At 70.5% G+C, this 57,671-nt stretch carries 46 protein-coding genes; 21 read left to right on the forward strand and 25 right to left on the reverse strand.

Going from position 1 to position 57,671, the window contains the following annotated elements; genetic code table 11:
- Positions 1-267 precede the first annotated feature (267 nt).
- The 3 genes from ACFCZN_RS01400 to ACFCZN_RS01410 all read left to right on the forward strand — a co-directional run bounded on the left by ACFCZN_RS01400 (position 268) and on the right by ACFCZN_RS01410 (position 2,849).
- The gene (locus tag ACFCZN_RS01400; RefSeq protein ID WP_429762870.1) at positions 268-1,407 is read left to right on the forward strand and encodes a M15 family metallopeptidase; all 1,140 of its coding nucleotides are present in this window, start codon (positions 268-270) and stop codon (positions 1,405-1,407) included.
- 297 nt (positions 1,408-1,704) lie between these two features.
- Positions 1,705-2,730, forward strand: a complete 1,026-nt coding sequence (locus tag ACFCZN_RS01405; RefSeq protein WP_430555582.1) for an alpha/beta hydrolase — start codon at positions 1,705-1,707, stop codon at positions 2,728-2,730.
- Positions 2,727-2,849, forward strand: coding sequence for a hypothetical protein (locus ACFCZN_RS01410; protein ID WP_429762868.1), 123 nt, complete (start codon positions 2,727-2,729; stop codon positions 2,847-2,849). The genes ACFCZN_RS01405 and ACFCZN_RS01410 overlap by 4 nt, the downstream gene beginning before the upstream one ends.
- 44 nt (positions 2,850-2,893) lie before the next feature.
- Here the strand turns inward: ACFCZN_RS01410 and ACFCZN_RS01415 are convergent, their stop codons facing one another.
- Both ACFCZN_RS01415 and ACFCZN_RS01420 read right to left on the reverse strand, forming a co-directional pair.
- Entirely contained in the window at positions 2,894-4,078 is a 1,185-nt protein-coding gene (locus tag ACFCZN_RS01415; RefSeq protein WP_430555583.1) for a trans-sulfuration enzyme family protein, read from the reverse strand.
- Entirely contained in the window at positions 4,075-5,955 is a 1,881-nt protein-coding gene (locus ACFCZN_RS01420) for a glycoside hydrolase family 2 protein (RefSeq protein ID WP_430555584.1), read from the reverse strand. The genes ACFCZN_RS01415 and ACFCZN_RS01420 overlap by 4 nt, the downstream gene beginning before the upstream one ends.
- Before the next feature lie 55 nt (positions 5,956-6,010).
- On the opposite strand from ACFCZN_RS01420, the gene ACFCZN_RS01425 reads away from it, so the two are divergent.
- On the forward strand, positions 6,011-7,021 hold the full coding sequence (locus tag ACFCZN_RS01425; protein WP_429762865.1) for a LacI family DNA-binding transcriptional regulator: 1,011 nt from the start codon (positions 6,011-6,013) through the stop codon (positions 7,019-7,021).
- 58 nt (positions 7,022-7,079) lie between these two features.
- Here ACFCZN_RS01425 and ACFCZN_RS01430 read toward each other — a convergent pair whose 3' ends face one another.
- The 4 genes from ACFCZN_RS01430 to ACFCZN_RS01445 form a co-directional block, all read right to left on the reverse strand.
- Entirely contained in the window at positions 7,080-9,476 is a 2,397-nt protein-coding gene (locus ACFCZN_RS01430; RefSeq protein ID WP_430555585.1) for a TIM-barrel domain-containing protein, read from the reverse strand.
- A 66-nt stretch (positions 9,477-9,542) separates the two neighbouring features.
- On the reverse strand, positions 9,543-10,430 hold the full coding sequence (locus tag ACFCZN_RS01435; RefSeq protein WP_430555586.1) for a carbohydrate ABC transporter permease: 888 nt from the start codon (positions 10,428-10,430) through the stop codon (positions 9,543-9,545).
- A complete protein-coding gene (locus tag ACFCZN_RS01440) occupies positions 10,427-11,368 on the reverse strand; it encodes a carbohydrate ABC transporter permease (RefSeq protein ID WP_429762862.1) in 942 nt (313 codons plus the stop codon). Before ACFCZN_RS01440 ends, ACFCZN_RS01435 begins: the two co-directional genes overlap by 4 nt.
- Positions 11,365-12,663: an ABC transporter substrate-binding protein gene (locus ACFCZN_RS01445; RefSeq protein WP_430555587.1), complete on the reverse strand. Its 1,299-nt coding sequence runs from the start codon at positions 12,661-12,663 to the stop codon at positions 11,365-11,367. Before ACFCZN_RS01445 ends, ACFCZN_RS01440 begins: the two co-directional genes overlap by 4 nt.
- Before the next feature lie 167 nt (positions 12,664-12,830).
- Here ACFCZN_RS01445 and ACFCZN_RS01450 point away from each other — a divergent pair, with 167 nt between their 5' ends.
- Positions 12,831-14,177 (forward strand): threonine/serine exporter ThrE family protein, encoded by a 1,347-nt coding sequence (locus ACFCZN_RS01450; RefSeq protein WP_430555588.1) that lies wholly within the window; start codon positions 12,831-12,833, stop codon positions 14,175-14,177.
- A gap of 18 nt (positions 14,178-14,195) precedes the next feature.
- Here ACFCZN_RS01450 and ACFCZN_RS01455 read toward each other — a convergent pair whose 3' ends face one another.
- Positions 14,196-14,942, reverse strand: coding sequence for a sulfite exporter TauE/SafE family protein (locus ACFCZN_RS01455; RefSeq protein WP_430555589.1), 747 nt, complete (start codon positions 14,940-14,942; stop codon positions 14,196-14,198).
- A gap of 78 nt (positions 14,943-15,020) precedes the next feature.
- Complete coding sequence (locus tag ACFCZN_RS01460) at positions 15,021-15,620, reverse strand: dihydrofolate reductase family protein (protein ID WP_430555590.1); 600 nt, start codon at positions 15,618-15,620, stop codon at positions 15,021-15,023.
- Between the two features lie 23 nt (positions 15,621-15,643).
- On the opposite strand from ACFCZN_RS01460, the gene ACFCZN_RS01465 reads away from it, so the two are divergent.
- Complete coding sequence (locus ACFCZN_RS01465) at positions 15,644-16,150, forward strand: sugar phosphate isomerase/epimerase family protein (RefSeq protein ID WP_430555591.1); 507 nt, start codon at positions 15,644-15,646, stop codon at positions 16,148-16,150.
- Between the two features lies 1 nt (position 16,151).
- Here the strand turns inward: ACFCZN_RS01465 and ACFCZN_RS01470 are convergent, their stop codons facing one another.
- Positions 16,152-17,189, reverse strand: a complete 1,038-nt coding sequence (locus ACFCZN_RS01470; RefSeq protein ID WP_430555592.1) for a LacI family DNA-binding transcriptional regulator — start codon at positions 17,187-17,189, stop codon at positions 16,152-16,154.
- 151 nt (positions 17,190-17,340) lie between these two features.
- On the opposite strand from ACFCZN_RS01470, the gene ACFCZN_RS01475 reads away from it, so the two are divergent.
- Both ACFCZN_RS01475 and ACFCZN_RS01480 read left to right on the forward strand, forming a co-directional pair.
- Positions 17,341-18,048 carry a ThuA domain-containing protein gene (locus tag ACFCZN_RS01475; RefSeq protein ID WP_430555593.1) on the forward strand — a complete coding sequence of 236 codons (708 nt, stop codon included), beginning with the start codon at positions 17,341-17,343 and terminating at the stop codon, positions 18,046-18,048.
- On the forward strand, positions 18,033-19,136 hold the full coding sequence (locus ACFCZN_RS01480) for a Gfo/Idh/MocA family protein (RefSeq protein ID WP_430555594.1): 1,104 nt from the start codon (positions 18,033-18,035) through the stop codon (positions 19,134-19,136). Before ACFCZN_RS01475 ends, ACFCZN_RS01480 begins: the two co-directional genes overlap by 16 nt.
- Before the next feature lie 49 nt (positions 19,137-19,185).
- Here ACFCZN_RS01480 and ACFCZN_RS01485 read toward each other — a convergent pair whose 3' ends face one another.
- A complete protein-coding gene (locus tag ACFCZN_RS01485) occupies positions 19,186-19,908 on the reverse strand; it encodes an AAA family ATPase (protein WP_430555595.1) in 723 nt (240 codons plus the stop codon).
- Between the two features lie 346 nt (positions 19,909-20,254).
- Here ACFCZN_RS01485 and ACFCZN_RS01490 point away from each other — a divergent pair, with 346 nt between their 5' ends.
- Positions 20,255-21,019 carry a hypothetical protein gene (locus tag ACFCZN_RS01490; RefSeq protein ID WP_430555596.1) on the forward strand — a complete coding sequence of 255 codons (765 nt, stop codon included), beginning with the start codon at positions 20,255-20,257 and terminating at the stop codon, positions 21,017-21,019.
- A 67-nt stretch (positions 21,020-21,086) separates the two neighbouring features.
- Here the strand turns inward: ACFCZN_RS01490 and ACFCZN_RS01495 are convergent, their stop codons facing one another.
- The 8 genes from ACFCZN_RS01495 to ACFCZN_RS01530 all read right to left on the reverse strand — a co-directional run bounded on the left by ACFCZN_RS01495 (position 21,087) and on the right by ACFCZN_RS01530 (position 30,270).
- Positions 21,087-21,926, reverse strand: coding sequence for a hypothetical protein (locus ACFCZN_RS01495; protein ID WP_429762851.1), 840 nt, complete (start codon positions 21,924-21,926; stop codon positions 21,087-21,089).
- Between the two features lie 1,187 nt (positions 21,927-23,113).
- A complete protein-coding gene (locus ACFCZN_RS01500; protein ID WP_429762850.1) occupies positions 23,114-23,401 on the reverse strand; it encodes a transposase in 288 nt (95 codons plus the stop codon).
- A 347-nt stretch (positions 23,402-23,748) separates the two neighbouring features.
- Positions 23,749-24,717 (reverse strand): glycosyl hydrolase family 32, encoded by a 969-nt coding sequence (locus ACFCZN_RS01505; RefSeq protein WP_430555597.1) that lies wholly within the window; start codon positions 24,715-24,717, stop codon positions 23,749-23,751.
- Between the two features lie 43 nt (positions 24,718-24,760).
- A complete protein-coding gene (locus ACFCZN_RS01510; protein ID WP_429762846.1) occupies positions 24,761-25,786 on the reverse strand; it encodes a LacI family DNA-binding transcriptional regulator in 1,026 nt (341 codons plus the stop codon).
- 32 nt (positions 25,787-25,818) lie between these two features.
- Positions 25,819-27,159 carry a NosD domain-containing protein gene (locus tag ACFCZN_RS01515; RefSeq protein ID WP_429762845.1) on the reverse strand — a complete coding sequence of 447 codons (1,341 nt, stop codon included), beginning with the start codon at positions 27,157-27,159 and terminating at the stop codon, positions 25,819-25,821.
- Between the two features lie 37 nt (positions 27,160-27,196).
- Complete coding sequence (locus tag ACFCZN_RS01520; protein WP_429762843.1) at positions 27,197-28,036, reverse strand: carbohydrate ABC transporter permease; 840 nt, start codon at positions 28,034-28,036, stop codon at positions 27,197-27,199.
- Positions 28,033-28,917: a carbohydrate ABC transporter permease gene (locus ACFCZN_RS01525; protein ID WP_429762842.1), complete on the reverse strand. Its 885-nt coding sequence runs from the start codon at positions 28,915-28,917 to the stop codon at positions 28,033-28,035. The genes ACFCZN_RS01520 and ACFCZN_RS01525 overlap by 4 nt, the downstream gene beginning before the upstream one ends.
- A 30-nt stretch (positions 28,918-28,947) precedes the next feature.
- Positions 28,948-30,270 (reverse strand): extracellular solute-binding protein, encoded by a 1,323-nt coding sequence (locus ACFCZN_RS01530; protein ID WP_430555598.1) that lies wholly within the window; start codon positions 30,268-30,270, stop codon positions 28,948-28,950.
- Between the two features lie 294 nt (positions 30,271-30,564).
- Here ACFCZN_RS01530 and ACFCZN_RS01535 point away from each other — a divergent pair, with 294 nt between their 5' ends.
- The 7 genes from ACFCZN_RS01535 (at position 30,565) to ACFCZN_RS01565 (ending at position 39,917) form a co-directional block, all read left to right on the forward strand.
- Positions 30,565-31,614, forward strand: a complete 1,050-nt coding sequence (locus tag ACFCZN_RS01535) for a LacI family DNA-binding transcriptional regulator (protein ID WP_429762840.1) — start codon at positions 30,565-30,567, stop codon at positions 31,612-31,614.
- Positions 31,611-32,558 (forward strand): ABC transporter permease, encoded by a 948-nt coding sequence (locus tag ACFCZN_RS01540; protein ID WP_429762839.1) that lies wholly within the window; start codon positions 31,611-31,613, stop codon positions 32,556-32,558. The genes ACFCZN_RS01535 and ACFCZN_RS01540 overlap by 4 nt, the downstream gene beginning before the upstream one ends.
- A 7-nt stretch (positions 32,559-32,565) precedes the next feature.
- Complete coding sequence (locus ACFCZN_RS01545) at positions 32,566-33,528, forward strand: carbohydrate ABC transporter permease (protein ID WP_430555599.1); 963 nt, start codon at positions 32,566-32,568, stop codon at positions 33,526-33,528.
- Positions 33,529-33,569: 41 nt separating this feature from the next.
- Positions 33,570-35,186, forward strand: a complete 1,617-nt coding sequence (locus tag ACFCZN_RS01550; protein WP_429762837.1) for an ABC transporter substrate-binding protein — start codon at positions 33,570-33,572, stop codon at positions 35,184-35,186.
- Positions 35,183-36,580 carry a glycoside hydrolase family 32 protein gene (locus tag ACFCZN_RS01555; RefSeq protein ID WP_429762836.1) on the forward strand — a complete coding sequence of 466 codons (1,398 nt, stop codon included), beginning with the start codon at positions 35,183-35,185 and terminating at the stop codon, positions 36,578-36,580. The genes ACFCZN_RS01550 and ACFCZN_RS01555 overlap by 4 nt, the downstream gene beginning before the upstream one ends.
- Positions 36,577-37,491, forward strand: coding sequence for a carbohydrate kinase family protein (locus tag ACFCZN_RS01560; protein WP_429762835.1), 915 nt, complete (start codon positions 36,577-36,579; stop codon positions 37,489-37,491). Before ACFCZN_RS01555 ends, ACFCZN_RS01560 begins: the two co-directional genes overlap by 4 nt.
- Before the next feature lie 140 nt (positions 37,492-37,631).
- Positions 37,632-39,917: a GH32 C-terminal domain-containing protein gene (locus ACFCZN_RS01565; protein ID WP_430555600.1), complete on the forward strand. Its 2,286-nt coding sequence runs from the start codon at positions 37,632-37,634 to the stop codon at positions 39,915-39,917.
- Positions 39,918-40,222: 305 nt separating this feature from the next.
- On the opposite strand, the gene dnaB is transcribed toward ACFCZN_RS01565, so the two are convergent.
- On the reverse strand, positions 40,223-42,820 hold the full coding sequence (gene dnaB, locus ACFCZN_RS01570; protein ID WP_429763212.1) for a replicative DNA helicase: 2,598 nt from the start codon (positions 42,818-42,820) through the stop codon (positions 40,223-40,225).
- Between the two features lie 444 nt (positions 42,821-43,264).
- On the opposite strand from dnaB, the gene ACFCZN_RS01575 reads away from it, so the two are divergent.
- Positions 43,265-44,569: an MATE family efflux transporter gene (locus ACFCZN_RS01575; RefSeq protein WP_430555687.1), complete on the forward strand. Its 1,305-nt coding sequence runs from the start codon at positions 43,265-43,267 to the stop codon at positions 44,567-44,569.
- Positions 44,570-44,611: 42 nt separating this feature from the next.
- Here ACFCZN_RS01575 and ACFCZN_RS01580 read toward each other — a convergent pair whose 3' ends face one another.
- On the reverse strand, positions 44,612-45,190 hold the full coding sequence (locus ACFCZN_RS01580; RefSeq protein WP_429762833.1) for a winged helix-turn-helix domain-containing protein: 579 nt from the start codon (positions 45,188-45,190) through the stop codon (positions 44,612-44,614).
- Between the two features lie 292 nt (positions 45,191-45,482).
- Here ACFCZN_RS01580 and ACFCZN_RS01585 point away from each other — a divergent pair, with 292 nt between their 5' ends.
- On the forward strand, positions 45,483-49,589 hold the full coding sequence (locus tag ACFCZN_RS01585; protein ID WP_430555601.1) for a carboxypeptidase regulatory-like domain-containing protein: 4,107 nt from the start codon (positions 45,483-45,485) through the stop codon (positions 49,587-49,589).
- Between the two features lie 77 nt (positions 49,590-49,666).
- On the opposite strand, the gene rplI is transcribed toward ACFCZN_RS01585, so the two are convergent.
- From rplI to ACFCZN_RS01610, 5 genes are all read right to left on the reverse strand, one after another.
- Positions 49,667-50,116 carry a 50S ribosomal protein L9 gene (gene rplI, locus ACFCZN_RS01590; RefSeq protein ID WP_429762831.1) on the reverse strand — a complete coding sequence of 150 codons (450 nt, stop codon included), beginning with the start codon at positions 50,114-50,116 and terminating at the stop codon, positions 49,667-49,669.
- A 19-nt stretch (positions 50,117-50,135) separates the two neighbouring features.
- A complete protein-coding gene (gene rpsR, locus ACFCZN_RS01595) occupies positions 50,136-50,372 on the reverse strand; it encodes a 30S ribosomal protein S18 (RefSeq protein WP_100422261.1) in 237 nt (78 codons plus the stop codon).
- Positions 50,373-50,458: 86 nt separating this feature from the next.
- The gene (locus ACFCZN_RS01600; protein WP_429762830.1) at positions 50,459-51,013 is read right to left on the reverse strand and encodes a single-stranded DNA-binding protein; all 555 of its coding nucleotides are present in this window, start codon (positions 51,011-51,013) and stop codon (positions 50,459-50,461) included.
- 129 nt (positions 51,014-51,142) lie between these two features.
- Positions 51,143-51,433 (reverse strand): 30S ribosomal protein S6, encoded by a 291-nt coding sequence (gene rpsF / locus ACFCZN_RS01605; protein WP_429762829.1) that lies wholly within the window; start codon positions 51,431-51,433, stop codon positions 51,143-51,145.
- A 157-nt stretch (positions 51,434-51,590) separates the two neighbouring features.
- Positions 51,591-54,146, reverse strand: coding sequence for a transglycosylase domain-containing protein (locus tag ACFCZN_RS01610; RefSeq protein ID WP_430555602.1), 2,556 nt, complete (start codon positions 54,144-54,146; stop codon positions 51,591-51,593).
- A 311-nt stretch (positions 54,147-54,457) separates the two neighbouring features.
- On the opposite strand from ACFCZN_RS01610, the gene ACFCZN_RS01615 reads away from it, so the two are divergent.
- The 3 genes from ACFCZN_RS01615 (at position 54,458) to ACFCZN_RS01625 (ending at position 57,665) form a co-directional block, all read left to right on the forward strand.
- Positions 54,458-55,132 carry a PadR family transcriptional regulator gene (locus ACFCZN_RS01615; RefSeq protein ID WP_429762827.1) on the forward strand — a complete coding sequence of 225 codons (675 nt, stop codon included), beginning with the start codon at positions 54,458-54,460 and terminating at the stop codon, positions 55,130-55,132.
- On the forward strand, positions 55,129-56,220 hold the full coding sequence (locus ACFCZN_RS01620) for an inositol-3-phosphate synthase (protein WP_429762826.1): 1,092 nt from the start codon (positions 55,129-55,131) through the stop codon (positions 56,218-56,220). Before ACFCZN_RS01615 ends, ACFCZN_RS01620 begins: the two co-directional genes overlap by 4 nt.
- A gap of 101 nt (positions 56,221-56,321) precedes the next feature.
- Entirely contained in the window at positions 56,322-57,665 is a 1,344-nt protein-coding gene (locus ACFCZN_RS01625) for an MFS transporter (RefSeq protein ID WP_430555603.1), read from the forward strand.
- The last annotated feature ends 6 nt before the right edge of the window (positions 57,666-57,671 follow it).

Here is a 57,671-nt window from a genome sequence, read left to right on the forward strand (position 1 = left end):
CTTAAACAAACAAAATGAAAGAGACCAAAAAGGGGCGCACCCCCCTCCCTCCCCCCCGCCCTTCCGCGCCCCGGGCTTGGGTGGCCCCTTCCCCCCGCTCCCCGACCAGCTCGTGATCGTTTCGTGACATTCCACCCGCCGGTGCGGTACGTTCCTCCGGGCCGGTGGTTCAGGCAGCAGGAGAGGTCGCATGACAACCCACGTTCACAGGAGCACCGCGCACCGCGGCGCACCCGCTCCGTCCGACGCCTCGGCGCAGGCCGCGCGATGACGCAGACGCAGCCCGCACCGGCCCCCGCCACCCGCACCTACCCGAGCCGACGCGACCCCGGACGCGGCGGGCGCAGCCGTCCCGTCACCGCCGTCCGGCACGTCCCGGAGCCCGTCCGCGAGACCGCCCCGCCCCGAGCCGCTGTCCCGGCCGCGCCTGCCGCCCCCGTCCGCACCGCACCCCCCGTCGCGCCCGCGCCGCCCGTGCACGTCCACGCTCCGGCGACCGCCACGCCCACCGTCGTGCACGCGCACGTGTTCGACCCCGTCCGCCCGGCGGCGGGCCGCGAGACCCCGCGTGTCGAGACCTCCCGCGGCGAGACGACCCGCTCCGAGCACCGTCCGGTGCGCAAGTCGGCGCGCAAGCGCGTCCCCGGCCGCCTCGCGGGCCTGGGCGTCGGGCTGACCGTCGCCGTCGCGACCACCGCGACACTCACCGGCATCGCACCGCAGGCCGCGGCCCCGGAGCCCGACGACCAGCCGACGACCGGCTCGCTCGAGGCGATCACCGCCGCGGCGGCCGCCGCCGTCGACGACCGTGACGGCGCCGCCTCGCGCAGCGGTGCCCGCGCGGGTGTCGCGCAGGCCTCGACCGTGAAGCAGACCGCGGGCGGCGCGACCGTCACGGTGTCGGACAAGGCGAAGATGTCGGTCGAGACGCTCGACCGCGGCGAGATCGAGGGCCCGCCCCCGGTGCTGCCGGGGTGCGAGGGCGTGGCCGCCGGGACCGGGACCAACGGGCAGATCCCCTCCAGCGAGCTGTGCACGCTGTGGGACGGGCGCACGCAGGTCCGCGCCGACGCCGCCGTGAAGCTCGCCGAGCTGAACGAGGCGTACAAGGCCGCGTGGGGCGAGTCGATGTGCATCACGGACGGCTTCCGCAGCTACGCGCAGCAGGTCGCGACGAAGGCCGCCAAGGGGTATCTCGCGGCCGCGCCGGGCACGTCGAACCACGGCTGGGGCCTCGCCGTCGACATCTGCCCCGAGACGTACTCCGGCTCCCGGTGGAACTGGCTCGCCGCGAACGCCCCGGCCTACGGCTGGGACAACCCCGACTGGGCCCGGCCCGGCGGCTCCAAGTACGAGCCGTGGCACTGGGAGTACACCGCGGGCGTCACGCAGATGGGCGGCTACTGACCGGACCCACGAGCCGGCGCACCGCGTCGAGCACGTCCACGCCGTCGGGAGACACCTCCGGGTGCTCGTCGGGGACTCCCGCGACGCTCCCACCCGACGACGACGCGCGCACCCGGAGCGCTTCGGCCCGCGTCGCCCACCCGGGCGTACGGTCGATCGCGGACCACCCTGACCAGCGACGACGTGGACGACGGCGGAGGACCCGATGACCTTCACCCACCCCCGGGGCACGCGCGGTACGGGGAGCGCACCGACCGCGAACCGCCCGTGCTCCGCCTGACGCGGCGCTGACCCGTCGTGGCCACCGACGAGGCGCCCGGGACGTCGGCGCGCGCCGGCCGCCCGTGGCTGCGGCGCACGCTCCGGGCGATGATCGCCGTCGTGCTCGGGGTGCTTCTCGCGCTGGGCTGGTACCAGGTGTCCGTGCAGCCGGGAGCGACGATGCTGCAGACGCTGTTCGACTCAGGGCCCGGCGTCACGCCGCCCCTGGACATCGAGGATGCGCGGGCGAAGGTCGAGGACCCGCGCACCGTGCCGATCCCGACCCCGGACGCCCCCGACGCGAGCGCCGTCGTGTACGCGCCGCGCGCCGAGGGGCCGCACCCGGTGGTGGTGTGGGTGCACGGCGGCGGCTACGTCTCGGGCTCGCCCGCCACCGTCGAGGACTTCTCCGTCCTGCTCGCGAGCCGCGGCTACACGGTCGTCAGCCTGGACTACACCCTGGCGCCGGAGGCCCGGTACCCCGTGCCGGTGCGGCAGGGCAATGCCGCGCTCGACGTCGTCCAGGAGCGGATCGCGGACTTCGGCGGCGACCCCGCGCGCGTCGTCCTGGGCGGCGACTCCGCGGGCGCGCAGATCGCGAGCCAGCTGGCCGCCGTCCAGACCAACCCCGGGCTCGCGGCCGACCTCGACCTCACCCCGGGCGCGCCGCGCGACCGCCTCCGCGCCGTCGTCCTGTACTGCGGCGCGTACGACCTGGACACCCTGGGCGCCACGGGCTTCCCGGGGTTGCGCACGTTCCTCCGGGCGTACACGGGGCACCGCGACTGGGCGGACGCCCCGTTCGCCGACCAGCTCTCCACCACGAAGCAGGCGACGGCGGACTACCCGCCCACGTACCTCACGGTCGGCGACGCGGACCCGTTCGAGAGCCAGGGGCGCGAGCTCGCGGCCGCGCTCCAGGACCAAGGCGTCCCGACCGAGACCCTGTTCTGGGACGACGGCGAAGGCCTCCCCCACGAGTACCAGTTCCACTTCGACCGCCCGCAGGCCGCCCGGTCCTTCGACGCCACGATCGACTTCCTGGAGGACCGGACCGGATGACCGAGCCGGCACCGCACACCGGGCGCGCACGACACGTCGTCGGCTGGACCGGCCTGGCCCTGCTGACGGCGGCGTCGGCCGTCGTCGCCTACGCCATCGCCGTCTTCCTCGGGCACTGACGCTCCTCGGGCGCTGACGCGCCGCCGTCAGCGGCCCGTGAGGGTCACCCGGCCGACCGGCCTCCGACACCGGTGAGCGCGCGGTCGAGGTCGTCGATCTGGAGACGGGAACCCTCGAGGCCGACGGACAGCCTGACGAGGCCCGGCGGGATGCCGTCCGCCCTCAGCGTGTCGGCGTTGTCCGCCCGGACCGGGGAGCTCACGAGACTCTCGTAGCCGCCCCAGCTCACCCCGATCCGGAACACGCGCAGGGCGTCGACGAACCGGGACACGGCCTCGAAGGATCCGTCGCGCAGCTCGAGGCTCAGCAGCCCGGAGAACCCGCTGAGCTGAGACCGGACGAGGTCCGCGTCCCGGTCGGAGGCGGCGTACGGGTGGTGAACCGCCGCGACCGCGGGATGGGCCAGCAGATGGTCGACGACCCGCAGCGCGTTCGCCTGGTGCTGCTCCATCCGCACCGGCAGCGTGCGCAGCCCGCGCAGGACCAGCGACGCCTCCATCGCGGACATCACCGCGCCGAAGAGCTGGTGCCCGCGGTAGAAGACCTCGCGGAGCAGCTCGGCCGAGCCGATCACCGCGCCGCCGATCACGTCGCTGTGCCCGCCCACGTACTTGGTGAGCGAGTGGATCACGAGGTCCACGCCCAGCTCGAGCGGCTTCTGGAACAGCGGCGTGGCCCACGTGTTGTCGATCGCGGTGAGCACGCCCCGGCTCCGCGCGGCCGCCGTCAGCGCCCGCAGGTCCACGAGGCGCATGAGCATCGTGCCGGGGCTCTCCACGTACACGAGCGCCGTGTTCTCCCGCAGGTGGCTCTCGACGTCCGCACCCGGGTCGGTCACGACCGTGTGCTCCACACCGAAGCGCTCCAGGTGACGCGCCAGCTCCTGGGTCGGGCCGTACACGTTGTTCACGAAGAGCACGTGGTCGCCGCGGCGCAGGAGGCCACCGAGCACGGCCGCGATCGCGCCCATCCCTGAGGCGAAGCACTTGGCCGCCTCGCCGCGTTCCAGGAGCGCGAGCTGCCGCTCGAGGAACGCGACCGTCGGGTTCGTGCCGCGGCTGTAGACGAAGTTCTCGTGCTCGGCCGCCTGCTGCCGGGCGAACTCCGCGAACGTGGGCTTGGTGAAGAGGCTCGTCTGGAACACGGGCGGCGCGACCGCCCCCGTCTCGTGCCCCGGCCCGGACCACGCCGTGGCGCAGATCTCGCGGTCGAGGTCGGTGACGGTCAACGCTGCCCCGTCACGGCACGGCGGATGCGCTCGATCGGGACCTTCGGCTCACGGCCGGCGGTGAGCAGACCGTTGGTCTCCTGCATCGTGTCGGTGAGCTGCGTCCAGCACGATCCAGCGAGGAAGCGGCTCGCGCGGACGGCGTCGTAGAGCGCGGTGATCCGCGCGACCCAGTCGTCGCCGTCCTGCGCGGCGGTGTAGCCCCAGCCGTCGGCGCGCTCGTCGCCCGGCTGATAGTTCACCCCGCCGAACTCCGTGAGCATCACCGGTTGGCCGGAGTCGGCCCAGCCCCCGACCATCTGCCGGCGCCCGGACGGCGCGATGCCGCCGACCACCCGCTCGCGCGCGGCGTCGTCGGCGTAGCGCCGGGCGAGCACTGCGCCGTCACCCTCGTAGTCGTGCACGGTGATGATGTCGGTGTTCTGCTGCTCCCAGCCGTCGTTGGAGATCACGGGACGCGACGGGTCGAGCGCGCGCGTGAGGTCGGTGAGCGCGCGCGAGTACGCCTGATGGGTCGGGTCGTCGACGACGTGCTGGATCCCCCACGACTCGTTGAACGGCACCCACGTGACGATCGACGGGTGCGAGACGTCGCGGTCGACCGCGTCGATCCACTCGCGCGTCAGGCGCTGCACCGCCACCGGTGAGAACTCGTAGGCGCCCGGGGCCTCGCCCCACACGAGGATGCCGAGGCGGTCGGCCCAGTACAGGAAGCGCGGGTCCTCGATCTTCTGGTGGATGCGGCACGCGTTGAAGCCGAGCTCCTTGACGAGCTCGGCCTCGCGGCGCAGCGCGTCGGCCGTCGGGGCCGTGAGGTGGCTGTCGGGCCAGTAGCCCTGGTTGAGCACGGACCGCACGTCGTAGGGATACCCGTTGAGCAGGAACGCGCCGTCCCCCACGCCGAGGCTGCGCACACCGAGGTAGGAGGAGACGGCGTCGACGAGCGCGCCGTCGGCGTCGTGCAGCGAGACGACGGCGTCCACGAGGCGCGGCCTCTCGGGCGACCACGTGAGCTCGTCCTCGGCCTGCCCGTTGCGCTGCCGGGCGATCGGCACGGTGAGATCAATCGCCGGCGTGCTGCGGACGGTCGTGACCTCGACGGTGCCGAGGTCCTCGTCGCGCTCGTCGAAGCGCAGGGCGACCCGCACCCGGGACCCGGGCGCCAACGGGCCGCGGAACCGCACGGTGAGCTCGACGGCCGACGGTCCGGCGGGGAGCCAGCGCAGGTGGTCGACGCTGGTGACGGGGACGGCCTCGAGCCACACGGTCTGCCAGATCCCGGTGGTCCGGCGGTACCAGATCGCGTGCGCGTCCTCGTGCCAGTCCTGCTTGCCGCGCGGCTGGGTGAGGTCGTGGGGGTCGTCCTCGGCGCGGACGACCAGCAGGTGCTCGGCGTCCTCGCCGGTGGTGCCCGCGGCCAGGTGCGCGGTCACGTCGACCGTGAAGGGGGTGTGGCCGCCCTCGTGCTCGCCGGCGAGGACGCCGTCGACCCAGACGGTGGCGCGGTAGTCGACGGCGCCGAAGTGCAGCAGCACCCGGGGCGCGGCCTCGGACACGCCGGCGGCCGCGAGGTCGGCCGGACCGATCGTGCGCGCGTACCAGACGACGGGGTGGAACCCGGGCTCTTCGATCCCGGACGCCAGGGACTCCGGAGGGAACGGCACGGTGATCGGGCGACTCTCCCCGAGCCCGGTCGTCCAGCCGGCGGCGAGCCCGGCGTCGGTGTCGTCGTGCCGGAACTCCCACGTCCCGTCGAGGGAGGCCCACCGCTCGCGCAGCCGCTGCGGCCGTGGGTACGTGCCGTCCTGGCGGGAGGCGAGCGGGAGGCGGTCGAGCGCGGGGCCGGCTTCGGCGGCGGCGCGGGTCGTCGTGGTCACGGCGCGACTATACAGCGCTGTAAATCTGAGATCTACGGGCGCTACGGTGATCCCCGTGAAGAGAGTGACGCTCCAGGACGTGGCGACGCACGCGGGCGTGTCGATGAAGACGGTGTCCAACGTGGTCCGGGACTACCCGCACGTCAGCCCGGCGATGCGCGAACGCGTGCAGGCCGCCGTCGCGGAGCTCGGCTACCGGCCCAACCTGCGCGGCCGCAGCCTCGCGACGGGCCGGTCGAACATGTTGGCCCTGGCGTTCCCCGACCTGCGCCGGCCGTACTTCGCCGAGCTGGCGCACGTCTTCGCCCGGGTCTCCGCGGCGCGCGGCTACCGCCTGCTGCTGGAGGAGACCGGTGGGACGCCCGACGGCGAGCGTGCCGTGCTGCGCGACCGCGAGGCCGGGATCGTCGACGGCGTCGTCCTGCACCCGCAGGCGCTGCGGGCGACCGACCTGGAGGCGTACCGCGAGGACACCCCGCTCGTCTTCCTCGGCGAGGACCCGCAACCGTCCGGTGCCGACCAGGTCGCCATCGACAACGTCGCCGCAGCGGAGCAGGCCGTGACCCACCTGGTGCGCCTCGGCCGGCGTCGCATCGGGTTCCTCGGCCACGAGACCGGGCCCTGGTCGTTCACGTCGACGCTGCGGCTGGACGGCTACCGGGCGGGACTCGAGCGCGCCGGGCACCGGTTCGACGAGTCGCTCCTCGTCGCGCGGGCCGAGGGCGACGCGCTCGGGGCGGAGGCCGCGCTGGGCGCCGCGCTCGACGACGGGCTCGAGATCGACGGCCTGCTGTGTCGCGACGACCTCGCGGCGATCGGGGCGCTGCGCGCGCTGCTCGTGCGCGGGCTGCACGTGCCCGGCGACGTCGCCGTCGTCGGGTGGGACGCCACGGTGCTCACGGCGAGCACCGTCCCGAGCATCACCAGCGTCGCCCCGGACACGGTCGAGCTCGCCTCCCGCGCGCTCGACCTGCTCCTCGAGCGCATCGACGGTCTCGACGCTCCCGGCCGTCACGTGACGGTCGGGCACGACGTGCTCGTCCGCGAGAGCGCCCCCGAGCCGTGAGCACGGCCCTCGGCCGCGGGGTAGGCGCACCGCCCCAGCGGCCGAGGCGTCCGGGCCGTCAGGCCGGCTCGTCGACGACGGTCGCGAGGAGCTCGACCACCGCGCCGCGCACGTCCTCGGGCAGGTCGACGCTGTCCAGGCCGGCGAGGCGCTCGACCGCGTCGCGCGCACTGTCCAGGACCTCCCAGGCGGCGAGCTTCTGGGGGTTGCGCATCTGCGCGCGCTCGAGCAGATGCAGCGCGGCCGGCCGCGGGTCGCCGCCGAGGCGCAGCGGCGCCCCCTCGACCCGCACCGTCGCGCCGACGTCGGACGCGGCCGTGAACGTGACGCTCCACCGGCCGTCGCGGCCGGTCACGGCCGTGGGGACGCCGTCCACGGTGACCTCCCCGCCCGGCAGCTGGGCGAGGAACGTGACCGTCCACTCGCGCCGTGCGGGCACGACGTCGGCCCGGCCGGCGACGGCGCCGACGCGCAGCTCGCGGTCCTCGCGGTCCCAGCGCAGCGAGGTCGTCGCGGCGGGTCCGGCCTCGGCCTCGTGGTCGTCCTCGGCGTCCTCCGCGAGGTCGAACCGGCCCGACGCCCCCGGTGCCACCAGCACGTCGAACGCCGCCGGGTTGCGCGTGGCGTCGCGCTCGGACTCCGCGGCGAGCGGCAGAATCCCGCCGTCGCGCAGCAGCACGGGCACGGACTCGAGCGGCCGGTGCAGCTCGACGTGCCGGTCGCCGCGGTACACGGCGCCGGTGAACACGTCCGTCCACCGCCCGGCGGGGAGCCAGGCGCGGGTGCGGCTGTGCAGCGACGTGGTGCTGCGGGGGGTGACGACGGGCGCCACCAGCAGCTCCGTGCCGAAGGCGAACTGGTTCGGCACGCCGTACGCCTCGCGGCGACGTGGCTCGAGGTGGTACATCGGGCGCACGAGCGGCGTGCCGGCGGCGGCGAGGTGGTTCATCGTGTGCAGGTACGGCACCAGGCGGTGCCGGAACCGCAGCGCGTCGCCCATCGCCTGCCGGTGCTCCGCCGGGAACAGCCACGGCTCCTTGCGGATGAACGGGTTCGCCGCCGAGTGCAGGCGGTTGATCGGGGACAGGACGCCGAGCTGGACCCACCGGGTGGCGAGCTCGTCGTCGCGCACGCCGGTGGTGTGCCCGCCGACGTCGTGGCTCCACCAGCAGTAGCCGATGTTCGACGCCGTGGCGGTGAACTCGGGCTGGAAGGCCAACGAGTCCCACGAGACGACGGAGTCGCCGGAGAAGCCGACGGCATACCGGTGGCTGCCGGGGCCCGCGTACCGCGAGAACGTCATCCCCGGGCCGCCGTCGCGGGCGGCGTCGAGATGGTGGAAGTGGTTGAGCAGCCACAGCGGGTCGACGCCGCGCAGGTTGGAGGTGCCGCCCTGCTGCCAGTCGATCCACCAGAAGTCCACGCCCTGCTCCTCGAGCGGGTGGTGCAGCAGCTCGAAGTAGGCGCGCACGAACTCCGGGTCGGTGAGGTCGAACGACACCGGGGTCTCGGACGCCGGGTCGATGCCCATCGCCGCAGCCACCCGCGGGTATGCGTCCTCGAACGCGCGCACGCCGTCGGCCGGGTGCAGGTTGAGGGTGGTGCGCATGCCGCGCTCGTGCAGCGCGGCGAGGAACGCCTCGGGGTCGGGGAACAGCGACCGCTCCCACGAGTACCCGGTCCAGCCGTTGCCGTACTGCGCCGGCACGGTCTCGACGCGGTGCCAGTCCATGTCGATGACGGCCACCGAGAACGGCAGCCCCTCCTCGTCGAACCGGTCCATGAGCTCCAGGTACGACTCGGCGGAGTACGGGTGGTACCGGCTCCACCAGTTGCCCAGCGCCCAGCGCGGCAGGCGCGTGGGCGCCCCGGACACGGCGTACAGCTCCCGGATCGCCCGGGCGTAGTCCCGCCCGTGGGCGAAGACGTACAGGTCGCGCCGGCCCTGCTCGCGCGTGCCGATCCAGCCGTCGTCGGCGAACAGGAACGAGTCGGTGTCGTCGACCACGCCGATCCCGTCGGGCGACACCACGCCCGGCTCGAGTTCCACGCGGCCGTCGACCTCGTCCAGCGTGCGCGCGGTGCCGCCGAGGTCGTGCGTGGGCTCCCCGTAGCGCCAGCGTCCCGGGTCGGCGCCGATCAGCTCGACGACCAGGCCGTGCGCGGACGGCTCCTGCCCGTCGTACCGCAGCCGCGCCCGGGACGTCGCGATCTCGATCCCGCCGCCGACCGACCGGGCGGCGAACTCGGTCGTGCCGAGGTCGCGACGCACCGCGAACGTGGACGCCCGGTCCTCGAACCCACCGTCCGGCGACCACTCGACGCGGAACAGGCAGTCGGTCAGCACGGTGACGCGCCAGCCGTCGCCCTGCACCGCCTGCTCGGGGCGGGCCTGCGGCGCCGCGCCGGGCAGCGGGCGGACGACGGGCAGCGTCGTGTCGACGGTGTCGGTCACGGGGACTCCTCGGGTGGTGCGTGCGGTGCGTGGTGCGTGCGGTGCGTGGTGCCGGGGCGGGACGGCTCAGCTCTTGACGGCGCCCTGGGTGATGCCGCTGATGACCCACCGCTGAGCGATGAGGTACACGACGATGGTGGGCGCCATCGCCATGAGGTACGACGCGAACGCCACGTTGTAGTTGGTGCCGAACTGGCTCTGGAAGATGTTCTGCACGACGGGCAGCACCTGGAGCGTCGGGTCGGACACGATCATCGACGGCAGCATGAAGTCGTTCCACGACGCGAGGAAGGCGAAGATGCCGACCGTGGCGATCATCGGGCCCAGCAGCGGCAGGATGATGCGCCAGAACACCTGCCACGTCGTCGCGCCGTCGATGCGGGCACTCTCCTCGAGCTCGACGGGGATCGAGCGCAGGTACGCCGAGAACAGCAGCACGCTGAACGCGAGCTGGAACATGGCGTGCAGGATGGCGACGCCCAGCGGGTTGTCGAGGCCCGTGAGCGCGGTGAGCTTGATCTCCGTCAGCGCGATCACCGGGAACGGCAGGAACATCGACGCGAGCAGGTACACGAACGACCAGCGGAAGAACCGGTGCGACCAGTAGCGCACGATGGCGTACGACGCGAGCGAGCTCAGCAGCAGCGTCAGGGCCACGGTGAGCGCCGCGACGCCCACCGAGATGCCGAACGACACCGGGAAGCGGGTCAGCTGCCACGCCTCGGCGAAGCTCGCGGGGTTGAACGGCGCCGGCAGCGCGAAGGCGTTGCCGTCCACGGACTGCTCGCTGGTCTTGAACGCCATCGTGACGGTGACGTACAGGGGGGCGAGCACCGTGAGGGAGCACAGCGCGAGCGCGACGGTGAGCGGCCAGCTCGTGCGGCCGCCGCGGGACGGCCGGCGGAGTTCGCGGCCCGGAGCACGCCCGGCGAGGGCGGGGGCGGTGGCGGTCACAGGCGGATGTTCCTTCCACGGGAGACGACGAGCTGGAGCACCGAGATGAGCACCGTGATCACGAAGAAGACCGTCGCGTTGGCCATCTGGTAGGCGTAGTCGCCACCCGTGAAGCCGCCGAAGATCGTCATCGCGACGCTGCTGGTCGCGTTGCCCGGCCCTCCGCCGGTCAGACCGACGATGACGTCGTAGACGCCGAGATACCCCTTGATCCCCAGGATCGTGTTGATGAGCACGAATCCGGCGATGAGCGGCAGGGTGATGGAGCGGAACTGCCGCCACGGCCCGGCACCGTCCAGCGAGCTCGCCTCGTACAGGTCGCCCGGGATCGACGTGAGCCCGGCCGTGTAGACGAGCAGGGCGCCCGGGATGGTCTGCCAGGCGGACACGACGACGATGGCGAGCCACGCCAGGTCCGGGTTGCCGAGGATGCTCTGGGACAACGGGTCGAGACCCACCGCCGACGCGAACGCCGGCAGCGTGTTGGAGAAGAGGAAGTTGAAGACGTAGGCGACGACGATCCCGGAGACCACCATCGGGATCACGAAGATCGCCCGCAGCCCCGCCGCGAAGCGGATCCGCTTCGACAGGCCGATCGCGAGGGTCAGCGCGATCACCTGCGCCACGACCACCGTCACGACAGCGAAGCCGAGGGTGAACCCGTAGGCCTCGCGGATGCCGGGGTCGCCGAGGAGCGCGACGTAGTTGCGCAGGCCCAGGAAGCTCCAGCCGCCGAACCCGACGTAGTCGGTGAAGCTGTAGAAGATCCCGACCAACGCGGGGATCACCACGAACACGGTGAACACCAGCAGGGCCGGGACCAGGAACACGTACGCGATCGGTTCCGGGCGGCCGTGACGGCGCCGACGTGCGGTCGCGCCGTCCGGCGCCGGCGCCGGGACGCGCGTCGCCGTCGAGGGGGTCGTCGTGGCGGTCATACCGTCGCCTCCCGGCCGGCCAGGCGACGCCAGTCGGCGTCGAGCTGGTCGAGCATCGCGTCGAAGTTGCCCGACCGGATCGCTTCCTGGAGGTAGTTGCCCAGCGGGATCGAGGTCGGGACGAAGGTGCCGGCGCCCTGGTAGAAGGCCGCCGAGTCGACGTACCGCTGCAGGCCGGCAAGCCGCTCGTCCTGCTGCGGCGGGCCGTCCTTGAGCGTCGAGTGCGCCAGGTTGTCGGCGTTGTACGCGTTGAGGATCTCGGGGCGCATGAGGAACTCGACAAGCTCCACGGCCTCCTCGCGGTGCGCGGTGGCGGCGGGGATGTACAGGCAGAGGTCGATGTTGACCCGGGCCTGGCGCTCGTCGGGGTCGTCGCTCACCGGCAGCGCGAACGTGCCGACCTCCAGGTCCGGGTCCACCAGGGCGATCTGGCTCAGCGCCCAGGGGCCTTGGAGGTACATCGCCGCCCTGCCCTGGCCGAACGCCAGGTTCCCGTCGGCGTATCCGCGCACGGCGTGGTCGGGGTTGAAGAACGACGAGATGGTCTTGGCGCGTTCCATCGGGACGGCGAGGGTCTTCGCGAAGGAGACGTCCGAGTCGGGCCCGACCTCGGTCCCGAGCTCCTTCATGCGGCCGAAGAACTCGCCCGGGTCCACCAGGCTGCCGACGGAGTAGTCGAACAGCCCCTGCCACAGGGTCCAGGTGTCCCGGTCGGTGGCGTAGATCGGCGTGACGCCGGCCTTCTGCAGCTCCGTGCAGACGTCGACGAACTCGGTCCACGTGGTCGGCACCGGCAGGTCGTGCTCGGCGAAGATCCCCTTGTTGTAGATCACGCCCGCGGCGGCCAGCGAGTACGGCAGCACGCTGGTGCGCCCCGCGAAGGTGGCGTACTGGTCGGTGAGCTCGCTGATGTCGGTGCGGACGGTCGACGCCGACGGGAGCCCCGACAGGTCGCTCATCTGCCCGCGGGAGACGTAGCGGGCGAGCTCGAGGTTGTCGTTGAAGCACCCGACGTCGCCCGGCTCGCCCCGGACGAACTGCGGCGCGATGGCCGTCGTCGAGTCGTGCACCACGCGGATCCCGGGGTGCTCGCCCTCGAACTGCCGCAGGAGCTCGTCGAAGTAGGCGATGACCTCCTGCTTCTGCTCGTAGAAGGTGATCTGGGTACGCCCCCCGCCGCCTCCGGGTGCTGCGCACGCCGCCAGCGGGACGGCCGCCAGCATCCCGGCGGCTCCCGCCAGGAACGAGCGTCGGCTCACCGCGCTCGGCGGGCCGGCCATCGACTTCGATCTCACGCGACGTCTCCTTCGACCACGATCGGCGCCGTCTCCGCGACGGGCCGCAGCGAACATACAGCGCTGTAAATTTCGGGTCAAGGCGCCCGCAGCGGTCGCCGACGCCGGGAGGCGGCCCTAGCCTGGCGAGCGATCCACGGCGTGCACGCGGCGGAGGGCGGTGGACGGTGACCGAGAGCGACAGCACCAGCGCCCGGCATCGGCTGCTGCGGCTGAGGGTGCCGCGGTTCACGCTGCACCGCCGGTCGCTGGACGCCGAGCCGGTGGTCGACGCCGCGTCGGAGCGGCTGCAGGAGTTCCTGGTGCTGCTCGGCGGCGCGCTCCTCACCGTCGGGACGGCCGCCACGGACATCCAGCACACGCTCAAGCGCGTCGCCGTCGCGCTCGGGTCGCCGCAGACCACCCTCTTCGTCTTCCCGACGCTGATCCTCATCAAGATGCCCGGCGACACCGAGACGCGGTTCGACGTCGCGGAGTCGGCCGGCGGCGAGGTCCGCTTCGACCGTGCCGCGCAGGTCTACGCCGTCGTGGACGACGCCGTCGCGGGCCGGATCGACGCGTCGGAGGGGGCCGAGCGGCTGCAAGAGGTCCGGGATGCGCACCCCCGGTTCCCGGCCTGGGTGCGCACGGCCGGGCACGGGCTGGCCGCGGCGGGTCTCGGGCTGGTGCTGCTCGGCGGCAACCCCGTCAGCCTGCTGTACGCGCTGGTGCTCGGCGTGCTCGTCGGGGCCGTCAAGCTCACCGTGCGGCCCGGGACGTACGCCGCGACCCTGCTGCCCGTCGTCACCGCGTTCGTGCTGGCGCTGCTCGTGTTCGGGCTCGCGGACACCACGGTCGTGAGCGAGCCGCTGCAGGTGCTGGTGCCTCCCCTGGTCACGCTGCTGCCCGGCGCCGCGCTCACCACCGGCGTCCAGGAGCTCGCCGCCGGCGACATGGTCGCCGGGTCCAGCCGGCTGGTCTCGGGCCTGGCGCAGCTGCTGTTCCTCGCGTTCGGGATCCTCGCGGCCCTGGCGATCACCGACGTGCCCAGCGCGGACGCGCTCGCCTCCTCCGCCACGACGCTCGGCGCCTTCCAGCCCTGGATCGGGGTGCTGCTCTTCTCGCTCGGCATCTTCCTGTACCACTGCGGGCCGCCCCGGTCGCTCTTCTTCCTCACCGTCGTCCTGCTGGTGGCGTACGGCGGGCAGGTCGTCGGCGCGACCGTCACGAACGGCGTCTACAGCGGCTTCCTCGGCGCGGCGGCGCTGACGCTGTGCGCCTACCTCGTGCAGACCGTCAGGGGCGCGCCGCCCGCCGTCGTCTGCTTCCTCCCCGCGTTCTGGCTGCTCGTGCCCGGCGCCACCGGGCTGATCGGGCTCACCCAGACGGCGAGCGGCGACGCCGTCAGCTCCACGAGCCTGCCGACCATCGCGGGGTCCATCGTCGCCATCGCGCTCGGCGTGCTCGTCGGCACGGCGCTGTACCGGCAGATCTACACGATGGCGCCCGCACGGTGGGGCCTGCGCGCCACGTGACGCAGCATCGACGCCGCCTCAGAGCAGCAGCAGGTTGAGGGCCGCGAGCGCCACGAGCACGGTGACGAGCCGCTCGAAGAGCTGCTGGTCCACGTGCCCGATGACGCGCCGGCCGATCCAGGTCCCGACCAGCACGACGGGCGCCAGGACGGCCCACAGCCCCACCGTGTCGGCACCCACGATCCCGACGCCGACGGCCACCGGCAGCTTGATGACGTTCACCGTGAAGAAGAACCACGCCGTCGTGCCGAGGAAGCGCCACTTCTCGTAGCGCGCGGCCAGCAGGTAGAGGCTCATCGGCGGGCCGCCGGCGTTCGCGACCATCGTCGTGAAGCCGGCGAGGCCGCCGTACCCGAGAGTCGCGGCGCGCGTGTCCACGCGCAGCCGGTCGCGCCACAGGTTGAGCACCAGCAGCGCCAGCAGGATGCCGCCGATCGTGCGGCGCATGACGTCGTCGCTGACCCACGTGAGGAACGCCGCGCCGAGCGCCACGCCCGCCAGCACCGGCGCGAGCAGGCGCCCGATCACCCGGAAGTCGGCGTGCTTGCGGTACGCCCAGATCGCGACCAGGTCGCCCGTGATCAGGAGGAGCAGCACCGCGCCGGTGGACTCCTTGGCCGGGACGACGAGCGCCATCAGCGCCGCCGCGATCATGCCGAGGCCGCCCAGCGCCGTCTTCGAGAAGCCGACGAGCAGCGCGACGAGGACGACGACGGCCCACCCGGTCCACGGCAGGCCGGCGATCAGCGGGGCGGGTTCGAGCACCGGGGCAGCGTAGTGGCGGACGGACCGTCGGCGGGCGCGGGTCCGCGCGTCAGCTCGAGTCGCGGGGCGTCGTGCCGGTCACCGGACCCGGTCGTAGACCGCGGCAACTTCGCCCTGCGCCCCCACGACCTGTGACGACAGGGTCCAGGTGGTGCCGGGCAGGCCGTCGTCGAACAGGCGCTCCCCGCCGCCCACGATCACCGGGGCGATCAGGAGGTACAGCCGGTCGATCAGGTCCGCGGCGAGCAGCGGCTTGATGACGCTCGGGCTGCTGTTGACCAGGACGTCGCCCTGGCCGGCGTCCCGCAGGCCCCGCACGACGTCGGCCGCGGGCGCGTCCACCACGCGGGCTCGGGGCCACGGCGCCGTCCCCAGCGTGCGCGAGAGGACCACCTTCGGGGTGTCGACCAGCCAACGCGCGTACGCGCGGTCGCGCGGGTCGGCAGCCTCGTCGCCCGCCACGGGCGACCAGTAGCCCAGGAAGCCCTCGGCGTTGCCCCGGCCGAGCACGGCCGTCGTCGCGCCGGCGCACAGGCGGACCAGGTGGTCGCGAGCCGTGTCGGTGGCGACGTACGGCAGGAACGCGCCGAAGTCGGCCGGCCCGCCGGGGCCGTGGTACCGGCCGTCGAGGCTGAGGCTGAGGTTCGCGGCCACGGTACGGCTGGTCTGCTGCATCATGGTGTCTCCGTCGGTCTCGTCGGGTGCCGTCCGTCGGCACTCACCCCGGGGACGGAGCCGCGGGCGGGTTCTCGACATCCGCCCACGGCCACGTCGACTTCGCGAGGTACGACGGGCGCCACCTGCTCGACGTCGTCGCCGAGCGCTCGCCGCTCGTCGGCTTCGAGATCGACGTGCACTGGGTGCAGCGCGGCGGCCTGGACCCCGTGCGCACGCTGCGCCGGTACGCGGGCCGCGTCGCGATGGTGCACCTCAAGGACTACCGGATCGGGCACCTCTCCCCCGCCGTGTACGAGGCGCTCGACGCCGGCGACCAGGCGCCGTGGCAGGACGAGCTGCGGCAGATCGTCCAGTTCGCCGAGGTGGGCGAGGGGAACCTCGACTTCCCGTCGATCGTCGAGACCAGCCTGGACGTCGGGGCCGAGTACCTGCTCGTGGAGCAGGACGAGTTCTACGGCCGCACCGCGCTCGAGTGCCTGCGCACCTCCTACGACAACCTCGTCGCGATGGGGTACGGCGACCTGTTCTGACCTACCCGGCCGACCGGTCCGGGGTCGACGTCGAGCCGCGCACGACGAGCGTGGTGGCGAGCTCCTCGCGCGGCGCGTCCGTCGGCAGCTGCGCGGAGGGCTCGTCGCCGAGGCGCAGCAGCATCCGCAGTGCGGCGGCGCCCATCTGCGCGATGGGCTGGCGCACGGTCGTCAGGCCGGGGTGGACCCACTCCCCCTCGGGCAGGTCGTCGAAGCCGACGACGGCGAGGTCGTCCGGCACCCGGAGCCCGGCGGCGGCCGCGGCGTCGTACACCCCGAGCGCCATCGTGTCCGAGCAGGCGAAGACGGCGCTCGGGCGGTCCGGGCCGGCGAGCAGCCGGGCGGCGAGCGCGGCGCCGCCGGCCCGCGTCCAGTCACCGTGCGCGACGCGGTCGTCGGGCAGGTCGGCTCCCGCCTCGGCGGCCGCGGAGCGGAAGCCGTCCACGCGGGCCTGGCTGTACAGGTGCCGGCGCCGGCCCGCCAGGACCGCGAGCCGCCGGTGGCCGAGGCCCAGCAGGTGCTCGGCGGCCGTCCGGCCCCCGGCCCAGTTGGTGGCGCCGACGCTCGCGACGGTCCGCGGCGGCTGGGTCACCGGGTCGAGCAGGACGACGGGGACGCGCGCCGCAGTGAGCGTGGCGAGCTGCTCGCGGGTCGTGTCGACGAGCGCGACGACGGCCCCGCGGGAGTGCCGCGCGAGCAGGCGCGTGAGCCACGCGTCGTCGGGCTGCCGGGCCACCGTGACGACGATGTCGAGGCCGGCCGCGGTGGCCGCCTGCTCCACGCCGCTCAAGGCGCGGTTGGCCCACGTGCCGTCGACGCCGCTGAGCACGAGGTCCACCAGCGGCGGCCGCTCCCCCCGCGGGGCGACCCCGCGGCCCGCCCGGCCCCGGTAGCCGAGGTCGTCGACCGCGGCCATCACGCGGGCGCGCGTCGCGGCGGAGACGTCGGAGCGGCCGCGCAGCACCTTGGAGACCGTGGGGACGGTGGTCCCGGCGGCGGCGGCGACGTCGGCGAGCGTGGTGGGACGGTCGGCGGGCACACCCGGACCCTAGCGACGCCCCTCAAAGTTGCGCAACTATTTGGCCGCCGCGGATCGCCCCTCGCCCCTTGAAGGCCGAAGTTGGCCCGTGGAAGACTTGTCGGGCACATCCGAGAAGCATCATGCAGTTGCGCAACAATGGGAGTTGCAGATGACAGACCGCAGACAGCGACGGGCGTTGGTCGTGAGGGGCGGGTGGGACGGGCACCAGCCGGTGGAGACCACCGACTCGTTCGTCCCGTTCCTCACCGAGAACGGGTACGAGGTGCACGTCGAGGACGAGACCACCGTGTACGCCGACGCCGACTACATGGCCGGTGTGGACGTCGTCGTGCAGACCGTCACGATGAGCACCATCGCCGACGACGAGCTGCGCGGCCTCACCACCGCCGTCCGGGCGGGCACCGGCCTCGCGGGCTGGCACGGCGGGATCGCCGACTCGTACCGCAGCAGCTCGGACTACCTGCACCTCGTCGGCGGGCAGTTCGCCACCCACCCGGCCAAGGCGCCGCGCGAGGAGCTGCCGGGCGACGGCACCGACTGCTTCGTGCGCTACACGGTGGACATCGTCCCCGAGAGGGCCGACCACCCGATCGTCGCGGGGATCTCCGACTTCGAGCTCACCACCGAGCAGTACTGGGTGCTCACCGACGAGTACAACGACGTCCTGGCGACCACCACGATCGCCGCGCCCGACTACCACCCGTGGCACCGGCCCGTGACCTGCCCGGCCGTGTGGACCCGGCAGTGGGGCGACGGCCGCGTCTTCGTCTCGACGCCCGGGCACAACCTGGACGTCGTGAACGACCCGAACGTCCGCACCATCATCGAGAGGGGCATCCTGTGGGCCAGCCGCTGAGGATCGGCATCGTCGGGGTCGGGGCGATCTCCGGCCAGTACCTGAGCACGTTCGAGCGGCTCGGGACACTGGGGAGCGGTGCGGTGCGGCTCGTCGCCGTCGCGGACCTCGACGCCGAGCGCGCGGCCGCCGTCGCCGCCGAGCAGGGCGTCCGCGCCCTCACCGTCGACGAGCTCGTCACCGACGCCGAGGTCGACGCCGTGCTCAACCTGACGATCCCCGCCGCGCACGCCGACGTCGCCCTCAAGGCGATCGCGGCGGGCAAGGACGTGTACGGCGAGAAGCCGCTCGCCGCCACGACCGACGACGCGCGCGCGATCGTCGAGGCCGGCCGCGCCGCGGGCGTGCGCGTGGGCTGTGCGCCGGACACCGTGCTGGGCACGGGGGTGCAGACGGCGCGGAAGGCGGTCGACGACGGCCTGGTCGGCACGCCCGTCGCCGCGACGGCGACGATGGTGACCCCCGGCCACGAGCGCTGGCACCCGAACCCGGACTTCTACTACCTGCCCGGCGGCGGACCGCTGCTGGACATGGGCCCGTACTACGTGACCGCGCTGGTCACGCTGCTCGGCCCGGTGGAGTCCGTGGTCGGCAGCGCCAGCCGTGCGCGCGCCACCCGCACCGTCGGCTCCGGGCCCCGCGCGGGCGAGCAGGTGCCGGTCGACGTCGACACCCACGTCACGGGCGTGCTGCGGCACGAGTCCGGCGCCCTGTCGACGCTCGTCATGAGCTTCGACGCCGTCGCGACGCACGCGTCGTGCATCGAGGTGCACGGGGACCGGGGCTCGCTCGTCGTGCCGGACCCCAACGGCTTCGACGGCACCGTCGAGCTGCACCGGCTCGGCGGCGGGTGGGAGGAGCTCCCCGTGAGCGCCGGGTACCGCGACGCCGGCCGCGGCTACGGCCTCGCGGACCTGGCCGCCACCCCGCCCGGCGCCACCGCCCGGGCGAACGGCGACCTGGCGTACCACGTGCTCGACGTCATGACGTCGCTGCTCACCGCCGCCGAGAAGGGGACGTCCGTCTCCGTCGCCAGCACCTGCGAGCGACCCGCGCCCGTGCCGCTGTCCGACGCCCCGCGCGTCTGACGGACGCCCGCCCGGACGCCGCCCGGGGCCCCGGGCGGCGTCCCCACGCTCAGCCGAGCAGGTGGCGCAGGTAGCGGCCCGGCGCGTCGAGGAAGGCACGCCAGTGCTGCACCAGCTCGAGGTCGTCCCACGTCGTCGGGCGCAGGCCCCACGGCCCGACCTCCAGGATCGTCGCGCCAGGCAGCGCCGCCAGCACGGGCGAGTGCGTGGCGCAGAGGATCTGGCCGCCGCGTCCGGCAAGGTCCTCGAGCACGCTCATGAGGCTGAGAGTGGAGGAGAAGCTCAGCGCCGCCTCCGGCTCGTCGAGGCAGTACAGGCCCGGCCCGTCGAAGCGGGACTCGAGGACCGCGAGGAACGACTCGCCGTGGCTCATCTCGTGGAACACCGGGTCCCTCGGCCCCGGATGCTCCTCGAGGAACGTGTACCAGCCGTGCATCGTCTCCGCGCGCAGGAAGAAGCCCCACCGCCCCGACCCGACGCCCCGCTGCAGCCGGACGGCGCGGTGCAGCGGCGACTCCGTCTCGCGGGTCGAGTGCCGACCGTGCGCCGACCCGCCCTCGGGGGACAGCCCGTAGGCCACCGCCACCGCCTCCACGAGCGTGGACTTGCCGCTGCCGTTCTCCCCCACCAGGAACGTCACGCCCGGCGCGAGCTCCAGCCCGTCGCGCAGCAGCTGCTCGACGGCGGGGACGGTCCGCGGCCACACGCCCGCGGGCAGCGGGTGCTCGGCGTCCGGCACGACCCGGACCACCGGCGGCTGCGAGAAGTCCACGGGGGCATCATGCCCCGGGCGCCGGGAGGAGGAGCGTCGAAAGTCCGTCGTGATCGGTTTCGCCCGCGACCTGTCGAGCCTGCGGCCCGAGCCGCATCACGCTCCCCGGAACCACGGGCATGGCCGTCCTCGCTCGCGCCACGCCTTGCCTACCCGCAGACCGACATGTCGACATGCAACGCAGATTGCACGAACACGCCGCCCTACCTTGCACGATCTCGGGCGTGTCGCGGGTGCCGCGCAATATGGGTTGCTTCGTCCCCGGTCAGGGCGCTGCGGCATCACCGCGTGCAGTACGGCGGCAGCGTGGCCGCAACAGTCCGGGGGGCGTCGCTAGGGTCTCTCCATGCAGCCAAATGAGCTGGCACGGCACATCGACGAGGCGGCCGTCGCCTGGGACGCTCGAGTGCAAGACCCCGCGTCCATCTGGATGCGACCGGGCTGCGACCTCCTGCTCCACCAAGACCAACAGCTACCCGGTGGACGGACACTTGCTCAGATCGTCTGGCGCGCGATGGCGACCGCAGGCGAGCATTCCGCTTCTGGTTACTTCATGAGGGCGGGCTGCGAATGGGGGGTACGCACTAAGGCGTCTCTGACGCTGGCGAGAACCACGATGCTTGGTGCCGCAAAGGCCCTGTACTTGCTAGAACCAGACGATGCGGAAACCCGCATCATACGAGCGTTCCTCCTGCTCCGCACGGAAGCCCAAGACGTTCACCGACTGGTGAAGAACTGGGAGGACGCAACACCTCCGATGGTCGAAACCCTGACGTCAGCGCTGCGCCAGGAAGCAGATTCGTTGACCGCCAAGACCCAAGAGGAGCTGGTACGGCTGGGGCGCAAGTCAGACAGCAAGATCTCCGAGATCGAACTTCTGACGGCAGCAGCGGCGCACCTCGAAGACAGCCTCAACGACCCGCAGACCAGGATCGGTGAGCTCTGGAATGTCAGTTCAGGGAATGCACACGCCAGGAGCTGGTCCTGGGACATAGGGCTCGAGGACGACCTCCCCGCGAACCAGGTCGTACGAGTCTGGCAGATTCCGCTGGACCTCCTAAGTAACGCCTGGGAACTGTGGAACCTCCGACGAGGAGATCACCAGACATGACCCTGATGTGTCCCTAACTCTGAATTTGCGCCGGCGGGGCCATCGACGCTCCGAGATCCAAGACCGTTCACTGCTCGCAAGTCTCGCTCGAAGGCCACCCGACGAACTGATGAATGACGCTGTCGCATCCCACGTCGGCCAGGATGATCGTGGCGACTGCAACTGCCAAGGAGGCGAGGGCGACCCACAACGCCCATCTGCCGATCTTGAACGCGTCGACGGATGCCCCGATTGATGCCACCGTCGACAGAATATCGCGATAGTCCCGATCAGCGGCAATTAGCAATTCAAACTGCTCATCCTGACGCTTACGCACGGACATATTGAAATTGCGCGACTCCTTCTCGTAACGTTCACCCTGCCCATATCGCGCTAATGTGCTCGGCGTGGGTTGAAATACGAAATCATCACCCGCTTCCCACCGCCAGTATCGATCATTTTCCCAGAACGACGCCGCCTCGCGTCGCACAGTAGTCAGATCCAGGCTAAGCGTCAGGAAGAACTGGCGAAGCTCTCGCAAGGCGCCGGGCCGAAACTTGCCGTGCCGTGTCGTTGCCCTGTCGCGAATTTCCGCGTATCGCTGAGCGCCGATCTCTAGAAAGTTTGAGACGGCAAGCATGGTAAGGAGAGGATATGTCGACTCGACGCGATAGGCGATCCCGCGATTAGTGCTGTCACTGAAGCCAGCGAAAGCGTCGTTTCCCCATGCCTCGATGATCGCGTCGCGGTTCCCCCAGAGGGTCCACGTCGGCCCGTCCCCCAGGCCAGGGTGCATCACGGGGTCTGGCGGCGAAAGGACAAGTTTCTTCAACGACGTCGAGACAATATGATGAGACTCGCGATCGGGTAGCCCAAGCGCCCTTAGGGCGTCACTTCGCTTGATCTCATCCTCGCGGGCCGTCTCCACATAAGGCTCCAAGGTTGGGTCATGGCCCTCGAGGAGCAGAAGATCTAGGAGCAACTGTGGAGTGTTACTCGCAGCGAAGAACCCTGGCACTTGCTCCTTCATCCACTCTCGGGCGGAGTCATGGAGACTTTTGCGGGCGCTCTGAGTGTTTTGAAAAGTTGCCCAGTGTCGATCAAGATTTCGAGGGCGTTCACCGCGGGACCCTCGGATCAGGATGGGCTCGTGATCTCGATGCCACTCGCTATCAAGCGACGATGCCGCGAGTTCAGTAAGGGTGAAGCGGGCGATTACCGCGGTCAGGCCAGCGCCCACCTGCATCGCGCGTAGGCCTATCCATTCGTAGTGAGGAGGCAAGTCCGCCCGTATTCCGTCCGGCACCCACCATTTCGAGCCTTTCCTTACGACGTCAACCACGGGCCACCAAATAGCGCCGCGGCCAGAGCGAGCCCTCTGCAACATCGAAGGGTTGTCTTCTTTAGCCGGAGCCCACCGCTTCGGACGTTTCCATCCATTCTTAACCAAAGCTGCCTCGAACGCCGGCAGCTGCGAGGGAGGAAAGAGTTCGATTACCCAGATACCGGCAGACGTTACGTGGTAATCCTCGGGAACGAATACATTGTGCATCCAGCTATCGCGCGACCGCACGAAATCCCGGTCATGTTCGTTATAGGGTATAAGATAGTTGATCCCATAGTTTAATGCGAGCAGTGCTCGCCGCGGGAGTATGCGCCGTCGCCACCCACTAGAAAGCCAGGAGAGAGCGCGGTACGGAATGTCGTACCACCGGCGCCCTTTGCCGATCGCCGGTACAAGTTCGTAAGCTCTTGCGACCTCGTCTGAGATGCCGGTCTCCAGATCCTGGAGCTTGCGCGACTGCCGCCGCCTCAGACGGGAGGACTCCCGACCTTCTGCGGCGGAGTCATCTGCCGATGATGCCAACTCATACCTCCCGAAGTCCGGATCGCGCCTACGCTTGGGAGGGTACCGGTCAACTACACGAGCTCGGTGCACATAGAGTGGTGGACACCAATGTCACTGGATCCCTGCGAAGCTGGGTCCTTCGCTCCAGGCCTCGGATTTGGTCAGCAGTGTGCTGACCAAATCGTGGATAACGTCTGGCCGTCAAGAGCCCTGCTCGTCCTGGGCGCCGGCGAGAGCTGCGGCGAGCTCACTCACGAGCGGATAGGTCATTTTCCCGGCAGGTGTGCCTGCGCGAAGTATGCCGCCGCACGGCGCAGCACCTCGTTCTCCTGCTCCAGCAGGCGCACCCGCTTACGCGCCTCGCGCAGCTCGGCCGACTCCGACGCGGTCACACCGGGCTTGGCGCCGCCTTCGACATCAGCGCGGTGCAGCCAGTTGCGCAGGCACGACTCGCTGATTCCGAAGTCCTTCGCGACCTGCTTGATCGGGGTCTCTCCCTGGCGGGCGATCGCCACGACGTCGTCGCGGAACTCCTTGGGATGGGGTCTGGGCACGGGACACATCCTTCCAGCAGCACCCGCAGGCACCACAGGTCAGGTGTCACCTATCCGTGCAGCAGTCCCATCGGCGTCTCCAGCACCGTCGACACCCACATGAATCTGGAGGACTTCTTCGCCATCATCGCACTGGCATACCCCCGGACCCTGCCGGTGCACGGCGGACGACGGGACGACGTACCCCGAAGCTCAGCGCGTCATTGCCTGGGGCAAGTGGCGCGCGCATGGGCGCGGTCCTTTGACCGGCCTGAGCGGAGGTGGCGGAGGATACGCAACGTGCGATGACGTGCCAGTGTGCGACAAGCGGTCCAAAGAAATCACCGGGCTGACACGCCAGAGACATGTCATGCGAGATGATCGAAGCGCCCGTCGGTCACATGGAGCCCTCCATTCGCCGCCCACCCCACGGGCATGGGATCGGACAACGACCCGACGAACGCCCCATCGGCGTCGACGTGGTGGAACGCGAAGAGCCACCAGGCACCGTCGCGGTCCTGCAGCAGTCGGCCGGCATATAGCGACTCGTCGGTCAGGCGGGTCGCGGCGGCGATGTCGTAGGGGCCGGTCGCGCTGTCGACAGGGACGGACCACACACCACCACGCTCTCCTGCGTCTCGCCTCGCGCGCGTCAGCTCCCCGTGCAGCGAGGAGAAGACGAGCACCTGACGTCCGTCGACGGTCGCGAGCTGCGGCACCTCGAGGTGTCCGAACCCGGCTCCAGGCTTCGAGAGCGGCGCCTGCACCGTCCATGTCGTGAGATCGGGGGAAGTCGCGTGCCCAATGACCCCTCGGTCGTCCGTGTCGCCCTCCCTCGCGCGCGCCGTGATCAGCATGTGCCACTCGTCCCCGTCGGAGAACACCCACGGGTCACGCCATGCCTCGTCGGGCCAGCTCACGCCGTCATACTTCTCATACCACCGCGGGTCAGCCTCGCACAGCGCGTCGGCGCCCGCCTTGGTCCAGGTGTAGAGGTCGCTCGAGGTCGCGACGCCGATGCGCTGGACGGTCGCGTTCTCGGCCCGGGTCGTGCCGGTGTAGAACATCCGCCAGACGCCATCCGGATCCTTGACGACGGATCCCGTCCAGGTGGTGAAGTCGTCGAAGGCCGGCTGGTCCGAGGCGATCAGCGCGTCGGCTACCTCGTGCCAGGTGTGGAGGTCGGACGAGACGGCATGGCCCACGGTGACATAGAAGTGACGCCGATCAGGGTCGCCGAGCGCGCGGGAGGCCTTGAGGTAGAAGGCGTGGTAACAGTCACCGTCGTCGGCGAACCACATGTCCCAGGTCCAGGCATCGGACAGGGCGTGCGACATCGATGTGAAGCCTTTCAGGGTCGGCGCGTCACGGATGTGAGCGTCAGTCGGAGGGTGGGGCGACCGATCCGCGGCGGACGACGGGCCCGCGCAGCTGTGCGGACGGAGCGTCCCCGCTCGCGCCGTCGATCCGGTCGAACAGGCGCTCGGCGGCCCAGACGCCCATGTCGAAGTGCGGCAGCTCGACGGTCGTGAGTCCCGGGTGGATGCCGTCGGCGACGTACTCCTGGTTGTCGAACCCGACGACCGACACGTCCTCGGGGATGCGGAGCCCCCGCTCGGCGGCCGCCCGGTACGCGCCCATCGCGACGCGGTCGTTGAAGCAGAAGATCGCCGTGGGCCGCCGCTCGCGGGCCAGGAGGGCGCTGGCGGCCTCGTACCCGCCGGTCGCGTCGGACTCCGCGGCCACGACCGCCACGTCGTCGTCGGGTACTCCCCCGTCCGCGAGGCGCGCCCGGAACCCGTCGAGACGCCCGGCCGACGCAGGGATGTCGTCGATGTTGTTGATGAAGGCCAGCCGCCGGTGACCGGCGTCGAGGAGCACCTCGGCGGCGTCCCGGCCGCCGGCCACCTCGTCGGGCACGACCCACGGCACGCCGGGGGTGGTGCACTCGGCGTTCACGAACACCGTGGGGACGGAGGCGAGCTGCGGGGGCAGCTCGACCCGGCGGTGGAACATCGAGGCGTAGAGGATCCCGTCCACCTGACGGCGGAGCAGCTCCTCGATCTCCCGGTTCTCCACGTCACGCTGGTACCCGGTGGACACCACGAGCACGACGGCCTCCCGCGAGAGGGCGACATCCTGCGCGCCGAGGATCAGCTTGCCGGCGAACGGCGTGGTCGCGATCTCGTCCCCGATCAGGCCGATGGTGTTGGACCGCTGGGTGCGCAGGGACTGCGCGAGCCGGTTGGGCACGTACCCCAGCCGCGCGGCGGTCTCCTGGACCCGCTGACGGGTCGCCTCCTTGGCCCGCACGCCCGGCACGTCGTTGAGGATGTGCGAGACGGTCGTGATGGACACGCCGGCTTCTGCCGCGACCTGCTTGATCGTCACTCGGCGCTGCTTCATCTCTTCGCCTCCTCTCGTGGCTGGACGGGGAGCTAGCCGGCGACCGTCGGCGTGGGCCGGAAGGCGTTGACCGACCGGTCCATCACGACCTGCGCCTCGTCCCCGGAGTCGAGGACCGTGTTGCGGACGGACCCACTGTCGACCTGGACGGTCGTGACCGGGAGCCGCCGTGCCGCCTCGATCGTCAGCAGCGCGTCCACCTGTGCGGAGAACGCCGAGTCACCCGTCGCGGCACGGACGTCCTTGGCCACGACGTGGTTGTTGGCGACGTGGTTGCCGCCGCCCGACACGAGACGGACGACGACGGGTGTCGCGCCCGATGGCACGATCTTCCGGGAGTCGACGATCTCCGAGAAGTGGTTGCCGATAACGGAGTTGTCCTCGCCATCGATGCGGACGAGGCCGTAGGTGTCGTCCAGGCCGTTGTCGACGCCGAGGAACGGAGCCCAGGGCTCGTGGTCGCGCAGGACGTGGTTCGAGGCCACGAGGTTCTCCGAGCAGCCGGCGTCGAGGACCACCATTCCCGGGTAGAACGAGTGCAGCCGGTTGTTGGTGACGCTCGACCGCGTGACCCCGTGGAGCTCGACGCTGCTCGCACCTCGAGGGAAGACGTTGTTCGCGGTGACCAGGAGGCCGCCGTGGTTCTCGGCGAAGATCGAACGTCCCTTGGCGCCTGCGCCGACCAGGTTGTCGGTGACCTTGGAGGCCTGGCCCCATCCCCGCAGCTCGATGCAGCTGCCGCACTCCGCGACGAAGTTGTCGTGGACGGAGAGCGCGTCGGCGTGACAGATGGTCAGTCCGTGCTCGAGGTAGACGAGCCCCATGCCGGTGACGCGGAAGGAGTCGTTCGCGCTCGCCACGTAGATGCCGGTCTTGCCGTTCCGGTACGTGTTCTCGGGGTGCATCCCGGAGCCGTCCGGCTCGAAGTGCAGACCGTCGATGCAGAAGTTGGCGAACTCAACCGAGCTGATCCGGGGGTCTCCCGCCCGCTCCACGTAGAAGGCGGCGCCGTCGGCCTCGGTGGCCTCCTCGTCGAGCGGGATGTCGACGAGGACGCGGCTGCCCCCGGGCCACAGCTCGTGCAGGCCGGACCATTCGTCCTCCGGCACGTTGAAGCGGATGCTCGACGACGTGAAGCCGTGCCCGGAGCCCTCGATCCTCAGGTAGCTGAGGTCAATGACCACCTGCGTGCGCAGGCGGTAGTCGCCGGGAGGGATGGAGATCACGGCTCCCGGCTTCCCGCCGTCGCGCACGTCCGTCGCGGTCTGCCGGCTCTTGACGTCGCCGATGATGCTGTTGATGACCTCGCCGAGGTCCTCGTACGGGTTCCCGACGGGCCACGTCGTGACGTCGTAGCGGTTGGTGCTGTTCATGTGTCGTCTCTCTCGTGCGCGTCCGGTGCGGCCCTGCTCAGCCCTTGACGGCACCGAGGGTCAGGCCTGCGACGATACGTCGCTGCAGGAAGATGGTCAGGATGATCACCGGGACCGAGTAGAGCGTCGCCAGCGCCGTCATCGGACCCCAGTCGAGCCCGAACTGGGTCTGGAAGTTGGCGATCATGATCGGCGTCGTCTGCGCCCGGACCGAGGTGAGCAGCGTCGCAAAGAGAAACTCATTCCACGACGCGAGGAACGCGAAGATCGCCGCGACGGCCACGCCTCCGGAGACCACGGGCAGTACAACGGACCACAGGACGCGCAGGCGACCGCAGCCGTCGACCTTCGCCGCCTCCTCGATCTCCACGGGCACGGCCTCGAAGAAGCTCGCCATCAGCAGGATGGACAGCGGGAGGGACACGGTCGTGTGGGCGATCGCCAGCCCGGTCGGCGTGTCCGTTAGGTGCATCGCCGCGATCATCGACGTCAGGGGCACGCCGACCGCGACCGGCGGCACCATGCGGGTCACCAGCGACGTCATCGACAGGAGCTGCCCGCTGCGGGTCCGGAACCGAGTGATGGCGTACGCCGCGGGGACCGCGAGCAGCAGGCACAGCGCCGTCGACACCACCGCCGTCGTCGTGCTGTTGACGAACGACGCGACGACACCGGTGCGCTCCAGGGCCGTGACGTAGTTGTCGACGGTCCAGTCGGACGGCAGGATCCGCGGCGGGACGGCCAGCGTCTCGAACGGATTCTTGAAGCTGGTCAGCAGCAGGTAGAGGAACGGGAACGCGTAGAGCACCACCGTGACGGCCAGCAGGATCCACAGCAGGGCCCGGGTGGCGGGGCGGCGGGCGGTGAGGCCGGTCATGACTGAGCTCCAGGTCGCCAGATGAACCAGACGGCGAGGCCGGCGACGAGCATCATCGCGAGGAGATACACGGTGCCCATCGCGGACGCCTGGCCGGGGTCCCCGTAGCGGACCATCGTCTGGTGGATCAGCAGGGACAGGGTCTGGGAGGCGTTCTGCGGTCCGCCTCCGGTCTGGATGAGGATGATGTCGAACGCCTTCGCGGCGTCGATGCCCCGCACGATCAGAGCGACGGCGATGACCGGGCGGAGCAGGGGGATGATGATCCGCGCGAGCAGGGTGGGGAACCTGGCGCCGTCGAGGCGGGCGGCCTCCAGGACATCGCCCGGGACGTTCTGCAGCCCGGCGAACAGGACGAGGGTCATGAAGGACGTGGTCAGCCAGATGTCCGGGATGGCGACTGACCACAGGACGATGTCCGGATCCGACAGCCACCCGATGTCTCCCGGCGAGGAGAGCAGCCCGACGCGGTACAGCAGGTCGTTGACGATGCCGATGTTGTCCATCAGCAGGAACCGCCAGAGCAGACCCGCGACCACCGGAGCGATCATCAGCGGGTAGAGGAAGATCGTGCGGAAGAGGGCCGAGCGCTTCCCGAGCGCGGTGAAGAGCAGGGCGACCGCGAAGCCCAACACGAACTCGAAGACGACCACGATGACGGTGTAGGCGGCGGTTCGTCCGGCAGCGCCGAGGAAGTCCGGGCTGACGAAGATCCGCGCGTAGTTGTCGAGGCCGATGAACTCGCGGGCCCCGGCGATCGGCTGGATGTCGAAGAGGCTGTCGTACACCAGCCGCACGAGCGGCCAGGCGACGAAAGCGAGGAGGAAGAGAGCAGCGGGCGCCGCGAGCAGCAGGGCGTAGCGGCGGTCTGTCAGTCGCACAGCGAAACCTTTCGGTGAGTACGGCCGGCGTCAGCCGACGATCGTCTCGATCTGCTTCGCGGCGCGGTCGAGCAGCGCCTGGGTGTTGACGGTCCCGGACTTCGCCTGGGTCGTTGCTTCCTGCAGCATCGGGATCAGGACGGAGTCGACGATCTCCTGCCAGTGGTCGGTAGCCGGGCGCGGGGCGCTGCCAGGTTCGTCCAGTGCGCTGGTCAGGGCACTGAGGTTCTCGCGGCCCTCCGCCGCGCCCGCCTCGAGTGCCGGGATCGTGGCCGCGAGGCCGAGGTCGGAATCCAGTCCGAGCTCGTTGTGGTCGAACGCGAACTGCACGAACTCTTGGGCGGCCTCCTGGTGCGCCGCCGCCCGGGGCACGGACAGGTACCAGGCCCCGGGGACCGCAGCCGCCCCTCCCGGGCCGGCGGGCATGGTCGTGACGCCGACGTGGCCGTGCACCGGTGAGTCCTCGGGGACCTGCGTGTAAGCGTGCGCCCAGAACCGGGACATGGCGAGCTGCCCCTGGTTGAAGAGGTTCTGCGACGTCGCCCAGTCGAACTGCGAGGCCCCGGCCGGCGCGGACCCGTCCTCGATGGGGGCGACGTAGGCGTCGAGCGCGGCCTTGTGAAATGCGTCGTCGATGACGATGCGGCCGTCGTCGTCGAGGACCACGTTCTTCGCACCCGCCTGCAGGACGAGGGACAGCCACTCGGTCTCGACCGCTCCCTTGACGTCCGTACCGTGAAGGTCGACGGCGCCATCCCCGTCGGTGTCCTGCGTGAAGAACTCGGCGACCTCGCGGTACTCGTCCCACGTGGTGGGGGGAGCAAGCTCGCGCCCGTACTCGGCCTTGAACGCCCTCCGCTGCTGCGGATCCGAGAAGAGGTCCGTGCGGTAGTAGAGGATCTCGGCATTGGTCCAGGCCGGCATCCCGACGAAGTGCCCGCCCACCTGGGCCTCCTGGACGAGGGACGGGAAGAGGTCGCCCTTGACGTCGTCGGTGAACATGTCGTCGAGCGGAAGCAACCCCGGGCTGAAGTAACTGAGCCAGGGAGCGTCGAGAGCGGCCACGTCGAAGCTGACCTGGTCGGCGGAGAGCTCGGTGTTGAGGCGCTCGTAGAGCGAGTCGTAGGGCAGTTCCACGAAGGTGACGGACGTACCGGTCTCTGCCTCGAACTCCTTCGCGATGGGCATGAGGACGGCCTTGCCGCCGCCCTCGACCAGAACCGTCAGCGTGTCGCCGGAGGAGCTCGCCACGCTTCCGGCGCCGCACCCGCCCAGACCGAGCGCAAGCACCGCGGCCGCGGCCGTCGGCGCCACGCGCAGGGCTCTCCTCCGCCTGTGGTTGATGGGCGTCATCGCCGTTCTCCTCCGAGGTGTGCAGACGAAGCAGGTGCCAAAACGTTCTGGCAGAACGTTTTGGCACAAGATGCCATCGATCTTCGAGTGCCGTCAAGCCGTTGGCTCCGCGTGCGCGGTGGAGACCAGGGCCTCGTGCCTTCCCCTGTGGGGCGCCGAACACGCGCGCGATGGGCGGGATGCAGAGAACGGGTGTTGACACGACCCGTGCCACGCTCCTACTGTTCCGGGCAGCGCCGAAGGTTATACGCATGACCCCCGGGATCGGTGCCCGCACACGAGGAGGTGATGGCGATGCCGCGCAGCGTGAACGGTTCTTCCAAGCAGCCGACCATGTGGGACGTCGCCAGCCGTGCCGGCGTCTCGCAGGCGTCCGTGTCCCTGGTCCTCAACGGCGGCGGGCGAGGGCGAGTATCAGACGCTACTCGGAAACGGATCATGGACGCGGTGCGCGACCTGGACTACCGCACCAACGCGTTCGCCAAGTCGCTGCGTAGCGGGGAGTCCGGCCTGATCGGCTTCATCTCGGACGAGGTCGCCAGCGCGCCGTTCGCGGGCCGCCTTCTGAAGGGGGCTCAGGAACTGGCCTGGGAGACCGGGCACGTGATCTTGAGCGTCGACTCCTTCGGCGACGACGCGCTCGAGAAGGCGGCGATCGACATGATGCGCTCCTACCGCGTGCGTGGCGTCGTGTACGGATCGATGTACCACCGGGTGGTGCAGCTTCCCGCCGCCCTGCAGGACATCCCGGCGGTCGTCCTCAACGCGAGGGAGTCGGACGGCGCGGTGCCGAGCTTCTTCCCTGACGAGGAGCGCGGCGGCTACACCGCCACGCAGCACCTGCTCGACGCCGGTCACACCCGGATCGCGATGATCAACATCCAGCCCCCCGAAAGCGACCTGCCCGCCGGTATCGGCCGAATGGCCGGGTACCGCAGGGCGCTGGACGAGGCCGGCGTGGAGTTCGACGAACGGTTCGTCCGGTACGGGGGCGGCGTAGTCGAGGACGGCCTCGCCCTCACTCGCGATCTCATGGAGGGTCCCGTCGTGCCGACCGCGATCTTCTGCGGCAACGACCGGACCGCCTGGGGGGCCTACCGCGCCCTCGAGGCCCTCGGGCTACAAGTTCCCGACGACTGCTCGATCGTCGGCTTCGACGACCAGGAGACGCTCGCGCCCTACCTGGACCCGGGGCTGACGACCGTCGCGCTGCCGTTCGAGCAGATGGCGCGCAGCGCCCTGGAAACCCTTCTCGGAGCGCCCTCCGGGAAGACGAACAACCATCCCATCGAGTGCTCACTGGTCCCTCGGGGATCGGTGGCGAGTGCGAAGGTGCACGAATGACAGCTCAAGCAGAGGCCTCGGCGAGGCCCGTCGCGCGCCGCACGGCCTGGTGGCGGCGCGCGCTGAGGTCCTGGCAGTTATACGTACTACTTGCCCCCGCCGTCGCCTACGTCCTGGTCTTCAAGTACTGGCCGATGTTCGGCGCACAGATCGCCTTCCGGGACTACAACCCGGTGGACGGATTCACGGGCAGCCCGTGGGTCGGGCTGGAACACTTCACCCGCTTCATCGAGTCGTTCCAGTTCGAGCGCCTCATGGTGAACACCCTGACCGTGAACGCACTCGGCCTGCTCATCGCCTTTCCCGTGCCGATCATCCTCGCGCTGATCGTGAACCAGCTGGCGAGCGATCGGTTCAAGAAGTTCACGCAGACCGTGCTCTACGCGCCGTCGTTCATCTCCGTCGTCGTGGTCGTGGGCATGATCTACCTGCTCTTCTCACCGCGGTCAGGGATCGTCAACAACGCGATCACCGCGTTCGGCGGCGACCCGGTCTTCTTCATGGGATCACCCGAATGGTTCCGCCCTCTCTACATCGGGTCGGACATCTGGCAGAACGCCGGGTTCTCGATGATCGTCTACCTGGCTGCACTGACGGCGATCGACCCGGCGCTGCACGAGGCCGCGCGGGTCGACGGGGCGAACAAATGGCAGCGGATGTGGCACATCGACATCCCCGGCATCCTGCCCGTGATTACGATCCTGTTCATCTTGGCCATCGGAAATCTCTTCAACCTCGGATTCGAAAAGGTCCTGCTGATGCAGACCGACCTCAACCTCCCGACATCCGAAGTCATCCAGACCTACGTGTACAAGACCGGTCTGCAGGGCGCCCAGTTCAGCTACTCCGCCGCGATCGGGCTCTTCAACTCCCTCATCAACCTCGCCCTCCTGCTGACCTTCAACTGGGTCGCGCGGCGGGCCAACAAGACGAGCCTGTGGTGATGACGCCATGACAACCATCCATCCCCCCATCGAGGAGACGGAGCCGGCCGCGGCCGCGAGCACACCGCGCACCCGGCACCGCCGGCAACGCGAGTCCGGTGCCGACCGAGCCTTCACGATCGTCGTGACCGTCACGCTGCTGTGCGCGATCCTCGTGATCCTCTACCCGCTGTACTTCGTCGTCGTCGCGTCGGTCAGCGAGCCGTCCGCGATCCTCAACGGCGACGTGTGGCTGTGGCCCCGAGGGCTCACCTTCGAGGGCTACGCCCGGATTCTGTCCGACCCGGGCATCCTGCGCGGCTTCGCCAACTCCGTGCTCTACACGGTGGTCGGGACGGCGATCAGCGTCGCCACGATCCTCTGCGGCGCCTACGCGCTCTCCCGCCGCGACCTTTTCGGCCGCACGTTCTTCATGCTGCTGTTCGTCATCACGATGTTCATCGACGGAGGCCTCATCGCCCGGTACCTAGTGGTGCAGGAACTGGGGATGCTCAACACCATGTGGGCCGTCGTCCTACCGGGCGCGGTAGGCGTGTGGAACCTGATCATCGCCCGCACATTCTTCGAGAGCAACGTCCCCGACGAACTACGTGACGCCGCCCAGCTCGACGGCGCGAACGACTTCCGTTTCTTCTGGCGGATCGTCCTGCCGCTGTCGAAGCCGTTGATCGCCCTGATGGTCATGATCCACCTCGTGGCGAACTGGAACGCGTTCTTCGACGCGCTGATCTTCCTCGACGACGAGAACAAGTACCCGCTGCAGCTCGTGCTGCGGAACATCTTGATCCAGTCGGAGGTCTCCGCTTCCGGAGGGGCGGGAGCCGTCGATTCCTATGCGGCAGCACAGCGCATGGGCGAGCTGATGAAGTACGGAATGATCGTCATCTCCACGATTCCGTTGCTCGTCGCGCTGCCCTTCATGCAGAAACACTTCACCAAGGGCGCCCTGCTCGGCGCCGTCAAGAGCTGACATTCCGTTTATTCACCATGGCAATCGCGAGGAGCGAACCGATGAGACACCGCCGTTTTGTCATCCCTGCCGTCACGACCGTCACCCTGCTGGCCCTGGCCGCCTGCAGCGGCGGTTCGGAGCAGGCCACCGAGATCGAGGACGCGTCCGCCGACTACGGGCTCAACGCCGAAGGGCTCCCGATCGTCGACAAGACCCTCACCCTGAGCTTTGGCGGGTCGAAGTCCGCCCTTGCTCCGGACTACTCCGAGATGGAGCTCGTCCAGCAGTGGGAGGAGGACACGAACATCGCGATCACGTGGGAGAACCTGCCCGACCAGGTCTACCAGGAGAAGAAGAACCTCATGCTGGCCTCCGGTGACCTGCCGGACGTGCTGTTCAACTCGGGTCTGACCGACGCCGAGGTCGTGGACAACGGCACCAACGGCACGCTCCTGCCGTTGGAAGACCTCATCGACGAGCACGCCCCGACTCTCAAGAAGATCCTCGACGAGCGCCCCGACATCAGGGCGGCGATCACCGCCTCCGACGGGCACATCTACACACTGCCGTCGGTGGAGGAGCTGGGCATCCTGCCGTACCCGAACTTCCTGTTCATCAACAAGACCTGGCTGGACAAGCTCGGGTTGGAGATGCCGCGCACGATCGAGGAGTACCACCAGGCGCTCGAGGCATTCGCCACCCAGGACCCCAACGGCAACGGCAAGGCGGACGAGATCCCCCTGAGCTTCCGCCCCGACTCGTTCGCCGCCAATCCCTGGGACCTCATCACTGCGCTCGGCGGGCAGCCCGAGAACAACGACCACCGGATCGTGCGTGGCGGGAAGGTCGAATTTACCGCGAACACCGACGAGTACCGCGCCGGGGTCAAGGGCCTCGGTGAGTGGTACGCCGACGGGCTCATCGACCCCGAGTCCTTCTCCCAGGACGACGTCGCCTACTTGGCCAAGGGCAAGGCCGACACCCCGGTCCTCGGCTCGTTCTTCTGGTGGGAGCTCGAGGAGATGGTCGGTACCGACCGCCTGGACGACTACGCGATCGTGGGTGTCCTCCAAGGCGTCGACGGCCAGCAGCGCGCGTCGGTGACCAACAACCAGGAGATCAGCCGCGGGGCCATGGCCATCACGCGAGCCAACAAGTATCCGGTGGCCACGATGCGGTGGGCGGACCGGCTCTACGACCCCGTCATGTCGGCCGAAACCGCGTGGGGGCCGATCGGCGTGACCCTCGAGAAGGACCCGGAGTCCGGTCTCCTGGTACAGATTCCCGCCCCGGAGGGGACCTCCGAGGGAGAGCGTCGTCAGCAGGTCGCGCCGATGGGACCGCGGATCACCACTGCTGAGGACTTCGAGACCGTCGTCGCCCCGGAGCCCCGCGCCGCTGACCGCCAGAAGCTCGTCAAGGAGTACTACGAGCCGTTCGCGGCAAACGAGAAGTACCCGCCGGTCCTGCTCTCGAACGACGAGCTGGACCAGGTCTCCTACCCAGAGACCGACATCAAGACCCTCGTCAAGGAGAAGTTCGCCGCCTGGATCGTCGACGGCACGATCGACGGCGAATGGGAGGGGTACGTCTCCCAGCTCCAGAGCCTCGGGGTGGACGAGGTCACCGCGACCTACCAGCAGGCCTACGACCGCTTCATGGAGACCGATCAGTGACAGACACCACCGTCGACCGGGCGCAGGATCGCGCCACCACGCACCTGCGCCCGGTCGCGCACTTCACCGCCCGCGACACCTGGCTGAACGACCCCAACGGCCTGGTGTTCCACGACGGCACCTGGCACCTGTTCTTCCAGAACAACCCGCACGGTGACACGCACGGCAACATGTCCTGGGGCCACGCGACGTCCGGCGACCTCGTGACCTGGACCGAGCAGCCCGTCGCGATCCGGCACACCGACACCGAGGAGATCTTCTCCGGGAGCGCCGTCGTCGACGAGAAGAACACCGCGGGCTTCGCCGGACCCGGACAGACCGCGCTGGTGGCGGTCTACACGAGCGCGTATCGACCTGCGCACCCGGCTCTCGCCGGCCGGCAGGCGCAGTCCCTCGCCTACAGCCTCGACGATGGGCACACCTGGACCCGCTACGAGGGCAACCCCGTGCTCGACCGGGCAAGCGCCGACTTTCGCGACCCCAAGGTGTTCTGGTACGACGGCGCAGACGGCGACGGCTACTGGGTGATGATCGCCGTCGAGGCCGTCGACCGCCAGGTCGTGCTGTACCGGTCCGACGACCTCAAGCGGTGGCACCACCTGTCCACGTTCGGACCCGCGCGCGCCACCGGTGGCGTCTGGGAGTGCCCCGACCTGTTCCCCCTGACCGTCCGCGGGACCGACCGCACACGCTGGGTCATGATCGTCAGCCTCAACCCGGGCGGCGTCGCCGGCGGCTCCGGCGTCCAGTACTTCGTCGGCGAGTTCGACGGTGCCGTCTTCACCCCCGACCGACCGGGCGACGGGCCGTCGGACGCCGACTGGCTCGACCACGGGCGCGACTACTACGCCCCCGTCTCGTTCAACGGCGTCACGGACGGCAGGCGTGTCACCGTCGGGTGGGCGAGCAACTGGGACTACGCGAACGACACCCCCACCTCCCCGTGGCGGTCGACGATGTCGCTGGCCCGCGAGATGGAGCTCGTGCGGACCGCGGACGGGCGGGACCGTGTCGCCCAACGGCCCGTACTGCCGACGGAACCTCGCGACGGACTCGTGGTGCACCAGCTCGAGATCCCGGCCGATAGCGGGCGGCGGCACGAGATCCTGCTGCACGGCGACGGGCCCGACACCGTCCTCCTTACCGTGGACGCCTCTGACCGGACCCTTATGAGCGACCGCCGCCGCAGCGGAGACACGGACTTCCATCCGGCGTTCCCCTCCGTCGACACGGCGCCGCTGCGCGACGTGGGAGCGACCGTTGACCTAACTGTCGTCGTCGACGGGTGCGTTCTCGAGGTCTACGCCTGCGACGGGCTCGCCACGCTCACCCAGCTGGTGTTCCCGAGCGCGCCGCTCACGCAGGTGACGGTGCGCGAGATCGCCACAGCGTGAGCGAGTTCATGGTCGTGGGCGAGGCTCTCGTCGACATCGTCGAGGACGGCAGCGGCGCACGGACGCACCACCCTGGCGGAAGCCCGGCCAACGTCGCGCTCGGCCTGGCCCGGCTGGGCGGGTCGGTCGAGCTGCTGACCTGGCTCGCGCGTGACCAGGCCGGCGCGGGTGTGGTCGACCGCCTCGAGGCCTCCGGAGTCGCCATACTGCCCGCGTCGCTGGGGGCGTCGCGCACCTCGACCGCCGTCGCGTGCCTCGACGCCGACGGTGGCGCGACCTACGAGTTCGACCTGGAGTGGCATCTCGCGACGACCGCGCCGGCGAGAAACATGAGCGTCCTACACACCGGCTCGATCGCCGCGGTGGCCGACACTGTGTCGGCAGACACCCTCGTGCAGATGATCCACGATGTACGGCGGTTCGCGACGATCACGTACGACCCCAACCTGCGCCCGTCGATCATGGGCGACGTCGATGCCGTCCGAGTGCGTGTCGAGACGCTCGTCGCCGCCGCCGACGTCGTGAAGGTGAGCGAGGAGGACCTCGGCTGGCTGCACCCGGAGGCCGAGCCGCTCGACGTCGCCTCCGCCTGGGCGAACGACCTGGGGTGCGCCCTCGTCGTTGTGACCCACGGCGGGCGCGGGTCCACCGCCGTCCGCCCCCTCGGCCGGGACCTCGAGGTACCGGCGCGGCCGGTGGCCGTCGTCGACACCGTGGGCGCGGGCGACGCGTTCATGAGCGGTCTGCTCGCCGCGCTGCGGGGCCACGGCCTGACCGGGTCCGACCAACGCGACGCGCTGCGCCGCGCCGACGCCACGGCCCTCGAGGCCGTCCTTGACTTCGCGTCCCGAGTGGCCGCCGTCACGGTGAGCCGCGCGGGGGCGAACCCGCCACACCTGGCGGAGCTCTGAAATGACCGAGTAGTAGAGCCCGACATGAGAAGGAGCTTGTTGCGATGACGGAACAGCGACCGACAAACCGGGACACGGGGCCCGTGCTGGGGCGCAGGACATTTCTGCGCGGTGCGACGCTGGCGGCAGCGGTGGCGGCCGTGGGGGTGCCGCGACCGATCGCGGCCGGCGCAGTCAGCGCCGCGGATCCCGTGCTGCACCTGACCTATGACGAGGCGAACGGTGCCACCGAGTTCCTCGACGCCGCGGGCCAGCGGACGTTCAGCGCCCACGTGGCCAAGAACCCGGCCGAGCGCGTGCCGGGCGTGCAGGGGAACGCCTTCCGCACCGACGGGTTCTCGACGTGGGTCACGGGTGAGTTCGCCGCGCCGATCACCTCCCAGCTGACGGTGCAGACCTGGATCGCCCTGGAGAGCTACCCCTCCGGCACCGAGAAGCCCTACGAGGAGCTGTCTTCCTCCTCGATCATCCACCAGAAGACCGACAGCGCCGGCTTCGACATCGGGATCAACACTTACGGCGAGTGGTGGTTCACCGCCACGATCGACGGGCAGGCGCGCACGCTCAAGGCGCCCTGGTTGTTTCCGTTGTACGAGTGGGTGCACGTCGCAGCGGTCGTCGATGGTGAGGCGGGCGAGCTGCGGCTGCAGATGGACAGCAGCGCCGGCACGCGTGAGGCGCGCCTGGAGATCCCGGTCGGGTCGACCTTCGACCAGGCCACCGGGACGCCGCTGGTCATCGGGAAGGCCGCCAAGGACGAGATGATGGACATCTTCCTCGTCAACGCCCTGGACGCGGCGTACGACGACACGAAGATCTACACCGTCGCGCGGGACAAGGCCACCATTGCCGCTGAGTACGCGACCGCCATCGAGGGCGCCGGGACCGCGGACGAGGCCCTGCAGGTCACGGCGCTGCGGTTCGCCGACGACATCCTGCGGCCCCGCTTCCACGGGATGCCGCCGGCGAACTGGACCAACGAACCCCACGGGCTGGTCGAGCACGGCGGCAAGTACCACCTGTTCTACCAGCGCACCCCGAACGGCCCGTTCAAGTCGCAGATGCACTGGGGCCACATGTCCAGCGCGGACCTAGTGACGTGGAAGAACCAGCACGACGCCCTCCTACCGGAGCTCAACGACCGTGAAGCGCAACTCGGGGCGGTCGCCGGCGCTGGCCTCACCGGCCAGGGGTCCAAGGGCATCTGGTCGGGCGACGTCGTGTCCGTCGACGGGACCGCGTACGCGTTCTTCACCACGGTGAACTACGGCGGCCCGTTCGACCCGGGAGTCACCCGGGCCACCAGCAGCGATCCGGACCTGGCCACGTGGAAGAAGGACTCCGCGGGGTTGTTCGACAGGACCGGCGTCAACGACATGCGGGACCCGTACCTGTTCCAGGACGGCGACACCTGGCACATGATCATCGGTGCCGCCGTGGACACCGGCGGAGGCCTCGCGCACTACACCGCCTCGAGTGTCGGCGGGCAGTGGACCCGGTCGCAGACGTCGTTCTCCACCGTGGGGTTCGGATCGATGGACATCGGCTCGGTCATCTGGGAGATGCCAGTCTTCGAGAAGCTCGGCACCCACGACGGCAGCGACGTCTACATCCTCCTGGCCAACCCCATCGGCGGCTCGGTGTCCAAGCTGACCGAGCCGTACACCCGCGGCGTCTACTGGACCGGCACCTGGGACGGGATGCAGTTCACCCCCTTCGAGGCCAAGCCCAAGCCCCTGGACGTGATCCATGGGCACCTGTCACCCGCTGTCGCGCGCGACGCGGACGGCAACCTCGTCGGGATCGGCATCGTCGACGAACGGTCCAGCTCGAGGATGCAGCTCGACCTCGGCTGGGCGCACACCTACAGCCTGCCGCGCGAATGGCGCTTGCTCGCCGACGGAAAGACCCTCGGCCAGCGCGCCCTGCCGGACCTACAGAGCCTGCGCGGCACCGTCACGACCGACAACGACATCGTCGTCAGCGGTGACCACCGGCTGGCCGCGAAGGGCAATCAGGTCGAGATCCTCGCCCAGGTCGACCCGGCCAGCACCGGCACGACCTACGGCATCGGCGTCGGAGCATCACCCGACAACCAGGAGATCACCCGGATCTACTACGACGACGGCGACCTGGTCATCGACAAGACCAGCTCGAGCACCGGCTTCGACAACGAGGAGGCCGTGCTCCTGCGCGCCCCTTACGACGAGGCCGCCTTCGGCAAGCCCTCGACGTTCCACGTGTTCGTCGACCACTCGGTCATCGACGTCTTCATCAACGACGCCGCGGCGTTCTCCAACCGCATCTACCCTACCCGCAAGGACGGAGAAACCGCCCTGAGCACAGGAATCCTCCTGCACTCCGGCGGCGGGGAGACCACATTCAGCCAGGTCGACGTCTGGCCGCTGAAGAACAGCGTTAGTTGACAGCGGGACTCAGCACCTGGTGGGCGCGGGCTCGAGACGTTCCCGCACGGGACGCACCTCGAGCTTGCGTTCACCCGTCCCGCGGGGCTCCACGACTTGGCGCGGAACACGGAGACTGGGTACGTCTCACGACGTTCTTGTGCATGCGGCGGGAGACGCCGAGCACGCCGCATTCCCTCGAGCGATGCCCCTAAGCCGCCACCCTGCCCGCGAGCAAGGCTTGGGTCGGTCGAAGTCAAGAACCGGTCAGTTTAACTAGCCGGAGGATCGCTCAATCTAGGTTGCATCTCGACACCGACAGCCCGTCAGGACTGCATATCGACGAACCGCGAGTAGTGGCCCTGGAACGCGACGGTGATGGTGTCGGTGGGGCCGTTACGGTGCTTGGCGACGATCAGGTCGGCCTCGCCAGCACGGGGCGATTCCTTCTCGTACGCGTCCTCGCGGTGCAGCAGGATCACCATGTCGGCGTCCTGCTCGATCGATCCCGACTCACGAAGGTCCGACATCGCAGGCTTCTTGTCCTGCCGCTGCTCGGGACCTCGGTTCAGCTGCGACAGCGCGATGACGGGGACGCCGATCTCCTTCGCCAGAAGCTTGAGCGCACGGGAGAACTCGGAGACCTCCTGCTGTCGCGACTCGACCTTCTTGCCGGAGGTCATGAGCTGCAGGTAGTCGATGACGACGAGCTTGAGGTCGTGCTTCTGCTTGAGCCGCCGGCACTTGGCGCGGATCTCGGTGAGCGACATGTTCGGTGAGTCGTCGATGAACATCGGCGCCTCGGAGACCCGGCCCATCACCTTGGCGACCTTCTGCCAGTCGTCCTCGCCCATGGAGCCGTTGCGCAGCTTCTGCAGGTGGACGCGCGCCTCCGCGGACAGCAGACGCATCGTAATCTCGTTGCGGCTCATCTCCAGCGAGAAGACGACTGACGATTGCCCGTGCTTGATCGACGCGGCCCGCGCGATGTCGATGGCCAGCGTCGAGTTGTGCGTCGGGACCATCGACCGGCTCGCGAGGTACAGGTGCGAGGAGTGCTCGATCTCCACGCAGCGCACAGGCACCGAGTCGATACGCCTCACCTCGACGACGAACCGCGACGTGAGCTTCGCCGTCGAAGGCCTACGGCGCTCCTTGTGCACGAGGCGCTTGCGCTCGAGTCCGAAGACCTCGTCGTCGGTGGTGAAGGTGATCGTGTAGGCGACCGACGACCCGGCGCTCCTGCCGCGAACCGTCTTCTCCCACCAGCCGGTGCGGTAGCCCAGGCTGTGGACCAGCTCGCGGAACCCTTCGGCGAGCCTCCGGCTGGTCACGGTGAACTGCGGGCTCCCGGTTCGGTTCACGGTGCCGTCAGTGTCGAGCAGCCCGGCCAGCAGCTCGCGCCGCTGCGACTCGCTGGCTCGGAGGTACGCGTCGGGGATGTGCTTGTCGCCCAGCACTCCGAGGGTCCGCAGGATCGCAGAGACGCTGCCGTGATGCTCGTGGCATTCCATGCACCGGCGATGACCCGAGCTCGGCCCACCACAGTCCGAGCAGGTCGGCGCAGCAGATCGAGGCGACACTGCAGACGACTTGCCTCCGCAGGAACGTCCGCACGTCTTGACATGGGCGAGCTTGGGCACGAACTCGGTGCCACAGACGACGCAGCGTCGTGTGGAGACCGGGCCGTCACCGGGCAGCTGCAGCTGGTACAGCTTGGCCGCACCTGGAACTGAGGTGCGCTCGCCGACGACGTAGCCGAGTCCTTCGATCCGCATCGGGATCTCGGGGTCTGCTGACGTGAATCGTGCGGACGACGAGTGTCCGTCACCGAGCCACACACCGAGCACGTACGGGTGGAGCGGAAGGTCAGCGTCGGGAAGATCGAGAGCCTTTGCCGTCGCGATCGAGTGGTTCGCCCGACGATCCGCCGTCGCGCAGAGCAATGATCCGGCGATCTCCTCCGTCGTCCGGATCTCGGACTCAGGCGCCTGCCCGTGGTGCACCTTCCGCCGCTGGGCGCGGGTGCTCGTCGACCACTCGTGCTGCGCGTCGGCGACGATCGTGGTGCCGTCGTCGAAGACGACCTCGTAGCACGGCCGCCCGGTCATCACCTCGGTCGCCCGGACGACACGCGTGGGCGTGCCGTCGGCGGCGATCAGCTCGTCGCCCACCGCGACGTCCCCCATCGTCGTCCAGCCCGAGGGCGTGGGCAGCGGGGTGTCGAGCGCGAGCGCCTTACCCATGGCCGGTCGCGCGGCGATGACGATCATCTGCCCGGGGTGCAGGCCGTTCGTCAGCCGGTCGAGGTCGGCGAAGCCGGTGGGGACGCCGACCATGCCCTCGCCGCGGTTCCCGGCGGCCTCGATCTCGTCCATCGTCCCGCCGATGATCTCGGCGAGCGGCAGGTAGTCCTCGGAGGTCTTGCGCTCGGTGACGGCGTAGATCTCGGCCTGCGCGGTGTTGACGATGCCCTCGACGTCGCCGCCGTCGGTGGCGTAGCCGAGCTGCACGATCTTGGTGCCGGCCTCGACGAGGCGGCGCAGCACGGCCCGCTCCTGCACGATGCGGGCGTAGTAGCCGGCGTTGGCGGCCGTGGGGACGCCGGCCATGAGGTCGTGGATGTACGGGGCGCCGCCGACGCGGGCGAGCTCGCCGCGCTTGGTGAGCTCGGCGACGACGGTGATGGCGTCGGCCGGCTCGCCTCGGCCGTACAGGTCGATGATGGCGTCGTAGACCGCCTCGTGCGCGGGGCGGTAGAAGTCGTTGCCGCGGATCTGCTCGACGACGTCGGCGATGGCGTCCTTGGAGAGCAGCATGCCGCCGAGCACGCTCATCTCGGCAGCGACGTCCTGAGGAGGTGTGCGGTCGAAGGTGGCGCCGGGCGCCCCCTGATAGCCCGCCTCGAGCTCCTCGATCGACATGCTCACCCCGCTCCCCCGCCGTCGCCGGCGTCCGGTCCGTCACCGGACATCGACTCCCGCTGTCAGGTCCACGTTCTACCGTGGCCCTCTGACACCGCGGACGACGCTAGGCGCGCCCGCGACCGTGCGCAATCGACGGTGTGGACACAGGTGTGGACGGGCCTGTGGATATGCGCCTCAGGCTGTGCACGGGCGGTGGACAGGCATGTGCACAACTGGGGATATCGGCTGTGTACAACTTTCGGCAGGTCCCTGACCTGCGACGACGTTACCCTCAGGCTGTGGAGGAGAAGAAAGTTGGGTGAGGTGCACCGCACCCCGGATCCAGACGCCGGACACCCCGGCGCCACCCCTCCTTCACCGACGCCGCCGGAGGGTCACCCGCCCGCCGACTCCGCCCACAAGGTTGTCCACAGGGGCGACCACAGGGGTGACCGACGCCGCATCGACCGCGACATCCTCGCCCTCGCGCTGCCCGCGCTGGGCGCCCTCGTCGCCGAGCCGCTGTTCGTGCTCGTCGACAGCGCCGTCGTCGGCCACCTCGGCACCGCGCAGCTCGCCGGCCTGTCCGTCGCGTCCACGCTGCTCGTCACGCTCGTCGGCCTGTGCGTGTTCCTCGCCTACGCCACCACGGCCGCCGTCGCGCGCCTCGTCGGCGCCGGCCGCACCCGCGACGCACTGCAGTCCGGCATCGACGGCATGTGGCTCGCCCTCGGCCTGGGCGTCGTGCTGGCCGCGGTGCTCGCCGTCGGGGCGCACTGGGCGGTCGGGGCGATGGGCGCCGGCGCGGACGTCGCGGGCTACGCCGCCACCTACCTGCGCTGGTCGGTGATCGGCCTGCCCGGGATGCTCGTCGTCCTGGCGTCCACCGGCGTGCTGCGCGGCCTGCAGGACACGCGCACGCCCCTGTGGGTGGCGTCGACGGGCGCCGTGGTCAACGCGATCCTGTCGGTCGTCCTGGTGTACGGCGCGGGCCTGGGGATCGCGGGCTCCGCCATCGGCACCGCGGCCACCCAGCTCGGCATGGGTGCGGTCCTCACCGTCGTCGTGGTGCGCGGCGCCCGCCGCCACCACGCGTCGCTGCGGCCGCACCACGCGGGTATCTGGGCCAACGCCCGGGCGGGCGCGCCGCTGTTCGTCCGGACGGCGTCGCTGCGCCTCGCCATCCTGCTCACCGTCGCGGTCGCGACCAGCCTGGGCGCGACGGCGCTGGCCGGCTACCAGGTCGTCAACAGCCTGTGGGGACTCGCCGCGTTCGCCCTCGACGCGCTCGCCATCGCCGGCCAGGCGCTGGTGGGCCACGGTCTCGGGGCCGGCGACGTGGGGCGGGTACGCGCCGTCCTGCGCCGCTCGCTGCAGTGGGGCGTCGGCGCCGGCGTCGTCATCGGCGTCGTGTTCGCCGTCTCCGGCTGGTGGATCGCCCCGCTGTTCACGTCCGACCACGACGTGCGCCTCGCGATCACCGCCGGCCTCGTCGTCACGGGCGTGCTCATGCCGATGGCGGGCTGGGTGTTCGTGCTCGACGGCGTCCTCATCGGCGCCGGCGACGGCCGCTTCCTCGCCTGGGCCGGGATGCTGACCCTCGTGGTCTACATCCCGTTCGCCCTCGCGGTCCGCGCCTGGGCGCCCGACGGCGCGCTCGGGCTGGCGTGGCTGTGGGGCGCGTTCGCCGGCGTGTTCATGCTCGCCCGCGCCCTCACGACCGGCCTGCGCGCCCGCGGCGACCGCTGGATGGTCACGGGCGCGTGACGCCGTCGGCCCGTCCGGTGAACGCCGTGTGACGCGACGCCGTCACGAGGGCACCACGAGCCGGTAGCCGATGCCGCGCACGGACGAGACGCGCAGCTCGGGCAGCACGCGCAGCCGCTTGCGCAGGCGCTTCACGGCGGACACCACCGGGTCCGGGTCACCCAGGTAGCCGGTCCGCCACACGGTGCTGGTGAGCTCCGCGAACGACCACACGCGGTCCGGCGCGGACGCGAGCACGACCAGCAGGTCGAACTCCCGGATCGACAGGTGCACGGGCACGCCACCCGCGATGACCTCCCGCGCCGCGAGGTCGACCTCGAGCGCGCCGAGCACGATCCGCCGCGCCGGGTCGCGGTCCGGCGCGACGGCGACGACCGGGACCTCGCCGGACAGCGGGGCGGGGGCGCGGGCGTGCACCTCGAGCGTGTGCGGTCCCTCGTCGTCGGGCAGCACCGCGGGCGGGGGCGGGCCGAGCAGCGTGCGCGCGCCGTCGGTGTCGGCGGTCGCGATCACGGCCGCCCGGCCGCGCAGCAGGCGGGCCACCTCGCCCACCCGTTGCAGCGGCAGCCCGATGCAGAGCACGTAACCGCCGACCGGCTCGACCACGTTCTTGGGGGGCATAGCCGTCCTCCGTCCGACGCGCTCCGGGCAGGTTCGCGGACATCGTTGAGCGGACATCGTTTACCCAGGTGCCTATCAGAGTTCAGGCGGAACCGCCCGCCGACGACGCCCGGAACCGACCCGGGCCTGCCCTCGGGTTGACCGGAAACTGGCCGCCGACCGTCCTTGTCCGCCGGAGGAACGCCGGATGGGCTGGAGGGTGGGCCCCGACCGGGCGCCCGTCACGACGCCCCCGGACCCGGGGGCTCCCTCACCTGGAGGAAGCGTGCACTCACCGATCCGCACGAGATCGATGCGAACCAAGTCGAACGGGACATCGACCGGTACCAGGAGGGGGTGGGTCGCGACGAGCGCGGCCGTCGCCCTCCTCGCCACGTCCGCGGTCGGGGTCGCGCCGGCGTTCGCCGACGACGGCCCGCCGCTCGCCCCGTCCGCCGACGTGCCCGACCCCGCGGACAAGATCGGGGCCGCCGTCGAGAAGGACCTCGACGCCGGCCCCGCCGACTTCTGGCTCGACCTCGCCGACACGGCCGACCTGCGTGCGGCGAAGGACATCGCCGACTGGGACGACCGCGGGCGGTACGTCTACGACACCCTCACCGCCGTCGCCGACGACGCGCAGGCCGACCTCCTGAAGGAGCTCGACGCCGCCGGCGTCGCCCACGAGTCCTTCTGGATCTCCAACCGCATCCTGGTGCGCGACGGCGACGCCGCCCTCGCGACCTCGCTCGCGGCGTCCCCCGAGGTCGAGGCGATCTCCGCGCCGCAGACGTTCGACCTGGTCGAGCCCGTCGAGCGCACCAAGTCCCCCGTCCGCGGCACGCAGTCCGTCGAGTGGGGGCTCCAGGCCATCAACGCCGACGAGGCGTGGGCCCTCGGGTACACGGGCGAGGGCGTGACCGTCGCCAACATCGACTCGGGCGTGCAGGGCGACCACCCCGCGCTCGCGCCGCACTACCGCGGCCTGCAGGCCGACGGCAGCGTGGTGAACGACTACAACTGGTTCGACTCGTCGAACGCCTGCGCCGGTGGCTCCCCCTGTGACACCGACGGCCACGGCAGCCACACGATGGGCACCATGGTGGGCGACGACGGCGCCGGCAACCAGATCGGTGTCGCGCCGGGCGCGGACTGGATCGCGGCGAACGGCTGCTCCACCTGCTCCGACGCGGACCTGCTCGAGTCCGGGCAGTGGGTCCTCGCGCCCACCCGGACCGACGGCAGCGACCCCGACCCGAGCAAGCGTCCCCAGGTGGTGAACAACTCCTGGGGACTGAACGCGTCGGGCGCCATCGACGACTTCATGGCCGAGGAGATCGCCGCGTGGGAGGCCGCCGGCATCTTCGGCACCTGGTCGGCGGGCAACGAGGGGCCGGGCTGCCGGTCCACGTCGTCGCCCGGCGCGAACGAGGCCACCTACGCGGTCGGCGCGTTCGACTCCTCCGGCGCGATCGCGTCGTTCTCGTCGCGCGGCACCGGGGAGAACGGCGGGACCAAGCCGAACATCTCCGCCCCCGGCGTCAACGTGCGCTCGTCCGTCCCGGGCGACGGCTACGCGTCCTACAACGGCACGTCGATGGCCGCCCCGCACCTCGCGGGCGCGATCGCGCTGCTGTGGAGCGCGGCGCCGAGCCTCATCGGCCAGATCGAGGAGACGCAGGCGCTGCTCGACGGCGCCGCGGTCGACGTCGACGACACGACGTGCGGCGGCACCGCGGACGACAACAACGTGTGGGGCGAGGGCAAGCTCGACGTCATGGCCCTGCTCGACGCCGCACCCGTGGGCGACACCGGGATCGTCACCGGCACCGTGACCGCCGCCGACGGCACCCCCGTCGCCGGCGCCCAGGTGACGTTCGACGGCGACCGCGACCGCACCGTCACCGCGGGCGACGACGGCGCCTTCACGGCCGAGCTCGCCGTCGGCGACTACGCGGTGAGCGCCCAGGCCTTCGGCTTCCTCGACTCCGCGCCGGCCGACGTCGCCGTCGTCGTGGACGAGACCGTCACCCTGCCGATCACGCTGGAGCGGGCGCCCACGCGCACCGTCTCCGGCACGGTCACGGAGACGGACGGGTCGCCCACCCCGGGCGCCGTCGTCGCCCTCTCCGGCCCGCTGGACCCGGTCACGACCGGCACGGACGGCACCTACGCCATCCCCGGCGTGCCCGACGGCACGTACACCCTGACCGTCTCGGCGGGCACGTGCGCGGAGCCGTTCAGCACGGAGGTCGTGGTGGACGGCGACGAGTCCGTCGACGCCGCCCTCAAGCGGCTGATCGACGCCTACGGGTACTACTGCTCCACCGGGACCGCCGGCGTCGCGACCGGCGACACGCTGCTGGCCCTCACCGGCGACGACAAGGCGGCGTCGGTCGACCTGCCGTTCGGCTTCCCGTTCTACGGCGAGACGTACGACACCGCGTACGTGTCGACCAACGGGTTCCTGAACTTCCTCGCCTCGTCGACGAGCCTGACGAACGGCGCGCTCCCGAGCGCGGCCGCGCCCAACGCCGCGGTCTACCCCTTCTGGGACGACCTCAACGTGGACGCGGAGTCCGCCGTCTACACCGGCACGACGACGGTGGACGGCGTCGACGCGTTCGTCGTCGAGTGGCGCAACGTACGCAAGTACCGGCCCGAGACCGACCGGGTCAACTTCTCCGCCACCCTCCTCGCCGACGGCCGGGTCACCCTCGGCTACGGCCCCGTCACCGACACCACCACCGCGCGCGGCGACTCCGCCACGATCGGCATCGAGGACGCGGCGGGCGCGGTCGCGTCGCAGTTCTCGTACAACACCCCGGCCGTGGCCGAGGGCCTGTCCGTCACCTACGACCTGGCCGGCATGGGGTCCGTGGCCGGCACGGTGCGCGACGGCAACACGAACGAGCCGCTGGAGGGCGCCACCGTCACCATCACGTCGAAGGACGACGGCGACGAAGCGGTCGTGACCACCGGCGCGGACGGCACCTACGCCGCCCGGCTCCCCCTGGAGCGGTACGGCCTCACCTACGCGAAGGACGCGTACGCGAGCGCCACCCGCAACGCGGCGCTCACGGAGGACGGCCAGGTCGTGACGCGGAACGTCGCGCTCGGCGCCGGCCGGCTCGAGGTCAACAAGGAGAGCGTCTCCGCCTCGATCGGGATGGGCGCCACCGCCAGCCGCGCGTTCCGGGTGACCAACACCGGCACCGAGCCGGTGGACGTCTCGCTGGGCACGGGCGGCGGCGGCTTCGAGATGCTCGGGGTCAAGGGGACCGAGGGCGCCGTGATCAACCACGTCACGGACGACGCCACCGTGCCGAGGTCGACGACACCCGCCGGCCCCGGGCTGGGCACGTCGGACGGCAAGCAGGGCGGCCTGGCGACGTCCGGGGCGAAGGCGGGCACGGTCTCCCCCGACCTGTCGGCCGTCCCCCTCGACGAGACGACCCTGACCCACTCGGCGTCGCAGGACGTCGTGGCCAACAACTCGGTGGCGTGCACCAACCAGGTGACCACCCAGGACAACGGCTACCTGCGCACGTTCACGCTGAGCGACTTCGGCATCGACGGCACGTTCGACGTGAAGAGCGTGTCGTTCGCCGTGGAGGCCGCCCAGGTCGCGCAGCCGCTGACCGTGAACCTGTACACGTTGGACGGGGCGCTGACCTACGCCAACATGACGAAGATCGGCAGCGCGGAGGCGACGGTCGGCACCAGCGCCGGCGGCACGGTCGTCTCGGTGCCTGTCGAGGGCGAGGTGCCGAACGACGGCACCCTGGTCGTCGAGATCGACGTGCCGGCCGGCGGCTGGTTCTTCATCGGGTCCAACGACGCCGGCCAGACGGCGCCGTCGTACCTGCGGTCGGAGGCCTGCGACCTCCCGGAGCCCACCGACACGGCGGACATCGGGTACGCCGGGATGCACATCGTCATGAACGTCTCGGGCGAGGCGGCAGGCGGGGGCGACCTGGAGTGGCTGGACGTCCAGCCGCCGGAGCTCTCCCTCGCGCCGGGGGCGTCCGTGCAGGCCGCGGTGACCCTCACCGCCGCGGTCGAGCAGCCCGGGGCGTACTCGGCCACGATCACCGCGGCCGGGGACACCCCGTACGAGGCGCCCACCGTCGCAGCACTGATGACGGTGAAGGCACCGACCGGGTGGGGCAAGGTCACCGGCACGGTGACCGGTGACGGCGGGCCGCTCGACGGCGCCGTCGTGCACCTGGACGGCAAGGCGTCCGACAAGACCCTCGTCACGGGGGCCGACGGCACGTACGGGTACTGGATGCCCAAGGCCAACGGGCCGCTCCAGCTGGTCGTCGCGGCGAACGGGTTCGTCCCGGCCGTCCGCACCGCCCAGATCGTCGCCGGGCAGACCTCGGTCTACGACGTCGACCTGAAGCCGCTGCCCTGATCGCCTGACAGGACGAACGTCGAAGGCCCCGACCCCCTCGCGGGGGCCGGGGCCTTCGACCGTCAGGCGTCAGGCGTTCAGCCGGCGACGACCTTGACGGCGATCTTCGCGGAGACCTCGGGGTGCAGGCGCACCGACACGGTGTACTCACCGGTCGTCTTGATCGGCTGGCCGATCTCGATCTTGCGCTTGTCGACCTGCGGGCCCTCGGCGGCCACGACCGCGTCGGCGATGTCACCGGTGGTGACGGCACCGAACAGGCGGCCGGACTCGCCGGCGTTCGCCGTGACGACGACCGTCTTGGCGGCGAGCGAGTCGGCCACCGCCTTGGCCTCGTCCAGCGTGGCGATCTCGCGGGCCTTGCGGGCCTTGCGGATCGCGGAGACCTGGGACTCGGCGCCCTTGGTCCAGGGGGTGGCCAGACGGCGCGGGATGAGGAAGTTCCGGGCGTACCCGTCCTTCACCTCGACGACGTCGCCAGGCTCACCGAGACCGGTGACCTCGTGGGTCAGGATCAGCTTCGACATGATTCAGTGATCCTTCCGGTCAGCGGGCCGAGGACGAGTACGGCAGCAGCGCCATCTCACGGGCGTTCTTCACCGCACGGGCGATCTGGCGCTGCTCCTGGACGGAGACGCCGGTCACGCGACGCGCGCGGATCTTGCCGCGGTCGGAGATGAACTTGCGCAGCAGCGCGGTGTCCTTGTAGTCGACGGACTCGATCTTGGCCGTCTTGAGCGGGTTGGCCTTCTTCTTGGGCTTGCGCACCACAGGCTTCGCCATGGTGTTGCTCCTTCACAGGTGCTGTCCTCACGAGGCACCGGCCGGGGCCGGCGTCGGAGGACGGGTGATCTGGGGACTGGCGCCGATCAGAACGGGGGCTCGTCCGAGAACCCGCCACCGGAGGAGGCGGGACCGGCCGTGGCCCACGGGTCGTTGCTCTGACCGCCGCCGGAAGAACCGAAGCCTCCGCCGGGCTGGCCGCCGCCACCCTGGGGGCCGCCGTAGCCGCCCCCCTGGTTGCCGCCGCCACCGCCGAAGCCGCCGCCGCCACCGGAGCGCTGGGCGCGGGTGACCTTCGCCGAGGCGTACCTCAGCGACGGGCCGACCTCGTCGACCTGCAGCTCCACGACGGTGCGCTTCTCCCCCTCGCGGGTCTCGTACGAGCGCTGAGTCAGACGGCCCTGCACGACGACGCGCATGCCCTTCGTCAGCGACTCGGCCACGTTCTCCGCGGCCTCGCGCCAGACCGAGCAGGCGAGGAACAGCGCCTCGCCGTCCTTCCACTCGTTGGTCTGGCGGTCGAACGTGCGCGGCGTGGACGCGATGCGGAAGTTGGCGACGGCAGCCCCTGACGGGGTGAAGCGCAGCTCCGGGTCCGCGACCAGGTTTCCGACGACCGTGATGACGGTCTCACCAGCCATGCCATGCTCCTTCGTTCGTCCGAGAGTCGTGAGGGGATCCCATCACGGGGCTGTGACATCCACGATGTCTGCGTCCACAGGCTGGCCCGGGACGCCGCCCGCGACGGGGGCAGAGTTTCGGTTCAGGTCTCAGCGGGCGTCGGTGCGCAGGATCTTGGTGCGCAGCACGGCCTCGTTCAGGCCGAGCTGGCGGTCCAGCTCCTTCGCGGTGGCCGGCGTCGAGGTGAAGTCGACGACGGCGTAGATGCCCTCGGAACGCTTGTTGATGTCGTACGCCATGCGGCGACGACCCCAGATGTCGACCTTGTCGACGGACCCACCCTCGGTCGAGATGACCGTCAGGTACTTGTCCAGCGACGGGGCCACGGTGCGCTCCTCGACCTCCGGGTCCAGGATCACCATCAGCTCGTACTGACGCATGTGTTCAACCCACCTCCTCTGGTCTCAGCGGTCACGGTCGTTCCGTGACAGGAGGGTTCTTGCGTGCGTCGGCCGCGCGCCACCCCGGAACGGTCCGGGGTGGTGGGCACAGCCAGTCGACCAGGATACCCGCCGTTGCGGCCGTCCCGGAAATCGGTCAGTTGTCGGTGCCCATGATGCCGAGCGGGTCGTCGTCATTGCCGTTGCCGTTGCCGTTCCCGTTCCCGTTGCCGCCGTCGTCGGTCGGGGAGTCGGTCGGGTCGGGCTCCTGGTTCTTGGGGCCCTTGGACACGATGATCGTCACGTTCGACCCGGGGTCGACGGGCTGGCCGGCGCCGGGGTCGGTCCCGATGACCGTGCCCTCCGGGACCGAGTCGCTGAACTCCTCCTTCGCCTGGGGAGACGGGTTCAGCGTGTCGCCGTACAGCTGGTTCCGTGCGTCCTCGAGGCTCAGCCCGGCGACGTTCGGCACAGCCACCTGCTCCGGCTTGTCCGGCTGCCCGGTCGAGACGACGAGGGTCACGGTGGTGCCCACGGGCACCTCCTGGCCCACGCCGGACATCTCCAGCACCTGGCCCTTGCGCTCGTCGCTGTCCCGCGCCTGCGTCCGCACCACGAGCTGCAGCCCCTGCAGCTCCTGGGTCGCCTTCGCCACGTCCTGGCCGACGAGGTCCGGCACGGTGACCTTCTCCTCCTCGGTCTCGCTCGGCGTCGGCGACGGGGTGAAGGTCGGCTGGGCCGGCACGTACTCGGGGAACTCCTCGACGTCCATGCCCTCGGTCGCGACCTGCATGAAGTCGGTCCACGCGCGCACCGGCCAGGTACCGCCGGTGATCTCCGGCCACTCGCCGAAGCCGTCGATGTCGTCCTGCCCGGCGATCTTGCCCGCCTCGAGGTCGAGCGTCTTGTACTGGCGCAGGCCGACGACGGTCGTGAGCTGCGGCACGAAGCCCGCGAACCACGCCGACTTGTTGTCGTTCGAGGTACCAGTCTTGCCGGCCACGGGGCGGCCCAGCTCCTGCGCGACCCGGCCGGAGCCGGTCGGGTCCTCGACGACCTTCGTCATCGCATAGGTGGCCGCCGTGGTGACGTCCGCGTCGAACTCCTTCTCCTGCTCCTGCGGGGCCTCGTAGAGCACCGTGCCGTCGAGCGTCTCGACCTTCGACACGATGTGCGGCGTCGTGCGGTAGCCGCCCGCCGCGATCGTGGAATAGGCCCGCGCGAGGTCGACCGGTCGCACGGAGTCGACGCCGAGCACGTTCGACAGTCCTGCCGTCAGCGGGTAGTTCTCGTCCTTGCGGATACCCGCGCGCTCGGCCACCTCGCGGGTCTTCTCGGGCCCGACCTCCTCGTTGAGCTGCACGTACGCGGTGTTGACCGAGTGCGCGGTCGCCGTGGTGAGGTCGATGCTGCCGCCGTAGTTGGCACCGCCGAAGTTGGGGACCCTCCAGTCCTCGCCGTTGTTCGCGTCGGGGAACACCTTTCCGGAGTTCCCGTCGAGCTTCTCCTCGAGCGTGTGGTCGTTCTCGAGGGCTGCCATGAGCGTGAACGGCTTGAACGTCGAGCCGGCCTGGACCACGTCCTGCGTGGCGGTGTTGAGCGACTGCTTCACGTAGTCGGGCCCGCCGTAGAGCGCCTTCACCGCGCCGGTCTTCGGGTCCATCGACACCAGCGACATGCGGACGTTCTTGTTCGCCTTGCCGTACTGGCCGTCCTCGTGCAGCGTCTTCTCGACCTCGACGGCCGCCTTCTGCAGCTTCTGGTCGATCGTCGTGGTGATCTTGAGGCCGCGCGTCTCCAGCTCCTGCTCGGACTCGAGCGGGCCGTCCGGGTTGCTGTCCGACCTGACGAGCTCCTTGCGCACCTGGGCCATGAGGTAGCCCTTCTGGCCGCCCCAGGTGTTGGTGGCTTCCTTCTTCTTCTTGAACTTCGGGAACTCCGCCTTCGCCCGCTCGTCCTTGGTGATGTACCCCTGCTCGTACATCCGGTTGATGCTGCGCTTCCAGCGCTCCTTGGCCTGGTCCGGGTCGACCGACGGGTCCCAGTTGTTGGGCGACGGGATGATCCCCGACAGCATCGCGGCCTCGGACGGCGTGAGGTCCTTGGCGTCCTTGCCGAAGAACTCCTGCGACGCGGCCTGGATGCCGTAGGTGTTGCGGCCCCAGTAGATGGTGTTGAGATAGCTCTCGAGCACCTGCTCCTTGGGCTGGGTCTGCGCCACCTTGAGCGCGATGATCGCCTCGCGGGCCTTGCCCGCGTACGAGTCCTCGGTGTTGAGGTAGTACCGCTCGACGTACTGCTGCGTCAGCGTGGACGCTCCCTGCCGGCCGCCGCCCTTGACGTTGTTGTAGGCCGCGCGCGCGATGCCCTTGAGGTCGATGCCGTTGTTGGTCCAGAACGTGTCGTCCTCGGAGGCGACGACCGCGTTCCCGACGTACGCCGGCAGGTCGTCGAGCTTGACGAGCTCCCGCTTCTGCTCGGCGAACTGACCGATCGGCTTGCCGCTCGACCAGTAGACGGTCGTGGCCTGGTTGTTCACCTCGTCGAGGTTCTTGGGGATCGTCGTCGTGCTCCACGCGGCCACGAACAGACCGGCGCCCAGCGCCGTCCCGGTGAGCAGGGTGCCGACGACGATGCGCCAGGACGGCAGCCAGCGCTGCACCGGGCCCTTGTGCGGGCGCGGGTAGTTCCAGAAGCGACGTCTCCTCGCCACGTCAAGCCTTTCGTCGTGCGGGACCGGCGTCGTGCTCGTAGAGTGCGCCGGCCTGCGGACCACAGGGAACACTAGGCGATGCCGCAAGGCCGACGGGAGCCTCGGGCGCCCCGGGCGACGGTTCGCCCCCAGGCGTCCGCAGCCCTCTGGCCTGCGCTCCGCGGAACCTTCACAACTCCCCGGACGCCCGCGCCGGGCGCTTCCCGTTGCACGACCATGTCGGCGAGTCCTATTCTCACGATGTATCGACTCGATACGTCGTGACGACGGGTCGGCAGCGACATCGGGACAGGACGGGAAGGGGAACCCTCGTGCGCAGCAGGTCTGTGGTGCTCGAGACGGCCATCCTCGGCCTGCTCAACTCCGCCCCGCTGCACGGGTACGAGCTGCGCAAGCGGCTCAACCTGCTGCTCGGCTCGTTCCGCGCGTTCTCCTACGGCACCCTCTACCCGGCACTCAAGTCCCTCGTGGCGCGCGGTCTCATCGAGACCACGGAGCGCGAGGCTCCGGCCCCCGCGACGCGGGCGTCGGGATCCCGGCAGGCCGGGGCCAGGTCCTCGGGCAAGGCACCGCTGTCGGGCCGGCGCGGGCGGATCGTGTACCGGCTGACCGCGGACGGGAAGGAGCACCTCCAGACCGTCCTCGCGTCGTCCGGCCCGGCCGCCTGGGAGGACGAGAACTTCGACGTCCGCTTCGCGTTCTTCGCGCAGACGGACGCCGAGACCCGCATCCGTATCCTCGAAGGCCGGCGAACCCGGCTCACCGAGCGGCTGGAGGCGGTCCGAGAGTCTGCCGCACGCACCCGCGAGCGGCTCGACGAGTACACCCTCGAGCTGCAGCGCCACGGGCTCGAACAGGTCGAGCGCGAGGTGCGCTGGCTCGACGGACTCATCACCACGGAACGCGACCGTGCTCTCGGCCGCGCCCGCGACCACAGCGCCGGGGTGCAGGACGCCCCGGCCCAGAGAAACAAGGAGCGAGGATGACCTCCGTCCGCGTTGCCATCGTCGGTGTCGGAAACTGTGCATCGTCCCTGATCCAGGGCGTGCACTACTACCGCGACGCCGCCCCGACCGACACCGTCCCCGGCCTCATGCACGTGCAGCTCGGCGACTACCACGTGAGTGACCTGGAGTTCGTCGCGGCGTTCGACGTCGACGCGAAGAAGGTCGGCTTCGACCTCGCCGAGGCGATCCACGCCTCCGAGAACAACACGATCAAGTTCGCCGACGTGCCGCCCACCGGCGTCACCGTCCAGCGCGGCCACACCCTCGACGGTCTCGGCGACTACTACTCCGCCACGATCGACGAGTCGGACGCCGCGCCGGTCGACGTCGTGCAGGCGCTGAAGGACGCGAAGGTCGACGTCCTCGTCTCCTACCTGCCCGTCGGTTCCGAGGCGGCGGACAAGTTCTACGCGCAGGCCGCGATCGACGCGAAGGTCGCCTTCGTCAACGCGCTGCCCGTCTTCATCGCCTCCGACCCCGAGTGGGCGAAGAAGTTCGAGGACGCCGGCGTGCCGATCGTCGGCGACGACATCAAGTCGCAGGTCGGCGCCACGATCACGCACCGCGTGCTCGCCAAGCTGTTCGAGGACCGCGGCGTCGTGCTCGACCGCACGTACCAGCTCAACGTCGGCGGCAACATGGACTTCAAGAACATGCTGCAGCGCGACCGGCTCGAGTCGAAGAAGGTCTCCAAGACGCAGGCGGTGACCTCGAACCTCGCGGGCCCGCTCGGCGGCAAGAAGGAGGACCGCAACGTCCACATCGGCCCGTCGGACTACGTCGCGTGGCTCGACGACCGCAAGTGGGCGTACGTCCGCCTCGAGGGCCGCGCGTTCGGCGAGGTGCCCCTGAACCTGGAGTACAAGCTCGAGGTGTGGGACTCCCCCAACTCCGCCGGCATCATCATCGACGCCGTCCGCGCCGCGAAGATCGCGCTGGACCGCGGCATCGGCGGCCCGATCCTCTCGGCGTCGACCTACTTCATGAAGTCCCCGCCCGTGCAGATGGAGGACACCGCGGGCCGCGCCCAGCTCGAGGCGTTCATCCGCGGCGACGTCGAGCGCTGACGCCGCCACCACCGACACGGCGACAGAGAGGCCTTCCCCCCCGTCACGGCGGGGGAAGGCCTCTCTGCCTGGGACGAACCGGGCATGGGAAGGTAGGGCACGTGGGAGCCTTCGGCGAGACCTGGCACGAGCTGCGCGCGCTGCTGCGGCTGGAGGGCTTCCGCAAGCTCTTCACCGTCCGGCTGGTCTCGCAGGCCGGTGACGGCATGTTCCAGGTGGGCCTGGCCTCCCTGCTGTTCTTCTCCCCCGAGTCGCAGGGCACCGCGGCCGCGATCGCCGGCGCGTTCGCCGTCATGCTCGCGCCGTTCACGATCGTCGGCCCCTTCGCGGGCGTGCTGCTCGACCGGTGGCAGCGCCGCCAGGTGCTGGTGTGGGGCAACGCCGTACGCCTGGTGCTCACGCTCGCGATGGCTGGCGTCATGCTCGCCGGCGGCGTCGGCTGGGCCATCTACGCCATCGGCCTCGCGGCCCTGTCCGTCAACCGCTTCCTTCTCGCCGGGCTGTCCGCCGGCCTGCCGCGTGTCGTCGACGGGCCGCTGCTGCTCACCGCCAACTCGCTGTCCCCCACGCTCGGCGCGGGCGCCGCGTTCGTGGGCGGCGGCATCGGCTTCGTCCTCGGCCTGGCGTTCGAGCCCGGCCGGGTCAAGGACTCGTCCGCGCTCGTGTGCGCCGCGCTCGTCTTCGGCGTCGCGTCGCTGCTCGCCACGCGCCTGCGGCGCACCCAGCTCGGCCCCGAGCAGCCGGCGGAGGCCGACCTGCGCGGGGAGATCGCCAAGGTCGCCCGCGGGCTGGCCGACGGCGCCCGCTACCTCGTCGCGCGGCGCACGCCGGGCCAGGCGCTGCTCGCGATGGCCGTGCACCGCTTCCTCTACGGCGTGGTGTTCATCGCGTCGATCCTCATCTCGCGGAACCTGCTCGACCCCGGCAGCCAGAGCGCCGGGATGGCGACCTTCGCCGTCGTCATCGGCCTGACCGGCGCCGGCGGCGCGCTCGCCATGGTGCTGACGCCGACGCTCTCGCGTCGCACCGGCCCGCAGGGCTGGATCGCCGTCATGCTGCTGCTCGCGGCCGCGAGCCAGCTGCTCCTCGTCACGACGCCGGAACGCGCCGTCGTCTACACCGGGGCCGCGCTCCTCGGCCTGGCCGCGCAGGGCACCAAGATCGCCGTGGACACGATCGTGCAGCGCGACGCCGAGGACGAGTTCCGCGGCCGCGCCTTCGCCTTCTACGACGTGCTCTACAACGCCGCGTTCGTCGGCGCCGCCGCCCTCGCCGCCTTCACCCTGCCGGACACCGGCTGGTCCCGCGGCGTCTTCGTCGGCCTCGCCGTCGCCTACGTGCTCGCCGCGCTGCTGATGGCGACGCGGGGGGCTCGCACGCCCGTCGACGTGCCGGCCCGCGTCCGCCGGGCCGGGGGCACCGGGGACGCCGCCGCGCGCGCCTGACGCCCG

The sequence above is a fragment of the Isoptericola sp. NPDC056134 genome (genome assembly GCF_042264825.1).
Lineage (GTDB): Bacteria > Actinomycetota > Actinomycetes > Actinomycetales > Cellulomonadaceae > Isoptericola > Isoptericola nanjingensis.

Bases quoted from the DNA above. Each gene is read 5' to 3' on its own strand.
- ACFCZN_RS01600 (WP_429762830.1), bottom strand. From the start codon at position 51,013: ATGGCTGGTGAGACCGTCATCACGGTCGTCGGAAACCTGGTCGCGGAC.
- ACFCZN_RS01585 (WP_430555601.1), top strand. From the start codon at position 45,483: ATGCGAACCAAGTCGAACGGGACATCGACCGGTACCAGGAGGGGGTGG.
- ACFCZN_RS01550 (WP_429762837.1), top strand. From the start codon at position 33,570: ATGAGACACCGCCGTTTTGTCATCCCTGCCGTCACGACCGTCACCCTG.
- ACFCZN_RS01505 (WP_430555597.1), bottom strand. From the start codon at position 24,717: ATGTCGCACGCCCTGTCCGATGCCTGGACCTGGGACATGTGGTTCGCC.
- ACFCZN_RS01510 (WP_429762846.1), bottom strand. From the start codon at position 25,786: ATGAAGCAGCGCCGAGTGACGATCAAGCAGGTCGCGGCAGAAGCCGGC.
- dnaB (WP_429763212.1), bottom strand. From the start codon at position 42,820: ATGTCGATCGAGGAGCTCGAGGCGGGCTATCAGGGGGCGCCCGGCGCC.
- ACFCZN_RS01475 (WP_430555593.1), top strand. From the start codon at position 17,341: ATGACAGACCGCAGACAGCGACGGGCGTTGGTCGTGAGGGGCGGGTGG.
- rpsR (WP_100422261.1), bottom strand. From the start codon at position 50,372: ATGGCGAAGCCTGTGGTGCGCAAGCCCAAGAAGAAGGCCAACCCGCTC.
- ACFCZN_RS01620 (WP_429762826.1), top strand. From the start codon at position 55,129: ATGACCTCCGTCCGCGTTGCCATCGTCGGTGTCGGAAACTGTGCATCG.
- ACFCZN_RS01535 (WP_429762840.1), top strand. From the start codon at position 30,565: ATGCCGCGCAGCGTGAACGGTTCTTCCAAGCAGCCGACCATGTGGGAC.
- ACFCZN_RS01490 (WP_430555596.1), top strand. From the start codon at position 20,255: ATGCAGCCAAATGAGCTGGCACGGCACATCGACGAGGCGGCCGTCGCC.
- ACFCZN_RS01530 (WP_430555598.1), bottom strand. From the start codon at position 30,270: ATGACGCCCATCAACCACAGGCGGAGGAGAGCCCTGCGCGTGGCGCCG.
- ACFCZN_RS01400 (WP_429762870.1), top strand. From the start codon at position 268: ATGACGCAGACGCAGCCCGCACCGGCCCCCGCCACCCGCACCTACCCG.
- rpsF (WP_429762829.1), bottom strand. From the start codon at position 51,433: ATGCGTCAGTACGAGCTGATGGTGATCCTGGACCCGGAGGTCGAGGAG.
- ACFCZN_RS01545 (WP_430555599.1), top strand. From the start codon at position 32,566: ATGACAACCATCCATCCCCCCATCGAGGAGACGGAGCCGGCCGCGGCC.
- ACFCZN_RS01440 (WP_429762862.1), bottom strand. From the start codon at position 11,368: ATGACCGCCACGACGACCCCCTCGACGGCGACGCGCGTCCCGGCGCCG.
- ACFCZN_RS01410 (WP_429762868.1), top strand. From the start codon at position 2,727: ATGACCGAGCCGGCACCGCACACCGGGCGCGCACGACACGTCGTCGGC.
- ACFCZN_RS01520 (WP_429762843.1), bottom strand. From the start codon at position 28,036: ATGACCGGCCTCACCGCCCGCCGCCCCGCCACCCGGGCCCTGCTGTGG.
- ACFCZN_RS01515 (WP_429762845.1), bottom strand. From the start codon at position 27,159: ATGAACAGCACCAACCGCTACGACGTCACGACGTGGCCCGTCGGGAAC.
- ACFCZN_RS01580 (WP_429762833.1), bottom strand. From the start codon at position 45,190: ATGCCCCCCAAGAACGTGGTCGAGCCGGTCGGCGGTTACGTGCTCTGC.
- ACFCZN_RS01540 (WP_429762839.1), top strand. From the start codon at position 31,611: ATGACAGCTCAAGCAGAGGCCTCGGCGAGGCCCGTCGCGCGCCGCACG.
- ACFCZN_RS01460 (WP_430555590.1), bottom strand. From the start codon at position 15,620: ATGATGCAGCAGACCAGCCGTACCGTGGCCGCGAACCTCAGCCTCAGC.
- rplI (WP_429762831.1), bottom strand. From the start codon at position 50,116: ATGTCGAAGCTGATCCTGACCCACGAGGTCACCGGTCTCGGTGAGCCT.